54 protein-coding genes (2 of these 54 running past the window's edge) are annotated in these 55,943 nt (G+C 68.0%); 30 read left to right on the top strand and 24 right to left on the bottom strand.

Annotation, left to right across the window (positions count from 1 at the left end):
• A protein-coding gene (locus tag ACIA75_RS02200; protein ID WP_397098986.1) for a hypothetical protein crosses the window boundary here: on the bottom strand, positions 1 to 144 show its beginning. Its footprint begins 327 nt before the window's first position; 144 of the gene's 471 nt are visible here — the first part of the coding sequence; it begins with the start codon at positions 142 to 144; the stop codon falls past the left edge of the window.
• 230 nt (positions 145 to 374) lie between these two features.
• Between ACIA75_RS02200 and ACIA75_RS02195 the strand changes: the two genes are divergently transcribed.
• Positions 375 to 1,763 carry an FAD-dependent oxidoreductase gene (locus tag ACIA75_RS02195; RefSeq protein WP_397098984.1) on the top strand — a complete coding sequence of 463 codons (1,389 nt, stop codon included), beginning with the start codon at positions 375 to 377 and terminating at the stop codon, positions 1,761 to 1,763.
• Between the two features lie 73 nt (positions 1,764 to 1,836).
• A complete protein-coding gene (locus ACIA75_RS02190; protein WP_397098982.1) occupies positions 1,837 to 2,721 on the top strand; it encodes an amidohydrolase family protein in 885 nt (294 codons plus the stop codon).
• A gap of 99 nt (positions 2,722 to 2,820) precedes the next feature.
• On the opposite strand, the gene ACIA75_RS02185 is transcribed toward ACIA75_RS02190, so the two are convergent.
• Positions 2,821 to 3,303 carry a DUF456 domain-containing protein gene (locus ACIA75_RS02185; protein ID WP_397098980.1) on the bottom strand — a complete coding sequence of 161 codons (483 nt, stop codon included), beginning with the start codon at positions 3,301 to 3,303 and terminating at the stop codon, positions 2,821 to 2,823.
• Between the two features lie 168 nt (positions 3,304 to 3,471).
• Positions 3,472 to 4,371, bottom strand: a complete 900-nt coding sequence (locus ACIA75_RS02180) for a helix-turn-helix transcriptional regulator (RefSeq protein ID WP_397098978.1) — start codon at positions 4,369 to 4,371, stop codon at positions 3,472 to 3,474.
• 151 nt (positions 4,372 to 4,522) lie between these two features.
• On the opposite strand from ACIA75_RS02180, the gene ACIA75_RS02175 reads away from it, so the two are divergent.
• Entirely contained in the window at positions 4,523 to 5,194 is a 672-nt protein-coding gene (locus ACIA75_RS02175) for a short chain dehydrogenase (RefSeq protein WP_397098976.1), read from the top strand.
• 260 nt (positions 5,195 to 5,454) lie between these two features.
• Here the strand turns inward: ACIA75_RS02175 and ACIA75_RS02170 are convergent, their stop codons facing one another.
• The gene (locus ACIA75_RS02170) at positions 5,455 to 5,991 is read right to left on the bottom strand and encodes a TetR/AcrR family transcriptional regulator (RefSeq protein WP_397098974.1); all 537 of its coding nucleotides are present in this window, start codon (positions 5,989 to 5,991) and stop codon (positions 5,455 to 5,457) included.
• Positions 5,992 to 6,080: 89 nt separating this feature from the next.
• Between ACIA75_RS02170 and ACIA75_RS02165 the strand changes: the two genes are divergently transcribed.
• Positions 6,081 to 7,031, top strand: coding sequence for a zinc-binding alcohol dehydrogenase family protein (locus ACIA75_RS02165; protein WP_397098972.1), 951 nt, complete (start codon positions 6,081 to 6,083; stop codon positions 7,029 to 7,031).
• A gap of 33 nt (positions 7,032 to 7,064) precedes the next feature.
• Here the strand turns inward: ACIA75_RS02165 and ACIA75_RS02160 are convergent, their stop codons facing one another.
• The gene (locus ACIA75_RS02160; protein ID WP_397098970.1) at positions 7,065 to 7,331 is read right to left on the bottom strand and encodes a hypothetical protein; all 267 of its coding nucleotides are present in this window, start codon (positions 7,329 to 7,331) and stop codon (positions 7,065 to 7,067) included.
• Between the two features lie 18 nt (positions 7,332 to 7,349).
• A complete protein-coding gene (locus ACIA75_RS02155; protein ID WP_397098968.1) occupies positions 7,350 to 7,958 on the bottom strand; it encodes a TetR/AcrR family transcriptional regulator in 609 nt (202 codons plus the stop codon).
• Positions 7,959 to 8,053: 95 nt separating this feature from the next.
• On the opposite strand from ACIA75_RS02155, the gene ACIA75_RS02150 reads away from it, so the two are divergent.
• The 4 genes from ACIA75_RS02150 to ACIA75_RS02135 all read left to right on the top strand — a co-directional run bounded on the left by ACIA75_RS02150 (position 8,054) and on the right by ACIA75_RS02135 (position 11,060).
• Entirely contained in the window at positions 8,054 to 8,935 is an 882-nt protein-coding gene (locus ACIA75_RS02150) for an alpha/beta fold hydrolase (protein ID WP_397098966.1), read from the top strand.
• A 115-nt stretch (positions 8,936 to 9,050) separates the two neighbouring features.
• The gene (locus tag ACIA75_RS02145; protein ID WP_397098964.1) at positions 9,051 to 9,980 is read left to right on the top strand and encodes an ABC transporter ATP-binding protein; all 930 of its coding nucleotides are present in this window, start codon (positions 9,051 to 9,053) and stop codon (positions 9,978 to 9,980) included.
• Entirely contained in the window at positions 9,977 to 10,828 is an 852-nt protein-coding gene (locus tag ACIA75_RS02140; RefSeq protein WP_397098962.1) for an ABC transporter permease, read from the top strand. The genes ACIA75_RS02145 and ACIA75_RS02140 overlap by 4 nt, the downstream gene beginning before the upstream one ends.
• Complete coding sequence (locus tag ACIA75_RS02135; protein ID WP_397098960.1) at positions 10,818 to 11,060, top strand: helix-turn-helix transcriptional regulator; 243 nt, start codon at positions 10,818 to 10,820, stop codon at positions 11,058 to 11,060. The genes ACIA75_RS02140 and ACIA75_RS02135 overlap by 11 nt, the downstream gene beginning before the upstream one ends.
• A 63-nt stretch (positions 11,061 to 11,123) precedes the next feature.
• Here ACIA75_RS02135 and ACIA75_RS02130 read toward each other — a convergent pair whose 3' ends face one another.
• Positions 11,124 to 11,501 carry a MerR family transcriptional regulator gene (locus ACIA75_RS02130; RefSeq protein WP_397098958.1) on the bottom strand — a complete coding sequence of 126 codons (378 nt, stop codon included), beginning with the start codon at positions 11,499 to 11,501 and terminating at the stop codon, positions 11,124 to 11,126.
• 52 nt (positions 11,502 to 11,553) lie between these two features.
• Between ACIA75_RS02130 and ACIA75_RS02125 the strand changes: the two genes are divergently transcribed.
• A complete protein-coding gene (locus ACIA75_RS02125; protein ID WP_397098956.1) occupies positions 11,554 to 12,183 on the top strand; it encodes an NAD(P)H-dependent oxidoreductase in 630 nt (209 codons plus the stop codon).
• A gap of 20 nt (positions 12,184 to 12,203) precedes the next feature.
• On the opposite strand, the gene ACIA75_RS02120 is transcribed toward ACIA75_RS02125, so the two are convergent.
• Both ACIA75_RS02120 and ACIA75_RS02115 read right to left on the bottom strand, forming a co-directional pair.
• Positions 12,204 to 13,007: an alpha/beta fold hydrolase gene (locus ACIA75_RS02120; RefSeq protein ID WP_397098954.1), complete on the bottom strand. Its 804-nt coding sequence runs from the start codon at positions 13,005 to 13,007 to the stop codon at positions 12,204 to 12,206.
• 158 nt (positions 13,008 to 13,165) lie between these two features.
• Positions 13,166 to 13,720, bottom strand: coding sequence for a methylated-DNA--[protein]-cysteine S-methyltransferase (locus ACIA75_RS02115; protein ID WP_397098952.1), 555 nt, complete (start codon positions 13,718 to 13,720; stop codon positions 13,166 to 13,168).
• Between the two features lie 149 nt (positions 13,721 to 13,869).
• On the opposite strand from ACIA75_RS02115, the gene ACIA75_RS02110 reads away from it, so the two are divergent.
• Positions 13,870 to 14,967, top strand: coding sequence for a CaiB/BaiF CoA transferase family protein (locus ACIA75_RS02110; protein WP_397098950.1), 1,098 nt, complete (start codon positions 13,870 to 13,872; stop codon positions 14,965 to 14,967).
• Between the two features lie 308 nt (positions 14,968 to 15,275).
• Here the strand turns inward: ACIA75_RS02110 and ACIA75_RS02105 are convergent, their stop codons facing one another.
• Positions 15,276 to 15,869, bottom strand: a complete 594-nt coding sequence (locus tag ACIA75_RS02105) for an ABC transporter permease (RefSeq protein WP_397098948.1) — start codon at positions 15,867 to 15,869, stop codon at positions 15,276 to 15,278.
• An 86-nt stretch (positions 15,870 to 15,955) separates the two neighbouring features.
• On the bottom strand, positions 15,956 to 17,002 hold the full coding sequence (locus tag ACIA75_RS02100; RefSeq protein WP_397098946.1) for a medium chain dehydrogenase/reductase family protein: 1,047 nt from the start codon (positions 17,000 to 17,002) through the stop codon (positions 15,956 to 15,958).
• Positions 17,003 to 17,110: 108 nt separating this feature from the next.
• Here ACIA75_RS02100 and ACIA75_RS02095 point away from each other — a divergent pair, with 108 nt between their 5' ends.
• Positions 17,111 to 17,752 carry a TetR/AcrR family transcriptional regulator gene (locus ACIA75_RS02095; RefSeq protein ID WP_397098944.1) on the top strand — a complete coding sequence of 214 codons (642 nt, stop codon included), beginning with the start codon at positions 17,111 to 17,113 and terminating at the stop codon, positions 17,750 to 17,752.
• A gap of 6 nt (positions 17,753 to 17,758) precedes the next feature.
• On the opposite strand, the gene ACIA75_RS02090 is transcribed toward ACIA75_RS02095, so the two are convergent.
• Genes ACIA75_RS02090 through ACIA75_RS02080 form a run of 3 tightly spaced genes read right to left on the bottom strand, consistent with a single transcriptional unit; the run spans position 17,759 to position 22,607 of the window.
• Complete coding sequence (locus ACIA75_RS02090; RefSeq protein WP_397098942.1) at positions 17,759 to 20,194, bottom strand: tetratricopeptide repeat protein; 2,436 nt, start codon at positions 20,192 to 20,194, stop codon at positions 17,759 to 17,761.
• A 5-nt stretch (positions 20,195 to 20,199) separates the two neighbouring features.
• Entirely contained in the window at positions 20,200 to 21,252 is a 1,053-nt protein-coding gene (locus ACIA75_RS02085; protein WP_397098939.1) for a glutamate ABC transporter substrate-binding protein, read from the bottom strand.
• The gene (locus tag ACIA75_RS02080) at positions 21,249 to 22,607 is read right to left on the bottom strand and encodes a hypothetical protein (protein WP_397100845.1); all 1,359 of its coding nucleotides are present in this window, start codon (positions 22,605 to 22,607) and stop codon (positions 21,249 to 21,251) included. Before ACIA75_RS02080 ends, ACIA75_RS02085 begins: the two co-directional genes overlap by 4 nt.
• Positions 22,608 to 22,792: 185 nt before the next feature.
• Here ACIA75_RS02080 and ACIA75_RS02075 point away from each other — a divergent pair, with 185 nt between their 5' ends.
• Genes ACIA75_RS02075 through ACIA75_RS02065 form a run of 3 tightly spaced genes read left to right on the top strand, consistent with a single transcriptional unit; the run spans position 22,793 to position 24,698 of the window.
• Positions 22,793 to 23,557 (top strand): NUDIX hydrolase, encoded by a 765-nt coding sequence (locus ACIA75_RS02075; RefSeq protein WP_397098937.1) that lies wholly within the window; start codon positions 22,793 to 22,795, stop codon positions 23,555 to 23,557.
• Positions 23,557 to 24,243: a RibD family protein gene (locus ACIA75_RS02070; protein WP_397098935.1), complete on the top strand. Its 687-nt coding sequence runs from the start codon at positions 23,557 to 23,559 to the stop codon at positions 24,241 to 24,243. The genes ACIA75_RS02075 and ACIA75_RS02070 overlap by 1 nt, the downstream gene beginning before the upstream one ends.
• A complete protein-coding gene (locus ACIA75_RS02065) occupies positions 24,243 to 24,698 on the top strand; it encodes a deaminase (protein ID WP_397098933.1) in 456 nt (151 codons plus the stop codon). Before ACIA75_RS02070 ends, ACIA75_RS02065 begins: the two co-directional genes overlap by 1 nt.
• Positions 24,699 to 24,707: 9 nt before the next feature.
• Here ACIA75_RS02065 and dnaE read toward each other — a convergent pair whose 3' ends face one another.
• Entirely contained in the window at positions 24,708 to 28,247 is a 3,540-nt protein-coding gene (gene dnaE / locus ACIA75_RS02060; RefSeq protein ID WP_397098931.1) for a DNA polymerase III subunit alpha, read from the bottom strand.
• A gap of 159 nt (positions 28,248 to 28,406) precedes the next feature.
• On the opposite strand from dnaE, the gene ACIA75_RS02055 reads away from it, so the two are divergent.
• Positions 28,407 to 29,390 carry a LysR family transcriptional regulator gene (locus ACIA75_RS02055; protein WP_397098929.1) on the top strand — a complete coding sequence of 328 codons (984 nt, stop codon included), beginning with the start codon at positions 28,407 to 28,409 and terminating at the stop codon, positions 29,388 to 29,390.
• 201 nt (positions 29,391 to 29,591) lie between these two features.
• Positions 29,592 to 30,725, top strand: a complete 1,134-nt coding sequence (locus tag ACIA75_RS02050; protein WP_397098927.1) for a CHAP domain-containing protein — start codon at positions 29,592 to 29,594, stop codon at positions 30,723 to 30,725.
• 72 nt (positions 30,726 to 30,797) lie between these two features.
• On the opposite strand, the gene ACIA75_RS02045 is transcribed toward ACIA75_RS02050, so the two are convergent.
• From ACIA75_RS02045 to thiO, 6 genes are all read right to left on the bottom strand, one after another.
• Positions 30,798 to 31,562, bottom strand: coding sequence for an adenylate/guanylate cyclase domain-containing protein (locus ACIA75_RS02045; RefSeq protein WP_397100843.1), 765 nt, complete (start codon positions 31,560 to 31,562; stop codon positions 30,798 to 30,800).
• Between the two features lie 627 nt (positions 31,563 to 32,189).
• A complete protein-coding gene (locus ACIA75_RS02040; protein WP_397098925.1) occupies positions 32,190 to 32,957 on the bottom strand; it encodes an ABC transporter permease in 768 nt (255 codons plus the stop codon).
• The gene (locus ACIA75_RS02035) at positions 32,957 to 33,949 is read right to left on the bottom strand and encodes an ABC transporter ATP-binding protein (RefSeq protein WP_397098923.1); all 993 of its coding nucleotides are present in this window, start codon (positions 33,947 to 33,949) and stop codon (positions 32,957 to 32,959) included. The genes ACIA75_RS02040 and ACIA75_RS02035 overlap by 1 nt, the downstream gene beginning before the upstream one ends.
• 90 nt (positions 33,950 to 34,039) lie before the next feature.
• Positions 34,040 to 34,798 (bottom strand): thiazole synthase, encoded by a 759-nt coding sequence (locus ACIA75_RS02030; protein ID WP_397098921.1) that lies wholly within the window; start codon positions 34,796 to 34,798, stop codon positions 34,040 to 34,042.
• Entirely contained in the window at positions 34,791 to 35,006 is a 216-nt protein-coding gene (gene thiS / locus ACIA75_RS02025; RefSeq protein ID WP_397098918.1) for a sulfur carrier protein ThiS, read from the bottom strand. Before thiS ends, ACIA75_RS02030 begins: the two co-directional genes overlap by 8 nt.
• Before the next feature lie 131 nt (positions 35,007 to 35,137).
• Positions 35,138 to 36,241, bottom strand: coding sequence for a glycine oxidase ThiO (gene thiO, locus ACIA75_RS02020; RefSeq protein WP_397098916.1), 1,104 nt, complete (start codon positions 36,239 to 36,241; stop codon positions 35,138 to 35,140).
• A gap of 210 nt (positions 36,242 to 36,451) precedes the next feature.
• Between thiO and thiE the strand changes: the two genes are divergently transcribed.
• The 3 genes from thiE to ACIA75_RS02005 all read left to right on the top strand — a co-directional run bounded on the left by thiE (position 36,452) and on the right by ACIA75_RS02005 (position 39,378).
• The gene (gene thiE, locus ACIA75_RS02015; RefSeq protein ID WP_397100841.1) at positions 36,452 to 37,150 is read left to right on the top strand and encodes a thiamine phosphate synthase; all 699 of its coding nucleotides are present in this window, start codon (positions 36,452 to 36,454) and stop codon (positions 37,148 to 37,150) included.
• A gap of 401 nt (positions 37,151 to 37,551) precedes the next feature.
• Positions 37,552 to 38,718, top strand: coding sequence for a sensor histidine kinase (locus tag ACIA75_RS02010; protein WP_397098914.1), 1,167 nt, complete (start codon positions 37,552 to 37,554; stop codon positions 38,716 to 38,718).
• Positions 38,719 to 38,772: 54 nt separating this feature from the next.
• Positions 38,773 to 39,378, top strand: a complete 606-nt coding sequence (locus ACIA75_RS02005) for a response regulator (RefSeq protein WP_397098911.1) — start codon at positions 38,773 to 38,775, stop codon at positions 39,376 to 39,378.
• A gap of 124 nt (positions 39,379 to 39,502) precedes the next feature.
• Here the strand turns inward: ACIA75_RS02005 and ACIA75_RS02000 are convergent, their stop codons facing one another.
• A complete protein-coding gene (locus ACIA75_RS02000; protein WP_397098909.1) occupies positions 39,503 to 39,658 on the bottom strand; it encodes a hypothetical protein in 156 nt (51 codons plus the stop codon).
• Positions 39,659 to 39,980: 322 nt separating this feature from the next.
• Here ACIA75_RS02000 and ACIA75_RS01995 point away from each other — a divergent pair, with 322 nt between their 5' ends.
• The 9 genes from ACIA75_RS01995 to ACIA75_RS01955 all read left to right on the top strand — a co-directional run bounded on the left by ACIA75_RS01995 (position 39,981) and on the right by ACIA75_RS01955 (position 51,497).
• A complete protein-coding gene (locus ACIA75_RS01995) occupies positions 39,981 to 41,696 on the top strand; it encodes an acyclic terpene utilization AtuA family protein (RefSeq protein WP_397098907.1) in 1,716 nt (571 codons plus the stop codon).
• Positions 41,693 to 42,844 (top strand): acyl-CoA dehydrogenase family protein, encoded by a 1,152-nt coding sequence (locus ACIA75_RS01990; protein ID WP_397098905.1) that lies wholly within the window; start codon positions 41,693 to 41,695, stop codon positions 42,842 to 42,844. Before ACIA75_RS01995 ends, ACIA75_RS01990 begins: the two co-directional genes overlap by 4 nt.
• Positions 42,841 to 44,439, top strand: a complete 1,599-nt coding sequence (locus ACIA75_RS01985; RefSeq protein WP_397098902.1) for an acyl-CoA carboxylase subunit beta — start codon at positions 42,841 to 42,843, stop codon at positions 44,437 to 44,439. Before ACIA75_RS01990 ends, ACIA75_RS01985 begins: the two co-directional genes overlap by 4 nt.
• 8 nt (positions 44,440 to 44,447) lie before the next feature.
• Positions 44,448 to 46,631, top strand: a complete 2,184-nt coding sequence (locus ACIA75_RS01980; RefSeq protein WP_397098900.1) for an acetyl/propionyl/methylcrotonyl-CoA carboxylase subunit alpha — start codon at positions 44,448 to 44,450, stop codon at positions 46,629 to 46,631.
• 21 nt (positions 46,632 to 46,652) lie between these two features.
• Positions 46,653 to 47,813, top strand: a complete 1,161-nt coding sequence (locus ACIA75_RS01975; RefSeq protein WP_397098898.1) for an acyl-CoA dehydrogenase family protein — start codon at positions 46,653 to 46,655, stop codon at positions 47,811 to 47,813.
• A gap of 46 nt (positions 47,814 to 47,859) precedes the next feature.
• A complete protein-coding gene (locus ACIA75_RS01970) occupies positions 47,860 to 48,708 on the top strand; it encodes an enoyl-CoA hydratase family protein (protein ID WP_397098896.1) in 849 nt (282 codons plus the stop codon).
• Between the two features lie 6 nt (positions 48,709 to 48,714).
• Positions 48,715 to 49,326 carry a TetR/AcrR family transcriptional regulator gene (locus tag ACIA75_RS01965; protein WP_397098894.1) on the top strand — a complete coding sequence of 204 codons (612 nt, stop codon included), beginning with the start codon at positions 48,715 to 48,717 and terminating at the stop codon, positions 49,324 to 49,326.
• Between the two features lie 179 nt (positions 49,327 to 49,505).
• Positions 49,506 to 49,919: a hypothetical protein gene (locus ACIA75_RS01960; RefSeq protein ID WP_397098892.1), complete on the top strand. Its 414-nt coding sequence runs from the start codon at positions 49,506 to 49,508 to the stop codon at positions 49,917 to 49,919.
• Between the two features lie 6 nt (positions 49,920 to 49,925).
• A complete protein-coding gene (locus ACIA75_RS01955) occupies positions 49,926 to 51,497 on the top strand; it encodes a hypothetical protein (protein ID WP_397098890.1) in 1,572 nt (523 codons plus the stop codon).
• A gap of 13 nt (positions 51,498 to 51,510) precedes the next feature.
• On the opposite strand, the gene ACIA75_RS01950 is transcribed toward ACIA75_RS01955, so the two are convergent.
• On the bottom strand, positions 51,511 to 53,058 hold the full coding sequence (locus ACIA75_RS01950; protein WP_397098888.1) for a serine/threonine-protein kinase: 1,548 nt from the start codon (positions 53,056 to 53,058) through the stop codon (positions 51,511 to 51,513).
• Entirely contained in the window at positions 53,055 to 53,963 is a 909-nt protein-coding gene (locus tag ACIA75_RS01945) for an oxidoreductase (RefSeq protein WP_397098886.1), read from the bottom strand. Before ACIA75_RS01945 ends, ACIA75_RS01950 begins: the two co-directional genes overlap by 4 nt.
• A 158-nt stretch (positions 53,964 to 54,121) precedes the next feature.
• Here ACIA75_RS01945 and ACIA75_RS01940 point away from each other — a divergent pair, with 158 nt between their 5' ends.
• Together ACIA75_RS01940 and ACIA75_RS01935 are read left to right on the top strand one after the other, a co-directional pair.
• Positions 54,122 to 54,610, top strand: coding sequence for a cupin domain-containing protein (locus tag ACIA75_RS01940; protein WP_397098884.1), 489 nt, complete (start codon positions 54,122 to 54,124; stop codon positions 54,608 to 54,610).
• 92 nt (positions 54,611 to 54,702) lie between these two features.
• Positions 54,703 to 55,943, top strand: partial view of an MFS transporter gene (locus tag ACIA75_RS01935; protein WP_397098881.1) — the 5' portion only. 334 nt of this gene lie beyond the right edge of the window; 1,241 of the gene's 1,575 nt are visible here — the first part of the coding sequence; its start codon is at positions 54,703 to 54,705; its stop codon lies beyond the right edge, outside the window.

Here is a 55,943-nt window from a genome sequence, read left to right as displayed (position 1 = left end):
CGACAGTAGGCCCATCAGCAGGATGCCGCCCAGGATCAGGGCCGCGATCACCGCGGCCACGGCGAACGGCGTGATCGTGCGCCGTGCCGGGGTGGTATCCGGGTCGGCGTCCGACGGGTCGTCGGCGGGTCCGGCATCGCTCATACCGATGATCATCCCTGGTCCCGGGATCGATGGTGCGCCCACACCCCGATAGAATTGCGAGTGACCGCGGGTGGACGGCACAGCAGTCGCCGCGGAGACGTGGGAAGACGTGCAGCGAACCGGCTGCCCCGGGACGGCGCGAGAACGGCGCATACGGGCCACGCGTCAACTTAGCCTAAGCTAAGTACAACGCCAGTGATTCTTTCGACCGATAAGGGTGCGCGTAACAGATGACCGAGCAGAAGGAAGCGAATCGCCCGCTTCGGATCGCGATCGTGGGGGCTGGTCCGGCGGGGATCTATGCCGCTGACGCGTTGATGAAGTCGGATGCCGAGGTTTCGATCGACCTGTTCGAGCGGATGCCGGCGCCGTTCGGTCTGATCCGTTACGGTGTCGCGCCGGACCATCCGCGGATCAAGGGGATCGTGACCGCGCTGCACAAGGTCCTGGACAAGGAACAGGTGCGGCTGCTGGGCAATATCGATTACGGCACCGATATCACCCTGTCGGATCTGCGGCGTTTCTACGACGCGGTGATCTTCTCCACCGGCGCCAACGCCGACCGGGCGTTGCCTATCCCGGGTATCGACCTGGACGGTTCCTACGGTGCCGCCGATTTCGTGTCCTGGTACGACGGGCATCCGGATGTGCCGCGCACCTGGCCGCTGGACGCGGAGAAGGTGGCGGTGCTGGGGGTGGGCAATGTCGCGCTCGATGTGGCGCGGGTGCTCGCCAAGACCGGTGACGAACTGCTGCCGACCGAGATCCCGCCGAACGTCTACGAGGGCCTGAAGGGCAACAAGGCTGTCGAGGTGCACGTCTTCGGCCGCCGCGGGCCGGCGCAGGCCAAGTTCACCCCGCTCGAGCTGCGTGAACTCGACCATTCGCCCACGATCGAGGTGATCGTGGATCCCGAGGACATCGACTACGACGAGGGTTCCGAAGCCGCGCGCCGGCATTCCAAGCAGGTCGATATGGTCGCCAACACCCTCGAACAGTGGGCGATCCGGGATCAGGGCGACCGTCCACACAAGCTGTTCCTGCACTTCTTCGAATCACCCGCCGAGATCGTGGGCGAGGACGGCAAGGTCGTGGGCCTGCGTACCGAGCGCACCCAGCTCGACGGCACCGGCAACGTGAAGGGTACCGGGAATTTCCGGGACTGGGATGTGCAGGCCATCTACCGGGCCGTGGGCTACCTGTCGCAGAACATCTCCGAACTGCCGTTCGACGATCAGGCCGGCGTGATCCCGAACGAGGCCGGTCGCGTACTGGTCGACGAGAACGCCGACGGTGCCGCCCGCTTCATGCCCGGCACCTATGTGACCGGCTGGATCAAGCGTGGCCCGGTCGGCCTGATCGGCCACACCAAGGGCGATGCCAACGAGACGGTGGCCTGCCTGCTGGACGACAGCAAGAATTTCGCCCCGGCCGAGCATCCGGAACTGGACGCGGTGACCGAGTTCCTCGAGGGCCGCGGTATCCCGTTCACCACGTGGGCCGGCTGGTACCGCCTCGACGCACACGAGCGGTCGCTGGGTGAGCCGGAGGGCCGCGAGCGGGTCAAGGTCGTCGAGCGCGAGGACATGCTGCGGGCCAGCGAACCGCACAAGGTGTAGATCCGAGCCCGCTCCGACCACCCAGAGCTGGGAGGGGCGGGCATCACCACGACATATCAGGCATTCTGTATCCGTGTTCGATGCCCATGTACACATCATCGATCCGCGTTTTCCGCTGATCGAAAATGAGGGCTACCTACCGGAGCCTTATACGATCGCCGACTACCGCCGCCGGATGTCCCGGTTCCAGCCGTCCGGCGGCGCGGTGGTCAGTGCGTCCTTCCAGGGCAACGACCAGAGCTATCTGCGGGCCGCGCTGGCCGAACTCGGACCCGGCTGGGTCGGGGTGACCCGGCTCGATCTGGATGCCTCCGATTCCGAGATCCTCGATCTGCACGAGGCCGGGGTGCGGGCGGTGCGGTTCAACCTGAAACGTGCCGCCACCGATATCACGGGAATGACCCGGCAGGCGCTGCGCGCCCACGAGCTGGTGGGCTGGCATGTGGAGATCTACGTCGACGGCCAGATGCTGGCCTCGCTGCAGCCGGTGATCCTGAAACTGCCGAAGGTGTCCATCGACCATCTCGGCATGTCCGAGGTGGGCCTGTCCTACCTGCTGGACCTGGTCGACCGCGGGGCCCGGGTGAAGGCGACCGGTTTCGGCCGGGTCGATATGAATGTCGCGACCGCCCTGCGCCGGATCCACACGGTGAACCCCGAAGCGCTCATGTTCGGCAGCGACCTGCCCGGCACCCGCGCGGGCCGCCCGTTCCGGGAAGCCGATGTGGAGCTGATACGCGAGGTGGTCGGCACCGATATGAACGCGGTACTCGAGGACAACGCCCGCGCGTTCTACGGCCTGCCCCCCATCGACCGCGCCCCCGAGGACCCCACCCCGACGCTCCCCCTGTTCGCGCCGCCGCTGCGGGAGCTCGACCACCGCCCCGCCGGCGACGGCACCACCCGGCCCCTCCCGGTCTTGGGTCCCCGGCCCTGGCGCGCACCTCATCGAGAGTGACGGCCCGGAAGACGCGGAAACCGCGGTTCATATCCCGGCCGGGATGTGCACCGCCGGCGCCTGAGAAAGGGCGGTGTCCGGCAATCTGTACCCGAGTGATCAGGCGGCGATCGCCCCGACTACCCAGACCCCGCTCGCGAGCAGCGCGCCCAGCAGTTCCACCAGGATCGACAGACCCACGCCCTTGATCGCATGCTTGCTCGACACCCAGGCCTGCCGGTTGTCGGGCATCCGGGCCATCTCCGAGAGATACACGCCCACAACGAAACCCACGAACAGGCCGACCACCGGGATGACGAAGAACCCGACGATCCCCGCGAGCCCGCCCAGCAGCAAGGTCCGGTTGGGGATCCCCGCTTCCTTCAAATTCCGCCCGGGCCAGGTGTATTTCACGACGCCCGAGATCACCAGCAGCAGTGTGCTGATCCCCAGCACGACCCACGCCGTCACCCCGCCGGTGAGGAATGCCCACACCGCGACCGCCGCGAAGATCAGGATCACCCCCGGCAGAATCGGCACCACGATGCCGACCAGGCCGACCAGAATTACCAGGCCGACAATGATTTCGCCCCATACGCTCACCGAACCAACGTATCCCGGAACCACGGTGCGCGGGTATCCGGGAAACCCCTGAGCACGGTCTTCGCGAGCGGTTCACCCGCTGGTAGTCCGGCCGTCGGCGGACAGGCGGTATGCGCACCGCTTGGTTCGCAGACGCCGGGTGGTCGTTCGCCGGCACGGCGAATGCGGTCAGATACTCGGTGTGGACTGCGAGATCCTGGTCGACGGTGGAGCAGGAGTGGTGGTGGTCAGTTCGGCGAGCATGCGCAGGGCGGCTTCGGAGGGTGAGCCCGGCTCGGCATTGAACACCGCCACGCGTTGTCCCTCGTCGTTCGGCAGGGTCATGAACTCGGTCAGGAGCGCCATGGTGCCGACGAGGGGATGGCGGTAGGTCCGCTCGGCGCCACCGCAGTCGCCCACTGTGTGCGCGGCCCAGAGTTTCGCGAACTCCCGGCTGCCGAGAGTCAGTTCGCCGATCAGGTTGTTCAGCGTGGGGGCCTCGGGATGTTGCCCGGCGATCAATCGCAGGTCGGCGACGGTGGACCGGGCCTTGCGGGGCCAGTCGTCATAGAGGTCACGTGTATGGGGGTCGAGGAACACCATACGAGCGATGTTGGGCCGGTCGCCGGGGCGGTTCGGGGCGTCGAAGTCGAGATGCCCGGCCAGTAGTGCGTGGGCCATCGGATTCCACGCCAGGACGTCGGCGAAGCGCCCCATGACCAGGGCGGGCACGTCCCCGAACGACTCGATCATCAGTCGCACACCGGGCCGCACCTGCTCGGGTTCGCCGGTCCGGCGGCCATTGCGCGACGCCGGCCGGGCCAGCGAATACAGGTGCGCCCGCTCGGCCTCGTCCAAACGCAGGACGCGGGCTACGGCGTCGAGAACGGCGTCCGAGGCATTGGGGCTCTGTCCCTGTTCGAGACGGGTGTAGTAGCCGGCGCTGACTCCGGCGAGCTGAGCCAGCTCTTCTCGGCGCAGGCCGGGTACCCGGCGCCGGCCCCCGTACGCGGGAAGCCCGGCGTCGTCCGGCCGGAGCCGTGCCCGCCTCGATCGCAGGAACTCACCGAGCTCCGGACGTGTGCTCATGCGTACCAGTGTCGCGTATCCGTGGCCGCCGAGCCTGCACCTGCCGGATGTAGTCACCACAGGTGTACATCCGGCAGAGGGCTGGGCCCGGGACGGTCATCGTCGCAGGCTGGTTTCCGCAACGAGCTGGACCGGAAGAAAAGGACACGTGATGAAGATTCTGGTGATCGGCGCGACCGGGACCATCGGCAGTGCCGTCGCCGATGGGTTGGCGGCACGCCATGAGGTAGTGCGTGCCTCCCGCCGTGGACCGGTGCGGGTGGATATGGCTGACACAGCGACGATGGACGCCCTGTTCGCGGAGGTCGGAACCGTGGACGCGGTGGTGTGCTGTGCCGCGAGCGGCGGCCTGACACCACTGAATGCCTTGTCGGACAAAGAATTCTGGAGCGGTCTCGACGGAAAACTCGTCGGGCAGGTGAATCTGGTCCGGCACGCGCTCGTCCATGTCCGGGACGGTGGATCCGTCACGCTCACCAGCGGCCGGTTCGCCGAACCCGTCCCGGGGAGCTCCCTCGGCTACCTGGTCAACGCAGGTCTGGAGGCGTTCGTGCAGGCCGCGGCGACCGAGATGCCGCGCGGAATCCGCCTGAATACCGTCAGCCCCGGCTGGGTCCGCGAAACCCTCCTCGGCCTGGGCCTGGATCCAGCTGCCGGCACCCCGGTGGCCGATATCGCCCGCGTCTATACGGTCGCCGTGGAAGGCGCTCCCCACGGCCGCACTCTCACCGTCCCCGCAACCGAACCGCCGGATCACCAGCCGACCACCTCTGCCCACGCCAGTACCCGTCCGCCGAACCCGATACGGTCCACCGGACGTTGAACGTCTCGGCTTGCCACCGGTACGCGGGTGAATCAGCCGGTCCTCAGCGCCGGACGTGCCGCCACGCGCAGATACTGATCACGCTCATCGCCACGAAGCCGATCCAGAAGGGTAGCGAGTCCGGCGGCCGAGTTCACGCAGCGAGATACCGGACGATTGCCGCGCTGCCCGCAGGATTGCGCCTGTTCCTGGCTCCATCTCCCCTCCATGGCCGCAAACACCTGTCAACACCCACTGTCTGGCCAGGGTATGCCGCATCTCTATCCCGGCGGGTCGAGTCCGAGCACGCGTGCGGTGAGGTCCAGGACGCCGGCGCGGTGGCGCTGGGTACCGACGAAGTCCGTGAGGTCCGGGCGCATGCTCGAGAACAGGGCCAGGGTCAGGAATTCCGCGTCGGCATCGGGGTCGAGCTGGGCGATGAGTTCGGTGAGCTGATTACGCCAGGGCGCCCAGGTGTCGGAGTTGCACCCGTCGGGCATGGCGCGGGTGAGTGGTTGCAGTTCGACGGCGGTGAGGTCGAAAACCGCAGCTACGTAGGCCAGTATTCGTTCGCTCACCGGAACTGTCGTATCTGCCGCCTGGTCGCGCGCCACGGTCCACGCGCGCTGGGTCCGGTCGTCGAACAGCGCACGGATCAGGCCTTCGCGGTCGGTGAACCGACGGAACAGCGTGCCCTTGCCGACTCCGGCGGCCGCCGCGATCTCGTCCATGGAGACGTTGGCGAGTTTGTCGTCGCAGATCAGGCGCCCGGCCACGGCGAGGATCGCGGCGCGGTTGCGTTCGGCGTCGGCGCGCATCGGGAGCCTCCTGTTGACATAAGCGGACTGTTGGTCCGTATGATAGCGGGCGGTAAACGGACTGATAGTCCGGAACGAGAGGTGGAGTTATGCGTGCCGTTCGCTATCACGAGTACGGGCCCCCGGAAGTGCTGCGAATCGAAGAAGTCGACGATCCGGTACCGGGTGCCGGCGAACTGCTCGTCCGGACCGTGGCCACCGGCGTGAACTACTTCGAGGTCCAGGTGCGTGCCGGTGCCCTTCCGGACCCGCTCGGCCTACCGCTACCGCATACGCCGGGAATCGAGGTGGCCGGAACGGTGACCGCGGTCGGTGCCGGGGTCGAGACGAGCCGGATCGGTGAGCGCGTAGTCGCGACCGTGGGCTCCGGCAGCTACGCCGAACTCGTGGTCGTGCCTGCCGCGAATGCCCGGCCGCTCGATGAACGACTCGGGGAGCATCAGGCGCTGGCGCTGCTCGGCCAAGGTGCGACGGCCGTGGGTCTGGCCGAGGTGGCCGAACTCGGCCCGGCCGATACGGTGCTGGTCGAGGCCGCGGGCGGCGGTATCGGAACGCTGCTGGTGCAGCTGGCCAAACGGGCGGGAGCCCGGGTGGTCGCCGGGGCCAGCGGAGACGCCAAACGCGCGTTGGCCGCCGACCTGGGCGCCGACACAACTGTGGACTACACACGACCCGGCTGGACCGAAGAAGCCGGCCCGGTATCGGTCGTATTCGAAACCGTCGGCGGGCCGACCGCCCGCGAGGCCTACAGCCTGCTCACCGAACCCGGAGCGCGAATGGTGGTTTTCGGTACCGCGAGCGGAGCGCCGGTCGAAATCGGCTCGGATCTGCTGCTGCCGGTAGGGGCATCGCTGATCCCGTTCAGCCTGGGCTACCGCCCGGAGCGATGGGCCGAGTACATCGGGCGCGCCGAGGAATTGACGGTGCGTGGTGAGATCACGCCGGTGGTGGGAACGGTTCTCCCGCTGGCCGAAGCCCCCACCGCGCACCGTGCCTTCGAGGAGCGCACGGCGCTGGGGAAAACGATCCTCACCGTCTGACCCATCGACCGGCCGTGTGTCGCCCGGTTCCGCCTATGCGAGCGCTACCGTGAGGGTGTCGAACGCACGGACGAGCCGGGCGGGTTCGCGGCTATGTCGCGCCAGAAGTGCCTCCCGGACGGCGCCGGCCTGGGTCCAGCGGCGGGCACGTTCTCGGTCCAGTTCGGCTGCCTCGCAGTAGATATCGAGGTAACGATGCAGGGTGGGGCGTGGGTCGGCTGTTGTCAGCAGGGGCTCGAAGCGCGGACTACCCGGCAGATATGGCGGCAAGCCGAGAACGGTGTCCTCGACCCGGTCCATGGGACCGCGTGGCTCGGTTCAGGTGCGGGTATCGGGTCCGAGGACGCGGTCGAGGAGATGGTCGACGAGGGCGGTCGCGGACTTTGCGGTGTAGTGACCCTGGATCATGCCCTGGGTGATTCCGCCCGCCGCCACCAGGATGAGTTCGGCGTCGAGTTCGTGGTTTGTCCGGCTGGGGAGTGACGGCTCGGCTCGGGCGAGTTGATGAGCAACCAGGGTGACCAGGGCGCGTGGGGCCGCCAGTGTTTCTTCGGTGGTGATCCCCTGACCGGTGATCGCGGCCGCGGCGAAGGCGCCGAGGACGATGGCTTCCTCGCGGCGCTGGTCGTCCAGTGGGAGTAGTTCGGTCAGTACGGCTTTCACGGCCTCGCGGGGTTCGGCGTCCTCGCCCAGGTCGGACCAGCGCCGGGCGAAGCGGGCGCCGGCGTCCTCCATGACCGAGCGGTGGGTGGCGAGTAGGAATTCCTGTTTGGTTCCGAAGTAGTACTGCACCAGCCGCACCGAGAATCCGGCTTCGGCGGCCACCGTCTGGAAGGTCACGGCTTCGAGGCCGCTTGCCGTGATGACGCGGCGCGTCGCGCTGGTGATCTGCTTGCGCCGTACTTCGTGGTCGACCAATCGTGGCACGTGCCCGCCTCTCCTCTCGAACGTCCGAGATTTTGATGGTATAGGCATACCGCTTAGATGATATGCTCGTACCATCAAAACGGGAGAGGATCATCATGCCGAAGCTCGGGCGTTTCACCAGTGCGGAAGCGAAGACCGCCTATTTGCGTCACTACGACGCCGTGGCTGCGCAGTGGCCGGTTTCGTCGGTCGACTCGGATATCGAGACGTCATTCGGGGTCACTCGGGTGCGCAAGTCCGGGAGCGGGGGCGGGGCGCCGATCCTGCTGCTGCCCGGGCTCTCCGGGAACGGTCTGCTGTGGCGTCCGTTCGTTGCGGAGTTCGCGCGTGACCGCGCTGTCTACGCGCCCGATGTCATCGGCTGGCCGGGTCGCTCGGTGCAGACCGCGCCTGTCCGCGACGGTGCCGATATCGCGGAGTGGATGGTCGAGGTGTTCGATGGTCTCGGGCTGGATCGCGTGCACCTGGCCGGTGGATCGATGGGCTCCTGGCTGGCCTCGCAGGTCGGTGTTCATCACCCGGAGCGGCTGGCGAGCCTGACCATGTTCGAACCCAGTGCCGCGACATTCACCAAACCGCCGTTGCGAGTGCTGCTCAAGTTCTTCGGTATGGGTATGCGGCCGAGTCCTGAGGGGATGCGGAAGTTCAATCAGTGGCTGACTCCGGGGGTCGAGCACACTGGCGAAGAGTGGGAAATGATGGTGGCGGGCATGAAGTTCCGGTCCGCCATGCCCTGGGATCGCCCGCTCACCGATGAACAGCTCGCCGCGATCACCGCGCCGATGCTGGTGCTCTACGGCGCCGAGACCGTGATCAACGATCCCGAGGCCGGCGCGCGCCGGGTGCGTGACCATGTCGCCTCGGCCGAGGTAGAGATCTATCCCGGTGCCGGTCACGAACTCCTGTGGGGGATTCCGGATCGCGTCGTTCCCCGATTCCTGGAATTCGTGCGCAAACACGACTCGGTCTGCGCGTGAGCTGATTTCGCCGGGCTACGTCCTTAGCCGAACTCCCCTGGGCCATGGAGTATTGCCGCATCGATATGTAGTACGTATGCTACGAAATGTGGGAGTTAGACGATTGGGAGGTCTCATGGCTTCGGGTGACGGCGTAGTACTCGATGTCGCGGCGCTGCGAATGCGCTACGACACCATCGAGGTACTGCGGGATGTGGCCTTCCAGGCGCGGCGCGGGGAGGTCTTGGTGATGCTCGGGCCGAACGGGGCGGGTAAGACCACCACCATCGAGATTCTGGAGGGGTTCCGCACGCGCTCGGCGGGTGCGGTGAGCGTGCTGGGTGTCGACCCGGCACACGGCGACGAGGCCTGGCGGGCCCGGATCGGTGTGGTGCTGCAGTCCTGGCGTGACCACGCCAAATGGCGGGTGCGGGACCTGCTCGGCCATCTCGGCACCTTCTACCGTCCCTACTCCGACGAGCGGACCCGAAAGCCTTGGGACACCGGCGAACTCATCGAGCTGGTCGGGCTCACCGAGCAGGCGGGTGCCAAGATCTCCACACTGTCGGGTGGTCAGCGCCGGCGGCTCGATGTGGCGATCGGGATCGTCGGCCGGCCGGAGGTGCTGTTCATGGACGAACCCACCGCCGGTTTCGATCCCGCGGCCCGGCGCGATTTCCACGACCTCGTGCACCGCCTGGCCGACCTCGAGGACACCACGGTGCTGCTCACCACCCATGACCTGGACGAGGCGGAGAAGCTCGCCGACCGGATCCTGATCCTGGCCGGTGGGCGCATCATCGCCGACGGGTCGGCCGACGAACTGTCGCGCAGTATCGCCGGGGAAGCGGAGGTGCGCTGGACCGTCGAGGATCAGCGTTTCGTGCACACCACCACGGAGTCCACGAAATTCGTGCACGAACTGTTCAAACAGCACGGCGACCGGATCGGTGACCTCGAGGTCCGCCGGGCGTCGCTGGAAGACACCTATATGACTCTCGTCCGCCGCCACGAATCCGGGGAGCCCGGGGCAGCGGTGCACACTCTCGCGGAGGTCACCCGATGAATCCCACCGCCACCGCCGTGCGCGCCGGTTTCGCCCGCGCTTGGATCGAACTGCGGCAGATGTACGTCAGCGCCCCCGATATCATCGGCCAGTTCATGACGCCCGTACTGTCCCTCGTCGCGCTCTACCTGCTGCGCAACCGGGAGTACTCGGACAGCGGCCTGTCGATCGCCGAACTCGCACTGCCGGGACTGCTCGGCAGCGTCATCGCCTTCAACGGCCTGTTCGCGATCACCAATGTGCTGGTGCTCGACCGCGAGGACGGCACCCTGCTGCGCGCCAAGGCGATACCCAGCGGCATGACCGGCTATTTCGTCGGCAAGGTGACCACCGCGGCCGGATCGGTTCTCGTACAAGTACTCGTCGTGTTCGCGGCCGGCATGCTGATCATCGGAGGGTCCTCGCTGGACACCCCCGGCGACTGGCTGGCCTTCGGCTGGGTCATCCTGCTCGGTCTGCTTGCGACCCTGCCCGCCGGGGCGCTTCTGGGCGGAGTGCTCGAAGGTCCACGCGCGACCTTCCTGCTGACGATGCCGCTGATGGGACTCATCGCGATCTCCGGCATCTACTACCCGATCACGGCGCTGCCGGGCTGGTTGCAGGCCGTCGCCCAGGCGTTCCCGATGTACTGGGCGGGCCTGGGTATGCGCTCGGCACTGCTACCCGCCGAGACCGTGACCATCGAGATCGGCCAATCCTGGCGGCACCTCGAAACCGCCGCGGTACTGGGGGTATGGGCCGTCGCGGGCCTGCTGATCGCGCCGGTAGTGTTGCGACGCATGGCGCGTCACGAATCAGGGTCGAGTATGGCCGCCCGGCGGGAGAAGGCGATGCAGCGTGCCTTCTGAGGTCATCTACAACCGCATCGCGATGCTGCGCGCCGAGCGCGGTATCTCGCGGCGGCAGCTGGCCGAGGCGCTGGGCGTCCACTATCAGACGGTGGGTTACCTCGAACGCGGCGAATACAGCCCCAGCCTCCACCTGGCGTTGCGGATCGCCGCGTTCTTCGAGGTGGCGGTGGAGGTCGTGTTCTCCACGTCGCCCTTTCCCCGGCTCGGATCGGCTTCGGAGCCGGCCTGACGGCACGGCCGGTACTCGACCCAGCACAGCGGTCGGGGCCCGTCGATCGTGCCTGCTACCGCATCAATCCGAGGTGGGGCCGGCCGCCGCCTCGATGCTCGAGCGGAGGCCGAGAATATTGGCCTTCTCGGCCTGGAGCCGGGCAATTCCGGCGTCCAACCGGCTTGTCCGCTCGTCGAGCTGTGCCAGTGCGGCTTCCCGGTCGGCATCGGAGGCGCCGGCGGGATCGATACAGGCGACCTGCAGTATCTCGGAGGCTTCGGACAGTGACAGACCGGAGGCGAGCAAGCAGCGTATGTGGTCCACGATCAGGACATCCTCGGGTCGGTACTTCCGATACCCGTTGGCGTCGCGTTCGGGCGAGAGGATCCCGGCACCCTCGTAGTGCCGGAGCATGCGCGGGGTCGCCCCGGTCGCAAGGCTCAAATCGCGTATCAGCACCCGGCTGCTCTCCTTGACATTGACGTTAGTGTCATAGCTTAGTTTCGCCGGTATGACGAACGAGAAGAGTCGACCGAAGGTGATGCTGGTGGTCGCGCATCCAGACCACGACTCGGCTACCTGGGCGATCGCGCGCGCTCTCGAGCAGGGCATCCGGTCCGACGGAAGCACCGCCGCCACGACCCACGACCTGGTGTCGACCGGGTTCGATCCGGTCTACGGAAAGGCCGATCTGGCGCACCACCGAGGGCTTTCGGGACTGCCTGCCGATGTTCGGCGTGAACAGGAACTACTCGAATCGGCGGAGGTGACCGTCGTCCTCTTTCCCGTCTACTGGTGGTCCATGCCCGCACTCGCCAAAGGCTGGTTCGACCGGGTATTCGGGGCCTACGACGATGTTTCGCACGGTAGCCCGAGCGCGGTGCAGGAACTTCATCTCGTCGCACTGGCCGGTCTCGGTGCAGGTACGTTCGCCCGGCACGGATACAAGACGGCTTTGACGACCCAGACGATGCACGGTATCGCCGACTACTCACAGATCGGCAACTCCTCCATCGAATTCCTCTACGACACCGAATCCAAGGATCCGCACGTCCATGGGCAATTGATCGCCCGGGGGCACAAGATCGGCGCCGAGATGGCGCAGCGTGCGCACACGGCGTACGACCGGGTGGCGGTCTGAGCGGCGGCCGGGCAGGGGTGTCAGTAGAGGAAGTCCGCGAGGATACGGGCAACATCAGCAGGGGCGGTGGACGGTGCGAAATGCATCTGCCCCGGGAGCGTTTCGAGGTGGGCGTCGGGCATCACCGCCGCGAGTCGTTCGACGGTTTCCGGCATCGGTTGCCAGGTGTCCGAACCGTGCATGAGCAGCGTCGGCGTGGTCACCGACGACCAGCGGTCCAGGTAGCTGGTGTCACCGGCCATCGATTCCAGATCTCGGCTCCAGCCGTAGGAATCGTCCGGTGTGTCCGCGGCGGCGTCGATCGCGGCCGACTGTTCGAGCAACGCGGCGGGTACCCGGGCCACCTTCTCGGCCAGCAATCGCTGGGCTTCGTTGCGGTCCCCGTTCGCTGTGAGCTGCTCGAACCGTGCCAGTACCGGCGCGAGCTCGGTGCCGGCCGCGTACAGCGGGGGTTCCCACAGGGCCAGCGAGCGGACCGGCAGCCCGGATGCTGCCGCGTGCAGGGCTACCGTCGCGCCGTACGACATGCCCACCAGATGCGCCGGCCGGCCGATCATGTCGATGATCATCCCCAGATCGCGTACCTCGTCCGCGAAATGTTTCGGTGCGTGCCCCGGCCCACTCGGTGCGTAACCGCGCCGGGCCGGCAACCACAGATCGAAGCGGTCCGGCAGATGTTCGGCCACCGGTTGCCAGGAATGCAGCCCGCCGCCGGAACCGTGAATCATGATCACCGGCGATCCGTCACCGGCCCGGTAGTAGCAGATCATGGTTCCGTCGAACGACTCGAAGGTCGCGGGCGGCAGGTTCGTGAACGACGGCATGGGCCTACTCTCGCAAAGTCCGCCCTACCCCTCCAGCGCATTCTCGTCTCGATTCCCGGGGCGCGCGGACCAGCACTGATCGGGTCCGGAAAAAGATTTGTGGCTGATCGGGGCCGTCCCAGCAGCGGTCCGGCCGGTACAGACGGGATCGCTGTGGATCAGAAAAGGGTCGGTTCGCCGAAGCCCGCGGTGCGTTCGATGGCCAGGAGGCGCTGTTTGGTTTCGATACCGCCCGGTGCGGAGAAACCGTGCAGGGCGTGGTCGGCGGCCAGGACCCGGTGACACGGGATGATGAGCGGAATCGGGTTGCGGCCGAGGGCCTGGCCGACGGCTTGGGCAGCGCCGGGGGTGCCGGCGCGGTCGGCGACCTCGCCGTAGCTGAGGGTGCGACCCGGGTCGATGGCCCGGGTGACGGTATAGACGGCGCGGTGGAACTCCGGCAGTTCGGTGAGGTCGATCGGGATCCAGCGGAGGTCGTCGAGGTCGCCGTCGAGGTGGGCGCGGATCCGGGTGATCACCTCGCCGCGGGAGCCCGTGGTGGGAGTGGGGAGCCAGTGGGCGTCCTCGCCCATGCGTCCCACCGGGGTGGTCAGCGGGTCGTGGCCGGGGAGGTGGAAGCGGGCCACCGCGTCACCGCGCCACGCGACGGCGCAGCGGCCGATCGCGGTGTCGAAATCTGTCGCGTCGAGTGGGGCGAGGGTGGAGCCGGGCATATCGACAGTGTGCCCGCACCCACCGACAGCTGCGGAAACAGGATTGTCCGAACCGAGACCGTGACGTTGCGCCCCTGTTGTCATACTGTCAATATGTCCCGCGGGCGGCCGCGGGTGGACACTGGATCGACGACGAACCGAGGTAAGGCGTGAGTACACCATCCACCGCCAAGCAGGGCCCGCTCGCGGGCATTCGCGTGATCGAATTGGCCGGTATCGGCCCGGGGCCGCATGCCGCATTGCTGCTCGCCGATCTCGGCGCCGATGTGGTGCGGGTCCAGCGGGCCGGTTCGCTGCCGGGCGGGGTGGACCGGCCGCAGTTGCGCGGCCGCACCGTCGTCGAGGCCAACCTGAAAGATCCGGCCGATGTCGAGAAAGTGCTCGGTCTGGTGGAGAAGGCCGACGTCTTCATCGAAGGTTTCCGGCCCGGGGTCACCGAACGGATGGGGCTGGGACCGGATACCGCGCTGGAACGCAACCCGCGCCTGGTCTACGGGCGGATGACCGGCTGGGGTCAGCACGGGCCGATGTCCGACCGGGCCGGGCACGATATCAACTACATCAGCCTCACCGGTGTGCTGAACGCCATCGGTCGTAAGGGCGAGCGTCCGATACCCCCGCTGAACATGGTCGGCGATTTCGGCGGCGGGTCCATGTTCCTGGTCTTCGGCATCCTCGCCGCCCTGGTGGAACGGCAGAACTCGGGTAAGGGCCAGGTCATCGATGCCGCGATGGTCGACGGTGCGCTGGCGCTCTCCCATATGATCTGGGGCTTCCGCGGTATGGGCGCCTGGTCCTCGGAGCGGGGCACGAACCTGCTCGACACCGGTATGTCGTTCTACGACACCTACGAGACTTCCGACGGCAAGTACATGGCGGTCGGCGCGATCGAACCGCAGTTCTACGCGCAGCTGCTGGCCGGTCTGGAAATCGACCCCGACGGGCTCCCGTTCCAGCTCGACCCCGCCGGTCAGGACGAGCTGAAGAAACTCTTCACCGACAAGTTCCGCAGCAAGACCCGCGACGAATGGGCCGAGATCTTCGCCGGCACCGACGCCTGCGTCACCCCCGTCCTCACCTTCGAGGAAGCGAGCGAGAACGACCATATCGCCGCCCGCGGTTCGCTGATCGAACTGGAGAAGGTCACCCAGCACGCACCGGCCCCGCGCTTCTCCCGAACCCCCAGCGGCACCCCGACCCCACCCCCGACCGAGCCGACGTCGATCGAATCGGTCTGGTCGGACTGAATCCGAACGGTCGGCCGCGCCCGGGCTCGGCCGACCGTTTCCGCGCCGCAGCTGCGCGGCATCCGGTCGCCGTGACTGCGGCGCACTACGAGCCCAATCCCTCACTGGGCGCGACCTACCGCGGCCCGCGGACGGGACTGTCACGGCCTCGTCGGTCTCTCGCGTGACTGTCACCGTTCAGCCACGGATCTGGTCGTGCACGTCCCGAACGGCCGGCTTCCTGTGGGTGATGTCTTTCCTGAGTTTCATGCGGTTGCAGTGGTAGATCATCCGATTCTCCTGTTGTTTTCGTCTTCGGTTGTCGACGGTCAGCGGCGGGCGCGGCGGCGGAATTCGAGGACGGTGGCGATCGCGTAGCCACCGCCGCCGGCGACGGCGAGGACCCAGAAGAGACCCGGCGTGCTGAAGAAGAGTGCGACGGTGGACACCAGGGCGAGCCAGGCGCCGAAGCTGTAGTGCAGGACGTTGCGGCGGGCGGCGCCTTCGCTGAGGTACATCAGGCCGACGATCAGCCCGGATCCGGCGGGCCACAGTACAGCTTGTAGTTCGGGCACGGCCAGACTCGACGAGAGACCGGTGATCGCCAGGAACAAGGCGATGAAAGCCACTGCCCAGGAAGCGCCGAGGAGTTTTCCGCTGAGCACATCGGGTTCGCTCGCACCGCGCTGGGCGCGCAGCGCAGCGACGGTGGCACACACGGTGCCGATCGCGAGACCGATACCGAGCAGGGTCAGCGGCAACCATCCGGGCAGGCTGACCAGTGGGTTGTCGCCCTGGGAGATGGCGGCGGCGCCATGTCCGATGATGTAGGCGAGTCCGAAGCTGATGTAGGTGGCGCGGTTGTCGACGTCGCCTGCGCGGGCAATGGCGGTGGCCGGGGTGGCGAAAGTTGTGGTGGTCATGACTGTTCGTCTCCGAGTTCGAGGTGCGGATTCAGCGGACGTGGGTGCGGGGGAGGCGGTGGGGGAAAGAGATCCGGGGGTTGTATTCACGCGTCGGGCACGAGGACGACCTTCCCGGCGACCGTGCGTGATTCGGCCAGCGCCAGTGCCGAACCCGCCTCGGACAGCGGGAATTCCGCGGCGATCTGCGGGGTGATCACGTCGGCGGCCAGCAGTCGCAGGACCTGGGTGAGGTCCTCGCGCAGCCGGCTCCGGAAGGTGTCGAGACGACGTTTACCGGCCCAGAAGTTGTAGAAGTGTGCGCTCTTGCCGTTGGGCAGGTAGTTCCACATCGCCAGCTGACCGAACAGTTTCAGCACCGGCAGCCGGGAATTTCCGTCGGCGTCCTTGGTGGCCGCGGTGCCGTAGGACACCAGTGTTCCGCCGCGGCGCAGCAGCTTCCAGGAGTCCGTCAGCCCGGCCCCACCGACGTGGTCGAATACCGCGTCTACACCGTCCGGCGCGATGTCGGCGATCCGCTGGTACATCTGCGGGTCGCGGTAGTCGACCGGGATCGCGCCCAGGTTGCGTACGGTCGCGTGGTGGCGCGGGGAGGCGGTGCCGATCACCGTGATCCCGCTCTGGCGGGCCAGTTGCACGAGCGTGGACCCGACGCCGCCGTTGGCCCCCAGCACCACGATCGTCCCGCCGGCGCGCACCGCGGCGGTGCGGTGCAGCATCTGCCACGCGGTGACGCCGTTGACCACCACGGTTTCGGCGGCGGCCGCGGTGACGCCGTCCGGTACGGCCACCAGGTCGGCGGCGTCGAGCAGCAGTGAGCTGGCCCAGGCGCCGACTTTGGTGACCGCGGCGAATCGGCGGCCGATCAGGGCGGTATCCACCCCTGGGCCGGTGGCGGTGACAGTGCCGACCACGTCGTAGCCGGGCACGAAGGGGAACGGCGGCTGGTCGAAGTACTTGCCGCGGCGCATCTGCTGTTCGGCGAACGACACACCCGTCGCGTCGAGGCTCAGCACGACCTGTCCGGTGGCCGGCGCCGGCAGTTCGCGAGTGGTGACCCGGAGGCCGTCCGGTTCGACTTTCCCCGGCAGGACGATCTCGGTGACGCGGGTGGTGACGGTGTTGTTGCCCATGGTGGTGATCCGATCCGCTCAGTTGCGTTAACAATCGTAAGGTTACGCACGTTAGTTGAAATTGCGCAAGAGGTAACAGCTGTAAGTTTTGTTATGTAAGGTGACGGTATGGGCGAGGAAAAAACAGCAACAGCCACCCGTACTCGCAACCGTCGCGGGGAGGGGGCCCGGTTGCGCGACGAAATCGTGGTGGCGGCGGTCGAACTGCTCGACGAGACCGGCGAGGAAAGCGCCATCACCCTGCGCTCCGTCGCGCGCCGGGCCGGGATCGCCGCGCCCTCGATCTACCGCCACTTCCCCGACCAGCCCGCCATCATGCTCGCCGTCGTCCGCAATGCCTTCGACGAACTGGACGAGCAGTTGCGCGAAGCGCTGAACGCCGCCGCCGATTCACCCCGGGAGCGGCTGCGAGCCCTCTGTGATGCCTATCTGGAATTCGCCCGAACCCGGCCCGGTCGCTACCGGGCCATGTTCGGCGGGGTCTGGATACCTGATCTGAGCAAAGCGTCCGTGACCGAGAACGAGATGGCCACGCTGGGCGAGGAGACCCTGGTGCTGCTCATCGGGGCATTCGAGGAGTGTGTCGAGGCGGGCTGCGCGACCAGCACCGACGTGCCGGCCGACACCGTCGCGTTATGGCTCGGCCTACACGGACTCGCCCACCAGCGCATGGTCTCCCCGTCGTTCCCCTGGCCGCCGGATATCGCCGATCGCGTCATCACGACGCTCGCGCACCTCACCCCACGGTGAGGTCGTTCAGAACCAGGTGGTGGGGCGCATGTAGTTGGCCAGGTCCACGAGTGCGTAGCGGTGGCCGCGGCCGGGGGCCATCCGGGCCAGCGTGCGCAGATCCTTTTCCGTGCTGTCACGCAGCGCGTTCTCGGTGAACGCGACACCCATGAGCGGGGGGCGTGGCTGCTCCGGGGTGTTACCGGCTTGCAGCCAGGCCAGGGCGCTGCCGAGGACGATGACCCGTAATTGCACCGCCCGGCGTTCCTGCGGGGGGAGTGCCGCCACCCGGGCACCGGCCGTCCGCAGGATCTGTTCGGGCAGGTCCCCGACGGGCGCGCTGGTGAGCAGTAGCAGCACCGCGGTCATCCGCGCGGTGGTGAAATAGCGCGAGGAGGCGGGTACTTCGTCCAGCGCGGCGACCGCCTCCGCGTAACGACCGGTGGCCGATAGCAGCCGGGCCAGGCCGAACGCCGCGCTGACCAGGCCGTGATCGGTGCGCCAGGTGGTGGCGTAAAAGTTCTCGGCATACGCCCGCCATGCCTTGGTCTCGTCCGGATGCCAGTGCTGCAGAACGAGTTCGGCGGTGGCGGCGAGGGCCAGTTTGGGCGATAGCTCGCCCGGGAGTACACGCAGTACGGCGTCGAAGGCGGAGTAGGCCTTCTCGTAGTCGTTCTCGCGCAACCCGGCCAGTCCGGTGTACCAGTCGATCCGCCATTCGTGCCGGCCCGTCCGCGGGATGGCGTCGAGCAGTTCGGTGGCGTCGGCGACCCGGTCCAGGTCCAGCAGGATCCGCGCTTCGGCCAGCCGCAGCTCCAGTTCCAGATTCTCCGGTGCCGCCGCGGGATCGCGTGCCAGTTCCTCGCGTGCTTCGTGTAACGCGGCCAGGGCCTGATCCGGGTCTGCCTGCAGTGTGTCCGAGAGCCGGCGGGCGGCCGGGTCGGCCGGTGACGGCAGGGGAATCGGCAGTGCGGCGGCGATATCGGCGGCGGCCAGCGTGGTGTCGTGGTCGACTCCGTCGGCGTAGGCGTCGGTCCGGCCGATCAGTTGTTCGGTGCCGAACGCGGTGCGCTGTTTACCGAACACCACCGAACGGTGCGGATGTTCGGCTCCGGTATCGAGCGCGAGAATCTCCCGCAGGACTCCGGCCAGCTGGTCGGCCATCGCGCCGGCCGACAGGAATCGGCGCTCCGGTTCGGGGTCGGTGGCACACAGCAGCAGGCGGTGGAACGATTCGTACTGCGCCAGGACCGGTTCGTCCTCCGGCGTCGGCAGGCCGTCGCGGTAGGCGCCGTTCTCGGTCGGAATATTGAGGGTCAGCACAGCGAGTGTCCGGCCCACCGTGTAGATGTCGGAGGCGACGGTGGGGCCGGTGCGGGCTATCTCGGGAGCCTGGAAACCCTTGGTCCCGTACAGATTTCCATAGGCTTCGATCGGGGCCACCGCGCCGAGGTCGAGCAGTTTGACCTGGTCCTCGGTGATCATGATGTTGTCCGGTTTGAGGTCGTTGTAGGTGAGCTCGGTGGCGTGCAGATAGTCGAGGGCGGGCAGCACCTCGAGCACATAGGCGATCGCCTGCGCCACCGGAATCCGCTCGGGGCGGGGATGGTCGTCGAGCATACTGCGCAGCGAACGGCCGCCCACGTACTCCATGACGATGAACCCGATCGGCTCACGGCCGGGCACCCGATGCTCGACGAAATTGTGAATCTTGACGATACCCGGATGGGCGACCTCGGCGAGGAACTCGCGTTCGGCCACGGCCACGGCCTGGGCCTCGATATCCTCCGCGTGCAGCAGGCCCTTGAGCACCACCCAGCGGTCGCTGACATTACGGTCGATGGCCAGATAGATCCAGCCCAGGCCGCCGTGCGCGAGACAACCCTGGATTTCGTACTGGCCGGCAACCATATCGCCGGGGTCCAGGCTCGGCCGGAAGTCATAGGATGCCCCGCAATTCGCGCAGGTGCCACGGGTGGTCCCCGGCCCGCTCGGGCTTGTCCGACCGACGGGTTTCGTGCACCGCCAGCAGAACCGCCTGCCCTCTGCCACCACCGGATCGGACAGCACGGCCGCGGTCGGATCGGCGGGTTCGACGGGCGGGATCTCGACCAGACCGGCGACGAGGGTGCGCACGGACGGCCGGGAACGCATGGTCCGGGTGCTGCGTCCGGTCCGCAGCTGACTGCCGCTGACCCGGCCGGACGCCAGGCTGGTTCCGGCCCACGGTGCGGCAAAGTCGATGGCCGCGGTGCCGGGAACCGCCGCGGTATCGGGGACTGCTGTGGTGCCGAGTCCGGTACCGCCGGCGCGCTCGCTCGCCTCGAATCCTTCACTCGATCCCGGTTCGGCCGTGCGGGGATCGGACTCCTCGGGCGGCGGTGTGGTGCCGAGTGCTTGTGTTTCCGGCGGTTCCGGGCTCTCCGTGGACCCGGATCGATCGCCCGACTCGTCCGTTGCCACGTTGATCAGTCCCGATAGGCGGCCGGCGGCGGTGCGGGTGTCGGCCCCAGAGTACCGAGCCACTGGGTGTAGAGCCGGCTCCAGGTCCCGTCGGCACGGATCCGGTCGAGTGTGCCGTTGACGAACCGTACGAGATCCTGATCGTCCTTGGGGATGCCGATCCCGTAGGGCTCCTCGCTGATACTCGGACCGACCAGCTCGGTGTGCGGATCCTGCTCGGCGAGCCCGGCCAGGATCGCGTCGTCGGTGCTGACCGCGTCCACCTGGCGCTGTTGCAGCACCACCAGGCAGTCGGCCCAGGTGGGCACGGTGAGGATGGACGCGTCGGGCTGGATCCGGCTGATGTGTTCCAGCGAGGTGGTGCTGCGGATCGTGCACACTCGTTTGCCCGCGAGGTCTTTCAGGCTCTCGATTCCGGAGTCCTGGACGGCCAGCACCCGCTGGTGCGCCTGCAGGTACACCGTGGAGAACGCGACCCGCTGCAACCGGGCGCAGGTGATCGTCATCGTCTTGACGACCATATCGACCCGGCGATCGATCAGCGCCGCCTCCCGCTCTTCCGAACCGAGACTGCGGTATTCGATGCGGTCGGGATCGCCGAACAGGTCGCGAGCCACCTCACGGGCGATATCGGCGTCGAATCCGACGATGACACCGCTTTCGGGGTCGCGGAAGCTGAACAGGTTGCTGCCGGTGTCCAATCCGACGACCAGCCGGCCGCGGGCCCGGATGCGGTTCAGCGCGGGTCCGGTAGCTGCCGGTCCGGCGGGGCGCAGGCTCGCGGTGGGATCGCCGCAGTCCGGGTCGTCGGGCACCTGCACGGGACCGTCCGCGGCGATCACGGTCGCCTGCGCCGGCAGGGGTGGCTCGCGGTAGTCGCCGTGCGCTGTATCGCTGTGCGGGCCCGGTCCGGTGGCGCAGCCCGCAAGGAGCAGTGCGGTGCAGGCGATACCGGCGCGTAGCGGCCAGGAGCGGCCGGTCGGTCGCGGCGACCCGGTTCGTGTCGCGGCCGATCGGCGCCGGATCGCCGGTCGGCCGGGGTTGCGCGCAGGTTTCATCGATACTCCCGCAGTCTCGGCCAAATTCCGAAAGAGATATACGCCGCGGCCGCGATACCGAGGATCACTGCGCCGGGCGCCAGGTAGTCGAGTACCCGGGCGCTGTGGAAAATATTGCTGCGCAGAGTTTCCCGGGTGTCGGTGATTCCGGCGCCCAAGGCGTTGTCCAGCGCTTCGACGTGGACGGTGGCGTTCTCGGCGCCGGGCCCGGTGGCGATCGTAGCGGCCCGGGAGAACTCCCCGCGGTTCAGCGTGTCGTTCATTCGCTGATGCGCCGCCAGCCAGTGCAGTAGTGCGGCACGGGCGTCGGTGGTCGCGCGATCGTTGTGCCCGGCGAGTAGTTCGTTGAGCCGGGTGATGTTCGCGTCGAAGGCACGATCGTAATCACCGGTGGTATCGCGCCGCACCAGTTTCAGGGTTTCCGCGGACCGTGCCTGCTGCGCGAGGATCCGGCCCTCGGTGAGCCGGGCGGCCGGAACTGTGCCGTCGGAGCGGCCGCTGGACATCGACGCGGCCGAAACCGATCCGGCGATCACCGTCCACAGCAACAGGATCAGCACCGCGCCGGAGGCCAGGAGCAGACCCGGGTTGAACGTCCGATGCCAGACCCGGGCCAGCAGGCGCTGCGCCCAGACGAGCGCGCCCAGCGCCACCACCAGCGGCAGGATCGCGAGCCAGGGCGGCCGGACATGCCGGTCCTGAGCGCCGTCCACGGCGTCCGCGCGCCGGATATAGAGCTGTTCGGCCGTCGGCAGCAGTTCGTTCTGCATCTCGTGGGACGCCTCGCTGAGATACGCGGCGCCGATGGGATACCCCACCCGGTTGTTCGCCCGCGCGGTCTCCACCAGACCCGCATACACCGGCAGCCCGGAACCGATATCGATCCGCCGGCGGTCGTCCTCGGCGTCGTCGCCGGACAGTGTCACCAGTTCGGCGCCCGCTTCGCCGAGCGCCTGGCTGTAGCGGTCACGCACCTGCTCCGGTTCCAGGCCACCGGAGATGAAGGCCGTGGCCGCGGCGGCGTCGGCGACCGAGAGCGAGGTGTAGAGCCGGTGTGCGGCATGGGCGTCGGGTTCGGTGTCGGCCAGCAGGACGTCGAGGTCGCGCTGCCGGTCGTGCACGGTGGCTGCCGTGATCGCGCCGGATCCCAGGCACAGCACCACGAGTAGCAGCCCGATTCCTATCAGGCGGCCCGGTGAGGATTGCGCGAACAGGCGCAGCCGCGCAGGATCCAGCCACTTCCAGGCCAATTCGACCCGGGGCCGGGCAAGACCGGTCCGCGCGGGCGCGGGTGCCGGTTCCGGCTGGGCCGGTTCGGGTTCGGAGACCACCCGATCCACCGCCGACCGAGTCATGTCCACCCTCCAACTCTGGGCGCCGTGTGCGCTGTATCGCTGTGCGGTGTGTGGGCGATATCGCTCACACCGCTGTTATGAGCGTATTCGGTATTGTGCATGCTCGCGCTTCGACGGCCACACTGACCATCCTGGCAGCCGGGTACGGCAGGATGGAGTGGAACGGTCGACGAGGACGGTGCGAGATGCGCGGTGATGGAGACGGGTGGGCTTTCAGCCCTGGTGGGGTACGGCACTGGGGGAAATTCGGCGCGGCCGGGCTGCTGCTGCGGGCGCCGATCGGCACCGGCGGCGCGGCCGTATTGCTGCAGCACCGGGCGCTGTGGAGCCATCAGGGCGGAACGTGGGCATTGCCCGGCGGTGCCCGGGACAGCGACGAGACCGCCGTACACACCGCGGTGCGCGAGGCGGACGAGGAGGCCGGGATCAAGGCCGCCGATATCCAGGTGCGGGCCGAACGCGTGACATTCGTCGCGCCCAGCGGCTGGACCTACACCACCGTCATCGCCGATGCCGGCAAACGGCTGCCCGTCCGCCCCAACAAGGAGAGCGTCGAACTGGCCTGGGTCCCCGAGGACGAGGTGGCGGCGTTTCCGCTGCACGCCGGTTTCGCCGACGCCTGGCCCGGCCTGCGCGCGACGTTCGCCCGGATGGACACCAGTGAATGCGCACAGGTGGATATGGCGGAACTGGCGGTGACCCTGCCCCGCACGATCGATCTGGGCGCGGAATTCGTCTGGCTGCACGCCGACCCGGCGGGTCCGGGGGAGCGGGCGGTGCTGCTGGACCCGCCGTATCCGCCGGAGGAACCCGATGCCGGGGAGTCGGCGGAGGCGGCGGCAGCAGTGTCCGTGGCCGGTGATCCCGCCGCGGGCCCGGGCGCGGCCGCCGCCGCGGAAGCCCGGGTGCTGGGGATCCCGCGGGGCCGGGTACTGGGGCCGGGAGCCTGATGGCGGGCAGGCCTTTCGTCTTGCTGTCGGTCGCGGTGAGTGTCGACGGATATATCGACGACACGGCCGCCGAGCGCCTCCTGCTGTCGAACGAGGCCGATTTCGACCGGGTCGACGCACTGCGCGCCCGGTCGGACGCGATTCTGGTCGGCGCCGAGACCGTGCGGCGCGACAACCCGCGGTTGATCGTCAAGAGCGAGGACCGCCGCCGGAACCGGGTCGCCGCCGGGCAGCCCGAGTATCCGCGGAAGGTGACGGTGACCGCGGCCGGCGAGCTGGATCCGGACGCCCGTTTCTGGCAGCACGGCACCGAGGAACATCCGCCGCTCGTGTACACCACCGAAACCGGTGCCCGGCGGCTCGCCGACCGGCTGACAGCGCCCGCGGAGATCGTCGCACTGGGCACCGAGCTCGACTTCGGAGCGCTGCTCGACGACCTCGGCGCGCGCGGGATCGACCGGTTGATGGTCGAGGGCGGCGGCCGGATCCATACCGCGTTCCTGGCCGGGGGGCTGGCCGACGAACTCCACCTCGCGATCGGCCCCACTCTGGTGGGCGATCCGCACGCACCGCGTTTCCTGCACCCTGCCCGGTTCCCCGGCGGCTCCACCCACCGTATGGAACTACTCGAGGTCACCCAGCTCGGCGATGTGGCAGTGTTGCGTTATCGACCCCAGGAGTCCTGATGCCCGAACCCGACCACCACCAGTGGATGAACCGGGCGATCGAGCTGGCGCGGCGCAGCCCACCCGCTCCGGGCGCCTTCTCGGTGGGCGCGGTGATCGTCGCCGGCGGCACCGAGCTCGCCACCGGCTATTCCCGCGAGGCCGACCCCAAGAATCACGCCGAGGAAGCCGCCCTGGCCAAACTCGATCCGCAGGATCCCCGGCTGCGCCACGCCACGCTGTACAGCACCCTGGAACCGTGCTCGGAACGCGCAACCAAGAGCCGGCTGCCGTGCACGGATCGCGTGCTCGCCGCCGGCATCCCGACCGTGGTCATCGCCTGGCGCGAACCCGCCACCTTCGTCGTCAACTGTGTGGGTGTGGAGAAACTCGAGCAGCACGGGGTCCGGGTACTGGAACTGCCGGAACTCGCCGAGGCCGCGATGGCAATGAACCGGCATCTCGACCTGTCCTGAGCCGGGGACTCAGCGCAGGCAGGCCGGCCCGAACAGTGCTTTCAGCTCGCCCATCAGGGCCGGCGAGGTGGTGACCCGGAAACGTGGGTCCAGGGCGAGCAGCCGGGGTCCCCGGGCGCCTATCAAGTTGATCCGGACTTCGGTGGCTCCGGGATGACGCTGCAGGGTTTCCCGCAGCGCGCGCACCGAATGCGGTGTACAGGCGGTGGTGGCGAGGGTGAGAGCCAGCGGCCGGCCCGGCCCGGCAGCGGTCAGATCAGGGTCTCGCACCTGATCGCCGAGCAGAGACTGCCTGCCGTCACGGATACTGACCTGCGCGGTGACGACCACGACGGCGTCCTCGGCGAGGAGAGCGGCGGCGCCGGCGTAGGCGGCCGGAAAGAACAAGATCTCGACGCCGGCCTCCAGATCCTCGACACGTGCGATCGCCCAGGGCTCACCCTTCTTGGTGACGCGCCGGTCGACGGTGGCGATGATGCCTGCCACCGCGACCTTGCGGCCGTGCGGGACCAGACCGTCGCGCAGTGCGCTGATCGGCGTGTCACCGACCCTGCTCAGCGCGGTAGCGATCTCGTCCAGTGGATGGCCGGAAACATAGAGCCCGAGCATTTCTCGTTCGAAGCTCAACCGCTCCCGGGTCGCCCATTCCTGTTCGGGCACCGGAATATCGAAAACCGAGGCGCCGAGGTCCGGGTCCGCCCCGGCGTCGGCGAAAAGGTCGAATTGGCCGCGCGCGGCCGCCTTTTTGGTACTCATCACGGCATCGACCGCGTCGCTGTGGATCGTGTACAGGCCTTTCCGGGGATGCCCCAGCGAATCGAACGCCCCTGCTTTGACCAGTGATTCGACGACCTTCTTGGCGCAACCGGTGCTGTCGACCTTGGCCAGGTAGTCCGAGAAGCTGGTGAATTCCCCGGCTGCCGCGCGCGCCCGGGCCACGGCCTGCACCACCGGTTCACCGACATTGCGCACGGCGCCCAGACCGAACCGGATATCGGCGCCGACACTGGTGAATGTGGCGGCGGACTGGTTCACGTCCGGCGGGAGCACGCGGATACCGCGTTTGCGGCAGTCGGCGAGGTAGGTCGCGGATTTGTCCTTGTCGTCGCCGACCGAGGTGAGCAGCGCGGCCATGAATTCCGCGGGATGGTTCGCCTTCAGATAGGCGGTCCAGTACATCACCAGGCTGTAACCGGCGGCATGGGATTTGTTGTAGGCGTATCCCGCGAACGGGAGTACTGCCTCCCACAGTGCCGTCACCGCTTCGTCGCTGTAGCCGTTACCGCGCATCCCGTCGCGGAAGTTCTCGAATTCCTGGGCCAGCACTTCCGGTTTCTTCTTGCCCATGGCCCGGCGCAGCAGATCGGCCTGGCCCAGCGAGTAGCCGGCGACCTGCTGTGCGATCTGCATGATCTGTTCCTGATAGACGATCAGCGCGTACGTTTCGGCGAGGATTTCGCGCAGCGGTTCGTCGAGTTCGGGGTGGATCGGCGTCACCGCCTCCCGGCCGTTCTTGCGGTCGGCGTAGGCCCAGTGCGCGCCGACGCCCATCGGCCCGGGCCGGTACAGCGCGTTGGAGGCCACCAGATCGTTGAACTCGGTCGGTGCCATCCGCAGCAGCAGTTCGCGCATACCGGCCGAATCCATCTGGAAAACACCCAGGTTGTCGCCCCGGGCGAGCATGGCGTAGGTCGCCCGGTCGGCCAGGGCCAGGGTGTCGAGGTCGATATCGATTCCCCGGTTCGCGCGAATATTGTCGAGGCAGTCGCCGATCACGGTGAGGGTGCGCAGACCGAGGAAGTCCATTTTGAGCAGGCCGATGGCCTCGCACGACGGATAGTCCCACCCGGTGATGACGGCCCCGTCCTGCGGCCGTTTCCACAGCGGGACCACGTCGACCAGTGGTTCGCTGGACAGGATCACCGCGCAGGCGTGCACACCGGCACCGCGGACCATGCCCTCCAGGCCCACGGCGGTGTCGTAGATCCGGCGGACGTCCGGGTCGGCGTCGAGGAGCGCCCGCACTTCCGCGGCCTCGCTGTAGCGGTCGTGGCCGGGATCGGTGATGCCCGCGACGGAGATGTCCTTCGCGGCCACTGCGGGCGGCAGCGCCTTGGTGATCCGATCGGCAATCGCGAATCCGGGCTGGCCGAACTGCACCCGCGCGGCGTCCTTGATGGCGGCCTTGGTCTTGATGGTACCGAAGGTGATGACCTGGGCGACCTTGTCCGCGCCCCAGCGCTCGGTGGCGTAGCGGATCATCTCGCCACGGCGGCGATCGTCGAAATCGATATCGATATCCGGCGCCGACGGCCGTTCCGGGTTCAGGAAACGTTCGAACAGCAGCCCGTGCTCGATGGGGTCGATATTGGTGATGGCCAGCGCGTACGCCACCAGCGATCCGGCCGCCGAACCGCGGCCGGGCCCGACCCGGATCCCGACTCGCCGTGCATAGGCGATCAGGTCACCGACGACCAGGAAGTAGGCGGGAAAACCCTTGTCGCGGATGATGTCCAGCTCGAATTCGGCGCGGTCGCGGTAGTTGTCCGGCACCGCGTCCGGAAAACGCCAGCGCAGTCCGGCCGCGACCTCCTGGCGTAGCCAGCTGTCCTCGGAATGCCCTTCGGGCACCGGGAACACCGGCATCCGATCGCGGAATTCCCAGACGTCGTCGTACGGTTCGATCCGGTCGGCCACGGCGAGCGTGGCGTCGCAGGCGCCGGGAACCTCGCTGTCCCACAGCGCCCGCATCTCGGCCGGGGATTTCAGGTAGTAGCCGTCGCCGCCGAACCGGAACCGCGTGGGGTCCGACAACGTTTTGCCGGTCTGGACGCACAGCATGGCCTCGTGGGCCGCGGACTGCTGCCGCAGAACGTAGTGACAGTCGTTGGTGGCCAGCGGAGTCAGGCCGGTCTTCGCCCCGACCGCCAGCAGATCCTCGCGGACCCGCCGCTCGATCGTGAGCCCGTGGTCCATCACCTCGAGCAGGAAGTTCTCCGGGCCGAAGATATCGCGCCACCGCCCCGCCGCTTCGTAGGCCGCGTCGAATTGCCCCAGCCGCAAACGGGTCTGGACCTCACCCGACGGGCAGCCGGTGGTGGCGAGGAGGCCCTCGGCGTGTTCGGCGATCAGTTCCGCGTCCATCCGCGGCCACTTCCCCAGCTGACCCTCGAACGACGCCCGCGACGACAATCGGAACAGGTTGCGCAGCCCGGCGGCAGTGCGGGCGAAAATCGTCATGTGCAGGTAGGCGCCGGACCCGGAGACATCGTCGGACTTCTGCGACGGGTCACCCCACAACACGCGCTTACCGGAGAATCTCGACTCCGGCGCGACATACGCCTCGATACCGATAATCGGCTTGACCGGCGATTGCCGGGACCGCCGGAAGAACTCCGCCGCCCCGTACATATTGCCGTGGTCGGTCATCCCGACCGCGGGCATACCGAGCCGTTCGGCCTCGGCGAACAGCGGATCCACCTTCGCCATACCGTCGAGCATCGAGTACTCGGTGTGATTGTGCAGATGCACGAAAGACGCGTTCGTCATCGGTGAACCCCGTGCCGTCGAGCCACACCCGGGGCAGTCCGGTTGTCGTCCCGGGGCGGCTTATAAGGTCATTTCGGCTATATATGACCAGGTGAAGTGCGGTAGGTCGAACAATCGACACGAGGGTTTCGACAACCGATGGATGTATCAGGAGGCAGGGTGACCGATCTGGACCTCGCGACTGTGCGGGCTTTCGTCGCGGTCACCGACCACGGGCAATTCGGGTCCGCCGCCGACGTGCTCGGCATCAGCCAGCAGGCGGTGTCCAAGCGGATCGCACGGCTGGAGAGCCGGCTCGGGATCGCGCTGTTCGACCGCGTGCCCACCGGCGCGGTACCGACCGCTGCGGCCCGGCGGTTCATGGCGCACGCCCGGGCGCTGCTCGCCCTCGCCGACGAGGCGGTCGCCACCGCTACTGCCCGGCGAGGGCCATTGCGCGTGGCGATTCTGGGGGAACGGCTGGCGGAGATGCGGGCCATGCGGTTCTATCTGGCCCGCCACCCTGAGGCCGAAGTCGAGTTCGTGCAGTCCAACGCGTATGTCACCTCCCGCGACGCCTTGCTCGGCGGTCGCGCCGATGCCGCGTTCGCCCGGGCGCAGGGCGGTCTCCGGGCACTACCCGGCCATATCGCCGCGGTCCCGGCCTATCTCGACGCGCTACATCTGCTTGTCGGAAAGGACAACCCCTTGTCCGGCCGTAGTGCCGTGACCCTCGCCGAGCTGGCCGGTCATACCGTTTGGGTACCGGGCGCGGCCGTCCCGTCGGAGTGGTCCGATTATTACGACTGCCTCAGCCGGTTCAGCGGTATCACCGTAGACCGCACCCCGCGTTCGGAGCTCTTCCCCGACGCCGGCACCTCGCACGGTCCGGCACCGATCGAGGCGATGCTGGAACACATAGCCGCATCCGACTCCCTGTCGACCTTCAACGGTGAAGGCTTCGAACTACCCTGGCATCCCCATATCCGCCGGGTCCGGATCATCGACCCGACTCCGGCGTATCCCCATGCGCTGCTGTGGAACAGCATCGACCCGCATCCGGGACTGGCGGCCCTGATTGCCTACTTCCGGGACAGCTACAACTCCGACGCCGCCTCCGACTGCTGGATCCCCGGCCCCGACCGAGCCCTTTTCATGCCGTGACGCCCCGGTCCCAGCGACTTGTGGTGCAGCAACTTCTGTTTTGGAATATCGCCAATGCCGGGAATGTCCGATACTCGATGCATCTGTGAGGGTGACTGCCGGGTTGGCCGGCGGCCTGGATGAGTGCGCTCACGAGGTGCTGATGAGGTTCGAACGCACGCTGGTCATGGGGGTCGAGGCCGACCTGGTGTGGGTGGTCGGATGACGACCCGTGCAGATCTGGAAATCGATCTGGATCCGCCACCGGCGGCGCGGCCGGGGGCGGTCGCCGTCATCGAAGCCGTCGAAGAGTGCATCCAGGGGCAGGTCCTGTTGCTGGCGACCAACGACACGAGTTACGACCCGGATCTACTGGCCTGGTTGCGTACCCAGGGCCTGCTCAGCTCGGGCGGGCTCGACGCACCGGAGGGGGAGTCGGTCATGGCCGACCGGTACGGCGAACACCACGGCCGGATCGAGGACGAGACCGACGAGATGCGCCGCCGGAACGATTCGGTCAACAACTCCACTGTCAGCGCATTCGACACCACGAACCAGACCTTCCAGGACATCATGTCGAAGGTGGAGGCGCTGCAGGACGAGTTGGCGCAGGCGCCGGGCCCGGTAGAGGGCGAGCAGCACATGCCTATCGACGCGGAATATGCGCTGATCAGAAGTGCCCTGACCACCCTCGACGATGTCATCGGCTTGGTCGACGATGCGCAAACTGGTATGGAAACCCATGCGGAAGAGATCGATCGCTCCAACCCGTACACGGGTAATGGAGGCAATTCCGGAACCTCGGGCGGGTCTTCGCCGTCGAACTATCACTCGGTGACGGCGGCAAGTGATGCCAAAGTCCTTGCCGTCGGGGATGCCCCCAACGATATCGTCGCCTTCGCCCGGAAAGAACTCAACCGGGGTGTGGGCGAATTCGGTGAGGACAATCTCCGCTATCTCGATCGTCGAGGTGGTAAGCCGGATTACGACATCGGCGGTGCCTGGTGTTCCGCGTTCGCTACCGATATGTGGAAGCGGGCGGGCTACAACGTTGATTGGACGTACAAAGATCGTGTTCAGACGGTCTGGAACGATGCCAACGCCATGGGTTTGAACCGTCCTGAGGGTGAGGCCCCGCAACCGGGCGACCTGATCGTCTTCAAGTGGAGTGACGGCGGCGATCACATCGGGATCGTCGACCGTGTCGAGGGCAACACGGTCCACACGATCGAAGGAAACTCGAGCGACTCGTTGACGACGAGAAAGTACTCACTGAACGACCCGGAAGTGGTCGGATATGTGCGGCCACCCGCGGACGAACCGGCGCCGGAACCGTCTTCTACCGTCGCCGTTTGATTCGCGTACGGCCGGGGACCCGGAAACGGTTCCGACAGCTTGCCCGGCTGGAGTCCCGCTCCCGCGGTCCGGCTAGGCCGAGCTGACCCGGTAGATCCGCAGATCCTCCGGGACCCCGTTGAGCGGGGCGGCGAAGAAGCTGCGCCGGTAGGGGCGGGCGGTGTGCCCGAGTTCGGCGAGGGTTTCCGGTTCCAGGGCGGCGAGGGTGGATTCGGAGATCATCATCCGGCCGTTGCCCGCCGCTTCCATCACCCGGGCCGCGATGGTCACGTCGACGCCCAGCCAGTCGCCGCCGATTTCGCGTGGTGAGCCCGTGTGCAATCCGATACGCATCCGGGGCCGGTAACTGCCCACGGCGATGTCGGCGAGGTTGCGCCGCGCCGCGATCGCGGCTTCTACCGCGCGGTCGGCGGAGGGGAACACCGCCATCACCCCGTCGCCCATCCGTTTGACGACCTGCCCGCCGCGTTCGGCGATGGGCGGTTCGATCGCGCGGGCGACCTTGCGCAACAGGTCCAGGGTGGCTTCGTCGCCGGCGGTCAGCGACCAGGACGAGAACGAGACCAGGTCGGTGAACATCACGGTCATTTCTTCGGTGCCCTTGCCGCGGCCCAGGCGTTCGAGCATCGCCTGCCATACCTGCAGGGCGCCGAAGCCGATCTCGCGGGCGGCGCTGGGGCTGTCTCCGACGAGCCGGTCGGCGGCGCGGGCGACGGCGCGGGCGCCACCGGGGCCGGTGACCGAGAGCGGATCGCCGAAGGCCGGGTCACCGGGGAGTTGTTCGCGTGCTTTGCGCAGGACCTCGATAACGTCCGGACGCTGGTTCGCGCGGTTCATGAACGCGGAGAGCGGGCCGATCCGGGGCCGTTCGGTGGTGGCGGTCGCGGGGCCCTCGGCGGTAACGCGGCGCTGCCGCCCCCGGGTCTGCGGCGACCGCACGGTGGCCGGATCGCCGTTCTCCGGGACGGGGGTCAGCTCGATCGCCGGGCTCTCGCCGCCGGTCTCGGTGCTGCTGTCGACCTCCGGCTCCGGCGATGCGCTACCGGAGGGTTTCTCGTTCACGCCCCGAGGGTATCTCAGGGGGTCGGACGTGGGGGGAGTGCTGAGGATCGTCACCTGTCACCTCTCTATCGGAGGAGTGCGGCACGCCGTTGGGTCCGCCGATGGAAAACGTGTGGTGCCTTGCCCGATCTCGATGGTAGCGACGGCCGTGCGGCCGGAGGTGAACTCCCGGTTACTGATAATCGGCGTTCGTGGGCCGGGGTGCCGGTCGCGCATCGATGATCAGGACAAATGACCAGGATGTGATTACGGCCACCGGTCCGGCGCGCGGCGCGCCGGACCGGTGGTACGTGCACCCCGGCGACCGGGCAGTGGCCGCCGAGGGCGCGGGATGCGCGAATTCTCCCGACGAGGTCGCGCACCCTACCCGAGCGGCGAGGGAAGCGGCTCGGGCGGCTCGAGTCAGGCGTCGCGCCGATTGACCACCAGTAACGCGATGCCGGCGACGACTGCGACGAAGGCGGTGAAGTAGGCGAGGCTGCCCCACGCACCCCAGTGCCAGTTCGCCGAGGACAGCGACTCGTCCATCGTCGCGAAACGGCTCGCGTTCTGGAACGGCAAGAACGCGCTGATCTCACGTCCCACCTTACCCAGTGCTCCGACCAGGGGTTCGATGATCAATTGCCACAAAACGATCAAGGAAATCGCCGCGGCGGATTGCCGTACGAGCACGCCGACCGCGATCGCCAGCACCACATTGAGGAAAGCGAGGATCGGTACCGCGTACAACGCTCGCCAGTTGCCCTCGAGTATCAGCGTCGTGCCCGCGTCCCCCGCCACCGCCTTGGCGACGGCATAGGCGGCGAAGGCCAGGACCGTGGTCAGGACTGCCGCGTAGACGCCGACCAGCACCGCTTTCGCGCCGATGACCAGCGTCCGGTTCGGCACGGCCTGGAACGTCGTCCGGATGATGCCGAACCGGTATTCGCTGGTCACGGTCAGGGTGGCCATGATGGCCAAGACCATGACCCCGAACCCGGTGATACCGAGGAACGCGGTATCGACCGTGAGTGCGGGTGCGCCGGAGGCCTGGGGGTCGTCGGCGGCTATCCGCCCGATGAGACCGAACAGCGCGGCGAAACCGACGGCCAGCGCCACCACGATCACCGAGCACCACCACGGCGAGCGGGTGGAGGTGAGTTTGATCCGCTCCGCGGCCAGCACACCCATTACTTCGTACCTCCCGTGAACAGCGGCTCGGTCTCCGCCGGCTTGTCCACGACGACCGTGGCGTCCGCCGCGGACCCGATCTCGCCGTGGTACTGGACATCCCCGCCGGTCATCCGCATGAACGCCTCCTCCAGCGAGCCCCGCTGCGGGGCCAGCTCGTAGAGGGTGATGTGGTGCTCACCGGCCAGCGCGCCCACGGCATCGCTGGTCACGCCGTTCACGACCAGCGCCGCGCCGTCGGCGTTGCTGTCGTTCTGTTTGACCGTCATCCCCTGCGAGGTGAGCAGGCTGCGTAGTTCGTCGAGCTGCGGGCTGCGCACCCGCACCGAGGACTCCGACGCGCGTTCGATGAACGCCGAGGTGGTGGAATCGGAGATGAGCCGGCCCCGGCCGATCACCACCAGATGATCGGCGGTCTGCGCCATCTCCGAGAGCAGGTGGCTGGACACCAGGACGGTGCGGCCCTCGGCGGCCAGGCGCTGCATGAAGCGCCGGATCCACAGGATGCCCTCCGGGTCGAGGCCGTTGACCGGTTCGTCGAACAGCAGGACCTTCGGGTCACCCAGCAACGCTCCCGCCAGGCCCAGCCGCTGCGACATCCCGAGTGAGAACCCGCCCGCGGATTTCCCGGCGACCTCCGACAGGCCCACCAGCCGCAGCACCTCCTCGACCCGCGATTTCGGCAGATCGTTGGAGACGGCCATCCATTCCAGATGGGCGCGTGCGGAGCGGTTCGGATGGACCCATTTCGCATCGAGCAGGGCCCCCACCTCGCGCAGTGGGTGGCGTAACTCGGCGTAGGGTCTGCCGTCGATCAGCGCGGTACCCGACGTGGGCCGGTCCAGGCCCAGGATCATCCGCATAGTGGTGGATTTACCGGCGCCGTTCGGTCCGAGAAAGCCGGTGACCTGACCGGGTTGCACTGTGAAGGTCAGGTCCTGGACCGCGACGGTCTGCCCGTAATGCTTGGTCAAGCCCCGGACTTCGATCATGCCGACCAGCATGCCCTATTCCGGGGACCCTCGCGTCGCCCGATGGTCGCGACCCGCGGTCATCCTGGAGGATGAGACATCCCCCAGGTACTACAACTCAGGTGACGACGCCTGAGCCCAAAAACGCTTGGGTATCCGGCCCGCCTCGCGTGCGCGATGCCCGGCTCGCACCGCGTCGGCCATGGCAGCGGCCATCAGCGCCGGTTGCCGGGCACGGGTGACCGCGGTGGCGAGCAGGACCGCCGAGCAGCCGAGTTCCATGGCCAGCGCGGCATCGCTCGCGGTGCCGATACCGGCATCGAGGATGACCGGCACCCCGGCGCGGCTCACGATCATCTCGATATTGTGCGGATTGCCGATCCCGAGGCCGGTACCGATCGGGGCGCCGAGCGGCATCACCGCCGCGCAGCCCGCATCCTCCAACCGGCGCGCGAGGGCCGGATCGTCGTTGGTGTAGGGCAGCACCGTGAAACCGGCGTCGACCAGCTGTTCGGCCGCATCGAGAAGTTCGATGGGGTCCGGCAGCAGGGTGCGGTCGTCGGCGATCACCTCGAGTTTGACCCAGGTGGTGTCCAGCGCTTCGGCCGCCAGCCGGGCCGTGAGCACGGCTTCGGCGGCGGTCCGGCAGCCGGCGGTATTGGGCAGCGGTGCGATATCGAGCCGTTTCAGCAGATCGAGTACACCGGTGCCACCGGCCGAGTCGACCCGGCGCATGGCGACGGTGGTGAGCTCCGTACCGGAGGCGAGAAGCGCTTCCTCGAGGACGGTCAGGTTCTCCGCCCCGCCGGTGCCCATGATCAGCCGGGAGCCGAAGGTGCGGTCCGCGATCCGCAGCGGTTCGTCAGCCACCCTGGACCGCCGTCAGCACATCGATCTCCCAGCCGCGTCCGACGGGCTCGTCCCAGCGCGATTTGGGGAATACCGCGCCGTTGACCGCCAGCGCCACGCCCTGGCACGGCAGTTCCAGCCGTTCCAGCAGCTCACGGACGCTGAGCGGAGTGCCGAACTCGTGATCGGCGCCGTTCACCGTGACGCCTATCGGAGTCGCAGACATCATTGAGAATCCTCCTAGGGATCGGTGCATGTGGTCAGCGGAGGCCGGAGCGGAGGCGGAGGTAGCGCATCATTGAGAATCCTCCTCGGGATCGGTGTATGCAGTCGGCGTAGGCCGGAGCGGGAGGTATCGCATCATCGAATTCCTCCTGAGGGTGTGGACGCCGTGAACCGGCGCGGATCGGCCGCCGCGACCTCGGCCAGCGGCTGCCCGCCGAGTTCGGCGAGTACCGCGTCGGCGGTGAGCGCACTGGTCAGCATGCCATTGCGGCCGTGCCCGGTGGCAGCGATCACGCGGTCGGACAGCCGGCCGATCAATGGGAGATTATCCGGGGTGCCGGGTCGTGATCCGGCACTCGCCTCGGTCAGCTCGTATTCTCCGATCCCGGGCAGCACGGTTTCGGCGTCGGCGATCAGGTCGCGCACCCCGGCGACGGTGACGGCGGTATCGAAACCGGCCTCGTACTGGGTCGCGCCGATCACCACCCCGTCGTCGCGGGGCACGAAGTACACGGGCCGCCCGTGGACCCGGGCCCGCACCACGCGCGTGGGCGGTGGTTGGGTACCCGGACGCTGCCGCAGGCGCAGGATCTCGCCTTTCACCGGCCGGACGGGCAGACCCGGCCAGAGCGCGGCCGATGCGGCGCCCGCGGCGAGCACGATCCGGTCGTGGTCGAGTTCCGCAAGGTCGCGTACCTGGGTGGGGCGCACGGTGACCCCGGCTTCACCGGCGGCTTTGCGCAGCGCGGTGACCAACCGGCGGTTGTCGACGGCGGGTTCGGCGGTGGCGAGGAGCCCGGCTCGGACGGTACGGGCCAGCGCCGGTTCCAGCGCCCGTACTCCGGCGCGGTCCACCAGGCGCAGATCGTGTCCGTGCCCGTTCACCCAGTCGGCGATGGTGCGCAGGTCGGCGGCGTCCGCGCCGTCCTGGGCGATCGTCAGCGTCTCACCGGCCACGAAGACATCCACACCGGTGACGGCCGCGAGCCGGGCCGCGAATCCGGGCCAGGCGGCCAGCGCCGCCGCCCCGAAGGCGAGAACCTCGTCTTCGCCGGGCCAGCCCTCGGACAGTGGTGCGAGCATTCCGCCGGCCACCCAGGAGGCGCCACTGCCCACCGCCGGATCGAAGAGGGTGACCGACCGGCCCGCTTCCGCGGCCCGCCAGGCCACCGCCAGCCCGATCACACCGCCGCCGACCACGGCGACGGTCGAACCGGGGGCGATTTCCGGCGCGGTCATCCTGGCCACCTCCTCCGGGGCATTCGATCGGCGTATTCGGGATCGGTGGTGAGGCCGGCGGCGAGCGGCCGGGACCGGGATGACACCGTGTCCGGCGGGTACCGCAAGCGGCGGTTCCGCGCCGGCAGCGCCCGCGCCGAGCGCGCGGATGTTCGCACTACGTTCCACCTCCTGCAACATTTCCACGTTAGCGCGGTTACCGTGGCAGTTGTGCAACCGTCCTCCGCTCGCCGACAGCTTTCGCCGCGCGATCGTCTCGCGACCGCCCGGCTGTACCTGTGCACCGACGCCCGCCGCGACAAGGGCGATCTGGCCGCGTTCGCGGACGCGGCGCTGGCCGGTGGTGTCGATATCATCCAGCTCCGCGACAAGGGGTCGCCCGGGGAGCAGCGGTTCGGTCCGCTCGAGGTCAAGGGCGAACTTGCGGCGCTGGCCGAACTGAAGGCGGCAACCCGCCGGCACGGCGCGCTGCTGGCGGTGAACGATCGCGCCGATATCGCGCTGGCGGCCGCCGCCGATGTGCTGCACCTGGGCCAGCAGGATCTGCCGCCGTGGTACGCCCGGCGCATCCTCGGCCCGGAGGTGGTGATCGGCCGGTCCACCAACGACCGGGAGCAGGCCCGCTTGGCCGCCGCCGACGAGAACCTCGACTACTTCTGCACCGGGCCGGTCTGGGCGACCCCCACCAAACCTGGGCGGCAACCGGCGGGCCTGGAGTTGGTGCGGGCCACCGCCGAGGCCGCGCCGACCCGGCCCTGGTTCGCCATCGGCGGTATCGACGGCGCGACGCTGCCCGAGGTCATCGCGGCGGGCGCCGAGCGCGTGGTGGTGGTGCGCGCGATCACCGAAGCCGCGGACCCGGAATCCGCCGCCCGCGAGCTGAAAGCCGCACTGCTCGCTGCCGACTGATCCACGGCTCGCCGGCACCGCCGTGACCTGTGATCAGGCGTGACCGGTGGACGCCGGCCGACGCCGTTCCGCGACGGTGGCATGACAATCGTCATGACCGGTCGATGACAGTCGTGGGAGGTGCCGGCCGCGCGCACCGGCGACAGTGGATCCATGACAACCACAGCGACGCAACGGGTTGCGCGACCGGCGGCAGGTCATACCGGCGGGAGTGAACCGGCCGCGATCGAATTGCGTGATCTGCGCAAGAGTTTCCGGATCCCGGGTGGCGGTGCGGTGCCGTTGCCCGGGGCACCCGGGTCTTCGGTACGGTCGGTCCTCGTGATCGACCACCACGCGGGCCGTCGGCACTCCGGCAGAGCAGGTGTCCTTCAAGGTCTTCGAGATCTTCGAGGTCGAGCATGAGCTTCCGAACCGTATTGCCACCATCGGCCCGCGTGTCCGGTTTCCTGGATCGGCGGGCCCGCACGGATATCTTCGGGGCCGGCGGTCGCCGCGGCTGGTTCGGTGCGCTGCTGGCGGTGATCTGGCTCGCGTACCTTGCTACTCCGGTCCTGCAGCTCTGGCGGCAACACGACCAGCCGTCCGCGGTAGCCGCGACAGTGGCGCTGGCCGGGTACGGGGTACTGATCGTCGTGGCGTTGGCCGGACTGCGCGGCACCGACCCGCGTGACCCGGCGTCGCCGCCCGCGGCGGACCGCAGGGTGTGGCCGGTGCTCGCGGCCATGGTGCCCTGCGCCGCCGTGCTGGTGGTGGTCGTCGGCGCCGCCGCGGTGCCCGCCGTCCTCTACATCGCCATCGTCGCTGTCCTCCGTCTCCCCGCCCGTGCATCCGGCTGGGTCTGTATGGCGGTCGTACTCGCGATATTGCTTCCCGCACTGGCTGTTCCGCGGCTGGCCGGCGTGCCGGTGTACGTGGCATTCCTGCCCGTGTTCATCTGGGCGGTACGGCAGATCGGGCAGCGAGGCGCCCGGCTGACGCAGCTGGCCCGCCGCCAGCAGGCCGAACTGGCCGTCGCCGGGGAACGTAACCGGGTCGCCCGGGACGTGCACGACATACTGGGTCATTCGCTCACGGTCATCACCGTGAAAACAGAACTAGCGCAACGACTTATGGATCTGGATGCCGACCGCGCCAAGGCCGAACTGGCCGATGTCGAACGGCTCGCCAGGGAGGCGCTGACCGGGGTTCGCGATACCGTCGGCGGTCTCCGCGAGGTGACGTTGCGCGGGGAGCTCGCCAATGCGCGCAGCGCCCTGACGGCCGCCGATATCGCGGCCGACCTGCCAGACCCGGCCCGGCTGCCCGCCGGAAACCACGAACTGTTCGGCTGGGTACTGCGCGAGGCGGTCACGAATGTGGTGCGCCACAGCGCCGCCCGGCGGTGCGCGGTCACCGTGACGCCGACGAGGATCGAGGTGACCGACGACGGCCGCGGGCTCCGTGCCGCCGCGGCCGGCTCCGGGCTGGCCGGGCTGCGTGAGCGGACCAGGGCTGCCGGTGGCACGTTGACGCTGTCGGAACCGGCAGGAGGAGGAGTACGTGTTGCCGTCACCGTTCCCGGCTGAGCCGGGATGCACTGGGCGCCGGATCAGCGTGTTCGCGCCACGAAAGGGCCGGGCATGATCCGGCTGCTGCTCGCCGATGACCAGGCATTGGTCCGCGGTGCGCTCGCCGCCCTGCTCGGGTTGGAATCCGATCTCGAGGTCGTCGCCGAAGTGGGCCGGGGCGACGAGGTCCTGGACGCCGTCACCCGCACGAAACCCGATGTGGTGCTGCTCGATGTCGAAATGCCGGGGCTGGACGGTGTCGAGGTCGCCGGTGTACTGCGCGCGAGATACCCCGAGGTGCGAGTGCTCATCGTGACAACCTTCGGCCGGCCCGGCTATCTGCGCCGGGCGATCGACGCGGGCGCCGGTGGGTTCGTGGTCAAGGACACGCCCGCCCGTGAACTCGCGGATGCGGTGCGGCGCGTGCATATGGGTCTGCGGGTCGTGGATCCGGCCTTGGCCACCGAGACCCTGACTGCGGGTACGTCACCGCTGACCGTCCGGGAACGCGAAGTCCTCGTCGCGGCGGCGGATGGGGCGAAGGCCGCGGTGATCGCGCAGCGCCTGCACCTGTCCGAAGGCACGGTGCGCAACCATCTCTCCGCGGCGATCGGTAAGACGTCGACCGGAACCCGCGCGGAGGCGGTCCGCGCCGCGGAACGCCTGGGCTGGATCTAGGGAGCGCGCCGGCCCTGCCCGGCGCAGAGGGGTAGGGCCGGCGCGGTCTTCGATCCGGCGGCCGGCCCGTTCGCAGGTCCGCCGCTGGGGGATTGCCCAGCCGGGAGGCGCCGGAAACCACCGATCACAACAGCCAGAGCACCGCGCCCACCACCGCGAGCGCGGCGCAGACGCCCAGACTGATCGCCAGCGGGCGCGAGTTCTTCCAGGTCGTATAGGCGCCGCCGATCAGGAATCCGGCGAGGGTGAACATCAGGACAACTGCGACATCGGTGGACACGGCACCCCATTTTGCCTGGTCGCTTCGGGTACCGGCGGCGCCGGGTACGGCGGGGGTCGCGAACTCGGGTGATGGACCGAGCCCGTCCGCGGCGCCATCCGATGGCCGGCGACAGGAGCCCGCGTTCCATCGCGACCACGACGGCCTGTGCCGGTCGCCGATGTCGAGCTCGCGAACGACCGGAGCAGGTGGGATTCCACCATCCGAATTAACAAGCACGCGTGCTTGCTTTTTTCTGGCGGGGCTGTGATGCTGGACTCGTACGTGGACCGCGACGGGCGATCGTTCCTGCCCGGAGCCCCAGTAGGAGGCGTAATCGCTGATGAGTGCTCTGGCCGCCGATCCGGACGTGATCCGCATCGGCAACTGCTCCGGGTTCTACGGTGACCGGCTGAGTGCCATGCGCGAGATGCTCGACGACGGGCAGCTCGATGTGCTCACCGGCGACTATCTCGCCGAACTGACCATGCTGATCCTGGGCCGCGACCGGATGAAAGACCCCGGCCTCGGCTATGCGAAAACCTTCCTGCGGCAGCTCGAGGAATGTCTCGGTCTCGCGCTGGAACGCAAGGTCCAGATCGTGACCAACGCCGGTGGCCTGAATCCCGCCGCGCTCGCGGAGAAGGTGCGCGAACTGGCGACGCGGCTCGGTCTGGAGGCCCAGGTCGGATATGTGGAGGGCGACGATCTCCTGGACCGCGCCGCCGATCTCGGGCTGGGGTCCCCGCTGACTGCCAACGCCTATCTGGGAGCGTTCGGTATCGCCGACTGTCTGGCCGCCGGCGCGGACGTGGTGGTCACCGGCCGGGTCACCGACGCCTCGGTCGTGGTCGGTCCGGCGGTGGCGCATTTCGGCTGGCAGCGCGCCGATTACGATCGGCTCGCCGGAGCGGTGGCGGCCGGCCATGTGATCGAATGTGGCACCCAGGCCACCGGCGGAAATTTCGCCTTCTTCACCGAACTGCCCGATCTCGGCCGGCCCGGCTTCCCGATCGCCGAGATCCGGGCGGACGGCAGCAGTGTGATCACCAAACATCAGGGCACCGGTGGCGCGGTCACCGTCGATACGGTCGCGGCGCAGCTCATGTACGAAATCCAGGGCGCGCGCTACGCCGGGCCCGATGTCACCACCCGGCTCGACACCATCGCACTGACATCCGACGGCCCGGACCGGGTGCTGATCAGCGGTGTCCAGGGTGAGCCGCCACCGCCGCAGTTGAAGGTTTCGCTGAACACCCTAGGTGGTTTCCGCAACGAGATGGAGTTCATCCTCACCGGCCTCGATATCGAGGCGAAAGCCGCGCTGGCGCAGCGGCAGCTGGAAGCCTGGCTCCCCACGCGACCCGCCGAGCTCGACTGGACGCTGGCCCGCCTGGACCGGCCCGACGCCGATACCGAGGAGCAGGCGAGCGCTCTGCTGCGCTGTGTGGTCCGTGACCCCGACCCGAACACGGTGGGTCGCACGTTCTCCAGCGTCGCTGTCGAACTCGCGCTGGCCAGCTATCCAGGCTGCAGCTTCACCGCGCCCCCCGGCAACGGTTCCCCGTACGGCGTCTACCGGCCGGGTTTCGTCGATGCCGCCGAGGTTCCGCATACCGCGGTGCGCCCGAACGGCTACCGGGTGCTGGTGGGCGCGCCGTCGGAGACGCAGAAGCTGGCCGAGGTCTCCGAACCCGAACTCCCCGAACCACTTCCGGCTGCACCCACGACCCGTGTCCCGCTCGGCACGATCGCCCTGGCCCGTAGCGGTGACAAAGGTGGCGACGCCAATATCGGTGTGTGGGTCCGGACCGATACGCAGTGGCGCTGGCTGGTGCATACGCTCACCGTCGACCGGCTACGCGAACTGTTGCCGGAGACCGCGTCCCTGGAGATCGGCCGGCACGTGCTGCCGAACCTGCGGGCGCTCAATTTTCTGATCACCGGCCTGCTCGGCGAAGGCGTGGCCTATCAGGCCCGGTTCGACCCGCAGGCGAAGGGACTCGGCGAATGGCTGCGGTCCCGCCATCTCGACATACCGTTGGAGCTGTTGCCGTGAGCACTGTCTGGAACACCCCGGAGCGCCGCGAATTGCGCTCCACCGTCCGAGCTTTCGCCGAGCGTGAGATCCTGCCCCATCTCGACGAGTGGGAGCGCGACGGCGAGATCCCCCGGGAGCTGCACAAGAAGGCCGGCGAACTGGGGCTGCTGGGTATCCAGTTCCCGGAATCCGCGGGCGGCTCCGGCGGCGACGGTATCGACGGTGCCATCGTCTGCGAGGAACTGCACTACGCGGGTGTCTCGGGTGGGCTGTTCGCTTCCCTGTTCACCTGCGGTATCGCGGTGCCCCATATGATCGCCGCCGGTGACGCCGAGCAGATCGCGCGCTGGGCGATACCGACGCTGGCCGGCGAGAAGATCGGTTCGCTGGCCATCACCGAACCCGGCGGCGGCTCCGACGTCGGTCACCTGACCACCACCGCCCGCCGCGACGGCGACCACTACATCGTGAACGGCGCCAAGACCTACATCACTTCCGGTTGCCGGGCCGATTTCGTGGTCACCGCGGTCCGCACCGGTGGCCCCGGGTCCTCCGGTGTGTCGCTGCTGGTGGTCGAGAAGGACACCCCCGGGTTCACGGTCAGCCGGAAACTGGACAAGATGGGCTGGCGGGCCTCGGATACCGCGGAATTGTCCTATCAGGATGTGCGGGTACCGGTGACTGATCTGGTGGGCCCGGAGAACTCCGGTTTCCTGCAGATTGCCGCAGCTTTCGTCAGCGAGCGGGTGGGCCTGGCCGTGCAGGCGTATGCGAGTGCGCAGCGCTGCCTGGACCTGACCCTGGACTGGGTGCGCAACCGGGAGACCTTCGGCCGTCCGCTGATCAGCCGCCAGGCCGTCCAGAACACGGTCACCGAAATGGCCCGCCGCACCGACGTCGCCCGCGTCTACACCCGCGATGTGGCCGCCCGCGCCGCAGCCGGCGAAACCGATCTCATCGCCGAAGTCTGTTTCGCCAAGAACACCGCCGTCGAAGCGGGGGAATGGGTGGCGAATCAGGCCGTGCAATTGTTCGGCGGGCTGGGGTACATGCGGGAATCCGAGGTGGAGCGCCAGTACCGCGATATGCGGATCCTCGGTATCGGTGGCGGGACCACCGAAATCCTCACCGGACTGGCCGCGAAACGACTGGGGTACCAGGCATGACGACACTGCGCAGCACCCTCGACACCGGCACCGACGAATACGCCGCGGCCGCGGAGTCGATGACCGCCAAGCTGGCCGAAATCGATGCGGAATTCGCGAAGGTTATCGCCGGCGGCGGCCCGGATAAACTGGCCCGGCACCGCAAACGCGGCAAACTGACCGCCCGGGAACGGATCGAACTGCTCATCGACGAGGATTCGCCGTTCCTCGAGCTCTGCCCGCTCGCGGCCTGGGGGAGCGAATTCCCGGTGGGGGCGAGCACCGTCGCCGGTATCGGTGTGGTCGAGGGTGTGGAATGCATGATCGTCGCCCCCGATCCGACCGTGCGCGGCGGCACCTCCAATCCGTGGACGTTGCGGAAAACACTGCGGGTCAACGACATCATCCGGGAAAACCGGCTACCGGTGATCTCGTTGGTGGAATCGGGCGGCGCCGATCTGCCCACCCAGAAAGAGGTGTTCGTTCCCGGCGGCCGGATGTTCCGCGACCTCACCCAGGCCTCCGCGGCCGGTATCCCCACCATCGCCTTGGTTTTCGGCAACTCCACCGCCGGTGGTGCGTATATCCCCGGAATGTCCGACCACGTCGTGATGATCAAGGAACGCTCCAAGGTCTTCCTCGGCGGACCGCCGCTGGTGAAAATGGCCACCGGTGAGGAATCCGACGACGAATCCCTGGGCGGCGCGGATATGCACGCGCGCGTTTCCGGCCTGGCCGACTACTACGCGCTCGACGAACAGGACGCGATCCGGATCGGCCGCCGGATCGTCAAACGGCTCAACTGGAAGAAACAGGGCCCGGCACCGCGACCGGCGGTTCTCGAACCGCGCTACGACCCCGAGGAACTACTGGGTATCGTCCCCCCGGACCTCAAGATCCCGTTCGACCCGCGTGAGGTGATCGCCCGGATCGTCGACGGCTCCGATTTCGACGAATTCAAACCGCTCTACGGATCCAGCCTGGTCACCGGCTGGGCGGATCTGCACGGCTATCCGGTCGGGATCCTCGCCAATGCCCGTGGTGTGCTGTTCTCCGAGGAATCGCAGAAGGCTACCCAGTTCATCCAGCTGGCGAACAAGACGAATACGCCGCTGCTGTTCCTGCACAACACGACCGGTTACATGGTCGGCAAGGAATACGAACAGAAGGGCATCATCAAACACGGTGCCCAGATGATCAACGCGGTCTCGAATTCGAAGGTGCCGCATATCTCGGTGCTCATGGGCTCCTCCTACGGCGCCGGGCATTACGGGATGTGCGGCCGGGCCTACGACCCGCGATTCGTCTTCGCCTGGCCCAGTGCCAAATCCGCGGTGATGGGCGGGGCGCAATTGGCCGGAGTCGTCTCGATCGTGGGCCGCGCCGCCGCAGAAGCCCGCGGGCAGGCCTTCGACGAGGAAGCGGACGCCGGGATGCGGGCCGCGGTGGAAGCGCAGATCGAGGCCGAATCGCTGGCGATGTTCATGTCCGGGCGGCTCTACGACGACGGTGTGATCGATCCCCGCGACACCCGAACGGTGCTGGGTATGGCCCTGTCGGCCATCCACACCGCTCCTGTCCAGGGCGCCGAGGGCTTCGGCGTCTTCCGAATGTGAGGCCGGTCGTGTCAGATCCACAGTTCATCACCAGTGTTCTGGTGGCCAATCGCGGCGAGATCGCCCGCCGGGTCTTCGCGACCTGCCGCCGGATGGGTCTCGGCACCGTCGCCGTCTACTCCGACGCCGACGCCGATTCACCCCATGTCGCCGAGGCGGACGCGGCGGTCCGGCTGGCCGGTAACACCCCGGCCGAAACCTATCTCCGCGCCGACCTGATCATTGCCGCCGCGCAGGCCGCTGGTGCCGATGCGGTACATCCCGGCTACGGATTCCTCTCCGAAAACGCGGAATTCGCGCGTGCCGTCGAGGCGGCCGGGCTGGTCTGGATCGGGCCACCGGCCGCCGCGATCGAAGAGATGGGGTCCAAGGTCGCGGCCAAGAAGATGATGGACGCCGCCGGGGTGCCGGTGCTGGCCGAACTCGATCCGGACGAGGTCACCGCGGACCAGCTACCGGTCTTGATCAAAGCCTCGGCCGGTGGCGGCGGTCGCGGTATGCGCGTGGTGCGCACCCTGGCCGAACTCCCCGACCAGCTCGCCGGCGCCCGTCGGGAAGCCGAATCGGCGTTCGGTGATCCAACCGTATTCTGCGAGCGCTACCTGGAAACCGGCCGCCATATCGAAGTCCAGGTGATGGCCGATATCCACGGCACGATCTGGGCGGTCGGTGAACGGGAATGCTCGATCCAGCGCCGCCACCAGAAAGTCGTCGAGGAGGCACCCTCACCTCTCGTCGAGCGGATCGACTCCGCTCGCGGTCGAGCGCTGGAGGCGGTAGCGGAGCGTGACCACGGAAGCACTCCGCGGGCGGCTGATGACACTGCCGCTCGCGGTCAAGGGCTGGAGGCGGTCGCGGAGCATTCCCACGATGGCCCTGCCGCCGCCGCGACGCTCAGAGGTGGGATGCGGGAGCGGCTGTTCGCCGCAGCCCGGCAGGCGGCCGCCGCCATCGGTTACACCGGCGCCGGAACGGTCGAGTTCCTGGCCGACGAGACCGGCGAGTTCTACTTCCTGGAGATGAACACCCGGCTGCAGGTGGAACATCCGGTCACCGAATGCACCACCGGGCTGGATCTGGTCCGGCTCCAGCTGGAAATCGCCCAGGGTGACCGGCTCGCCCCGGAACCGCCGGCCACACGCGGCCATTCGATCGAGGTCCGGCTCTACGCCGAGGACCCCGCGCAGGATTGGCAGCCGCAGAGCGGAATGGTGCACTGTTTCGAGATTCCTTCGGTATCAGCAGAATTCGATCTGCTCGAGTATTCCGGTATCCGGCTCGACTCCGGTGTCGACGACGGTTCGGTGGTCGGTGTTCATTACGACCCCATGCTCGCGAAGGTCATCTCCTACGGCCGCACCCGCGAAGAAGCCGTCCGCCTGCTGGCCGGCGCCCTGCAGCGGGCCCGGATCCACGGCCTGGTCACCAACCGCGACCTGCTGGTCCGGGTGCTCCGCCACCCCGCGTTCCTGGCCGGCGATACCGATACCGCGTTCTTCGCCACCCACGGCCTGGATTCCCTGGCCGCACCCCTGGTGAGCCCGGACGACGAGAAACTGTCGATCGTCGCGGCCGCGCTCGCCGAGGCCGCCGCCAATCGCGCGCGGGCCACCGTGGTCGCCGGGACGCCGAGTGGCTGGCGCAATGTGCCCTCCCAGTCGCAGCGCAAGTCCTATGAGAGCCGGACCACCGGCATCCACGAGATCGACTACCGGTTCACCAGGTTCGGGGTGACGGTGGCCGGTTTCGACCACCTCGAATTGATCTCGGCCACACCGGATCAGGTGGTTCTCTCGGTTCCCGGCGCGCAGGGCCGGAGCCAAGGCGGTACGCAAGGTTCCGTCCGCCGCCGGTTCGCCGTCGCCCGCTATGACGACCTCGTCTGCGTGGATTCCGCGCTCGGCCCCGTAGCCGTACGGCGCCTGCCCCGTTTCACCGACCCTGCCGACCAGGTCGCCACCGGTTCGCTGCTGGCTCCCATGCCGGGCAGCGTGATCCGGCTGGGCGCCGAGGTCGGTAGTACCGTCACCGCCGGGCAGCCGATCCTGTGGCTGGAGGCCATGAAGATGGAGCACACCATCGCCGCTCCGGTGGACGGGGTGCTCACTGCCGTGAATGTCGAGGTCGGCCGGCAGGTCGAGGTCGGCACCGTTCTCGCCGTGGTGGATCCCGCCCCCGAAGGCCATGAGTAGCACCGGAAACCAGGAGTAGCAATGAGTTTCATCGAATCCGACGAACGCAAAGAACTGCGCGCCGCCGTCGCCGGGCTGGCCGCCAAGTACAGCTACCGCGACTACGTGCTGCCGAAGGCCCGGGCCGGACAGCCGCTGGACGAACTGTGGGACGAAGCGGGCGGGCTCGGCTTCCTCGGGGTGAACCTGCCCGAAGAATACGGTGGCGGCGGCGCCGGAATGTACGAGCTGGCGCTGGTCATGGAGGAACTGTCCGCCCAGGGTGCCGGGCTGCTGCTCATGGTGGTGTCCCCCGCGATCTGCGGGACCATCATCACCAAGTACGGCACCGACGCGCAGAAGTCCGAATGGCTGCCGAAGCTGGCCGACGGTTCGGCCAAAATGGTTTTCGGCATCACCGAACCCGACGCCGGGTCCAATTCGCACCAGATCACCACCACCGCCCGCCGCGACGGTGACGACTGGCTGCTCACCGGCCGCAAGATCTTCATCTCCGGGGTCGATCAGGCCGAGGCCGTGCTCATCGTGGCCCGCACCGAGGACCACAAAACCGGCAAGCTCAAGCCCGCCCTGTTCATCGTTCCCACCGACGCGCCCGGGTTCGAGAAAACCGCCCAGGAAATGGACATCATCGAACCGGACCACCAGTTCACGCTGTTCCTCGACGATGTCCGGCTCCCGTCCACCGCACTGGTCGGCAAGGAGGACGCCGCCCTCATGCAGCTGTTCGCGGGCCTGAACCCGGAACGGATCATGGGTGCCGCGATGGCCGTCGGGATCGGTCGCTATGCCCTCGACCGCGCTGTCGAATACGCCAAGGAGCGGACCGTCTGGAAGACACCGATCGGCGCGCACCAGGGTATTTCGCATCCCCTGGCACAGGTGAAGATCGAACTGGAGCTGGCCCGGCTGATGATGCTCAAGGCCGCCACGCTCTACGACGCCGGCGACGAGATGGGTGCGGCCGAGGCCGCGAATATGGCGAAATACGCGGCCGCCGAAGCCAGTATCAAAGCCCTCGACCAGGCCATCCAGACCCACGGCGGTTCGGGACTCACCGCGGAATACGGCCTGAGTGCCATGCTCGGCGCCGCCCGGATCGCGCGCGTGGCCCCGGTGAGCCGGGAAATGATCCTCAACTTCGTCGCCCAGCACTCGCTGGGGCTGCCGAAGTCCTACTGAGCATCGGGCCCACCGCCCGGCCGATCCAGGAGAAAGGCAGGCTGCCGTGACCGGAACCGATCCCGCCGACCGCGTGGTGAATTACGTGGTCGAGGACGGGTTCGCCACCCTCACCCTCGACTCGCCGTATAACCGCAACGCCATTTCCTCCCGGCTGGTGACCGAGCTGCTCGCCGGGCTGGACCGGGCCGCCGCCGATCCGGATGTGCGCGGGGTGGTACTGACCCATACGGGCAACACCTTCTGCGCGGGTGCCGACCTGAAGGAGGCGGTCGACGCCGACCCGGCCGCTGCCGCCGATATCCGCACCCAGTGGATGGTCCGGTTGCTGCGCACCATTCTCGAACTGCCGAAACCGGTGGTCGCGTGGGTCGACGGCAATGTCCGGGCCGGCGGTATGGGCCTGCTCGCGGCCTGCGATATCGCCGTCGCGGGCCGGGGCAGTAGTTTCGCGCTGACGGAGGCCCGGCTCGGCTTGGCGCCGTTCGTCATCTCGCTCACGCTGCTGCCCCGAATCAGCGCCCGCGATGCCGGCCGCTACTTCCTGACCGGCGAGAAGTTCGATGCGGGCACCGCCGAGCGCATCGGCCTGATAACCCTTGCCGCGGATGATCCGGCCGCGGCGGTGGCGGTCCTGCTGGCCGAACTCCGGCAGGGCTCACCTCAGGGGCTGGCCGAGAGCAAACGACTCACCACCGCCGCGATCCTCGCCGAATTCGACCGTAGCGCGGATGAATTGGCGCAACGTTCCGGTCGATTCTTCGGCACCCCCGAGGTGATCGAGGGGATGACCGCTTTCCTGCAACGCCGGCCGCCGCGGTGGGCCGCCGAGGCCGCCGACCCCGCGACATCGGTGTCCGCGGATCATAGTCCGGTGCCGCACTCGGCAGAATAGGCAGTTATGGCGACACCGCATGAACCCAAACAGGACCGCAGCCGGGCCACCCGGCAGCGGCTCCTGGAGGCGACCATCGACTGCCTGGCCGAAAAGGGCTGGGCAGCGGCAACCGTTTCGGTGGTCGCCGAACGGGCCGGGGTGTCGCGCGGTGCGGCCCAGCACCATTTCCCGACCCGGGAAGACCTGATCACCGCCGCGCTCACCTACATGTTCGACACCCGGACCGATCAGGCGATGACCGCGGCGGTCGCCGAATCCGGGCTCGCCCGGACGGAGGCGGTGGTCGCGGGCCTGGTCGAGTCCTACACCAGCCCTCTGTTCAAAGCGGCGCTCCAGGTCTGGACCCATGCCGCCGCCGACCCCGCCCTCCGCGAACGCATCGTCCCCCTGGAGGCGCGTTTCGGCCGCGGTGCCCACCGCCGCGCCGTCCGGGCCCTGGGTGTCGACGACTCCGACCCGGTAACCCACCACCTGGTCCAAGCAACCCTCGACCTGGCTCGCGGCCTGGGCTTGGCCGATGTCCTCACCGACGACTCCCTCCGTCGCAAGGAGATCGTCCACCAGTGGGCGGTCACCCTGCACGAGGCGCTGAAAGCCGAACGGCAATGTTCTTAGGCGTGGGAGTAGTTCGCTGAGGCAACGATCCTCGAATTTACTACAGTCGGGTCGGCAGCGATGAGACATTACACGCGCAACCGATAACCTACGGTTCCCCATTTCGGCTCGGCAGATCCCTAGGCGAACACACGATGAGCGGTGACAGCACAACGTCCGTCGATGGCGGAGTCCCTTGGTTGAAGCTGGGTCTGGGTGCCGCTGCGACGGTGGCGCCGGTAGTCGGTGGTGTGCTCGGGGGACCCGTCGGCGGCGCGATCGGCGGTTTTCTCGGGGGTGCGGTCCAGGGGTGGGCGCTCGAGGGAATCGACGATCTCGGAGCCGAAGGGATTCTCCTGCACGCAGCGGTGGGCGCTGTCGGAGGTGGAATCGGAGGGTGGTTCGGCCGTAACGAACTCCTGACGAAGAAGCTCTTCGCCGAATACTACGAGCTCCCCCTCAGCAAATTCGATGCTATGGCGATACCGGTGGTGAACACGGCCATCGGCTACACCCTTGCGGAAGGGGTGACCATGGTAGGTCGTCTACTTCTTTCAGCCGGCAGACCGGACGACGGTGCACTTCCGACAGTGAGCATCGGCCGAGGAGACTAGCTCTGTATGGCCGAGATGCCGGAGATAGTGATGCCGGATCAGCGTGCCCCCACCTACCCGGCCGAGTTCCGATTCTCTTCCGCCATCGAGCGCTACTACCTCGATCTCCCGAAGGCTGTTCGCCGGAATTGGGATCTCTTCGGCGGGGATAACGCGGCGGCGGTGCCGAAGCCACCGATGGTCCGTGAAGTCGAGGGCATCCCGCGCGCGAATATCAACAGCTATGAAGAACTTACTGCTCACCTCGGCCGCGCGTTCCGCGGTCTTCAGGAGCTGGATCGCCGGCTGGCGGATCAGGTTCGTGCGGCCGCGGCTGCCGTGAGCAAAGGCCGAACGGAACTCGAATCTGTTGTCCACCGGGTAAACGCCGCCGCCGGCACGGTGCCGGTCGGCACGAGTAAGGGAGAGCACATCCTCGCCTATCTCTCGTCGGGCCTCGATCGCGTGGACGGCATCGTGACGGACACGGCGAAATCCCTGGGTAACCCGGTGGTGGAGATCGGTGGTCTGATTCAGCACGTATCCGAAGCGGTGGAGCGGCCGGAACAGGTCGCGGTACCGGGCCGGCTGCCTCGGGCCGGATCCCGGCCCGAGGGGTTCCCGACCGCGCAACCGGCTACCGAATCGGGAATATCCACGCCCGGCAGAGCTTCTGAGGACGGCCGGAATGCGGCGGTAGCGGGCCCGCTGCCGGCACTACCCACGTCCGGTTCACCGGCAACGGCGATATCGGCACCGCTCGCGCCGGACGGGGCAGTGGATCCCGCGGCGCAGGACTCGCCATTACGGAACTCCGCGCTCACTGCAGATGCGCCGAGCCGGCCGGGCGGGAATCTCGCCGGGGTCAGCTCTCCTCCCGGCGCGGAAGGCGCACGTGATTCCGTTCATTCGCCGGGTACGGCAGATATGCCCCACGGCGCTGATCCATGGAGCCGGCGGAGCGACATCACGGAGCAGCACCGACAGGCTACGAACCGCGGAAAGGCGGATTCGCCCGGTGCGTCCCCCGGGCAGCCGAAGGACGGGTTCGTCACCTATGTCTTTCCGGACGGCCGGTCCCAGGAGGTCGCGCCGCGGGTCGCCCGGGTGCTGGACGCGGCCTTCGGCAACAAACTCGGAACAGATCTCAGGACGAGCATCGCAGAGCCGGAACCGGCGGGTTTACGGCGTGAACCGTACTCGGCCGTTACGGGTGATATCGCGGCGTGGTCGCGACGTACCGCGGTGCTGGTCGTCTTCGGTACCGGGGTCGATCGGACATACGAAGTGATAATCGCAGGGCGCCTGCGTCCCTTCTCCGTTCGGATGAAGGACGGGCAAGGCGAATTCGGCACTTTTGTCGAGATCCGCTGTCCACCGCCCGCCGGGCTCTTTTCCGGTGGCGGCGGTGAACTGGCGGCCACGACACCGCAACGCCGATCCGCAAGTGAGGCCGGCGGTGGGCGGGCTGCAGTGAATGCGGTGACGACCGGGCAGCGGTCCGGCGACCACGACCGCACCGGCGGTATTCCGGCGATCGACAAGGCGTTTGCATCGGAGGTCTCGACGGGCACGATTCATGGTGGGAGCCGACCGTGAAATATCCGAAGGCTCAGCCGCCGAGCGGAATCTTCTTCCACCAATCCTCGATGAGTTCGTTCACCGTGTGACCGGGCCAGCGGGCGACGATGAGGTACTGCGAACGGGGCTTGTCCGGGAAGAACGTCCACACGTAGATCCGGTGGTCGGAAGTATCGATCTCGCGGGAGTAATCAACCCCCTCACACCTGGCGACGGGGAGCGTCGATCCGGCGGGGTGCTGCACCCCCTGGACCTGGGGTTCGCAACCGTCGAACAGTTCGGTGATCAGTTCGTCGATCCCGAGTCCGGCGGTCGTGGTGCTGGTCCGGTCGTGGATATCGAAGGACAGCTTGTCGTCGTCGCCGTTCATCGGCACTGTGCAGGAGATACGGGCGCTGTTCCGGTAGGCGACGTTCTCCAACGTCCCGGGATCGTTTTCGGTGCAGGTCGCGCCGTTCCAGCCGTTGTTGGCATTTTTTTCGCCGACGAGTCCGGGAAATGCATGGGCTGCGGGGGAGTGGCGCGCGTCCCACCCGATCGCGTTGCCCGCGGCGGGCCGGGGTTCGGCCGCGTCCTCCGCGGCCGAGAACGGTTCGAGGGCCGTGATCCCCCAGGCGGCGAGGGCGACCACCGCGATCAGCGCCGCGGCGGCCGCCATCAGCGTGGGGGTCCGGCCCGCGAGGCGATGGACAGGCGGTGCGGGCCGGGCCGGGGTGGACGGTGCCGGCGTCGACGCCGTTCTGGTCGGCATCGACGTCGCCAGCGCGTCCTGGGCCGCGGCGGTGAATTCGGCGCAGGTACCGAAGCGGTCGTCGGGCTGTTTGGCCAGTGCCCTGCCGAATACCGCGTCGAGTGCCGCCAGATCCGGATCGACCTCGCCCGGCAGGACCGGCGGCGTGTACACATGGGCGTGCATGAGCGCCAGGGAGTCGGTGACCGGGAACGGCGGCCGGCCGGTCAGCAGGACGAACAGGCTGCAGGCCAGCGAATACTGGTCGGAACGGTGATCGACGGTGCCGCCGGAGATCTGTTCGGGCGATACGTAGGCCGCGGTCCCGGTGACCGACCCGGTTTCGGTCAGCCTGCTCGCCGAGTCGCGGAGCCGGGCGATCCCGAAATCGCTCAGCAGAATCTGCTCCGGCCGGCCCGGTTCGGCCTCGGCGATCAGGATATTGGACGGTTTCACGTCGCGGTGCAGCACACCCGCGGCGTGGGCGTAGTCGAGGGCGTCGGCGACCCGGCTGCCGATGCGCAGGGCATGCGCCGGTTCGATGTTCCGCAGCGTCGACGCATCGTTCCCGGGGACGTACTGCATGGCGATCCAGGGAGTTTCGCCTTCCACGCCGCGGTCGTAGATGGTGACGATATCGGGATGTTCGAGACCCGCCGTGAGATCGGCTTCCCGTTCGAACCGGCGGCGGGCCTCGTCGCTCGCGCGCGCCGGGTCGAGCAGTTTCAGGGCCACGGACCGCGGTAGCCGCGGGTCACGCGCCAGGTAGACGGTGCCCCAGCCGCCTGCGCCCAGTCGGCGTTCGATTGTGTATCCGGCGAATACTACGCCCGGCCCGAGTTCGATCATTGTCCCCTCAGCTGCGCACGAGGTGATGCGAAACGGACGCCGGTGAGCTCCTCGGAGACATCCCAGAGCCGCTCCGCCAGCCCCACATCACTGGCGCGGGCCGAGCGGCCGACCAGCGTGGGCGAGCCGTGTAGTTCCCCGCGCCCGTCCGGCCCCACGTAACTCGCGCCGGGCAGATCCTGGGTCGCGGCGAAGAGTGTGGTCAGGGCCGCCTGTTCCGGCGTCTGCGCCAGGAAACGACCCGCCAGATGCACCAGCGCGACCAAGTACTTGTTGCGGTCGCGGGTACCGAGCGCGGTGTGCGCGTAGCCGGGGTGCGCCGCCATCGAGCGAACGTCCGACCCGGCCCGCCGAAGCCGGCGTTCGAGTTCCAGCGTGAACAGCAGATTCGCGAGCTTGGCCCGGCCGTACGCCTTCACCGGGTTGTATCCGCTCTTGCCGAAGTCGAGGTCGTCGAAGTCGATGCTGCCCGTGCGGTGGATACCGGAGGACAGCGTCACCACCCGGTCGGTGATCCGCGGGAGCAGGAGGTTGGTGAGCGCGAAATGGCCGAGGTGGTTGGTGCCGAACTGCATTTCGAAACCGTCGGCCGTCCGGGATTCGGGGACCATGGCGACACCGGCGTTGTTCACCAGGATCGCGATATCGCCCTCCCAGGATTCGGCGAAACCCCGGATCGATGCCAGATCGGCGAGGTCGAGCAGGCGTACCTCGGTGCTGCCACCGATCCGCCGCGCCGCGTCGGCGCCACGGTCGCGGTCCCGCACCGCGAGCACGGTATGTGCCCCCGCGCGGGCGAACGCGGTGGCGGTGCCGAAACCCACGCCGCTGTTGGCGCCGGTGACGATCACGGTGCGGCCGTCGAGTGCGGGCAGGTCGGCCGCGGTCCAGTGCAGGGAACTCATGCCTCGACCGTAGTGGGACGTGGCCGTTTCGGGATTGTGAACCGCTCGTGCCGGTGCCGGGAAGTAATCGGCGTTCGCCTGACGGTGCGCGGATTGCCGGTCTACCTTGTATTGGCCAGGCGGAATCGCAAGTCTCGCAACATGAAAGAGGGCTGCTCATGAACGCGATCGGTCGTGGTGGCGTACGCAATCCGTGGACGCAGCCGACATACGGTTACTACAACAGTCGTTTCGAGCAGTCCCTCACCGAGCAAGACACCGCGGGGCAGCTGACCATGATGCGGATGACCCTGAACAAGGAATCCGCGCCGCCGCTGCATTTCCACACCCGCGAGGACGAGTTCTGGACGGTGGTGTCGGGGCGGGTGCGTTTCTGGCTGGGCGGCTCCACCCTGGAGAGCTGCGCGGTACAGGAAGCCGAACCCGGCGCCTTCGTCTTCGGTCCGCGCAATGTGCCGCATACCTTCCAGACGATCACCGCCACCGCGGAGGTCCTCATCGGGAATACGCCCGGTGCGCTGGAGGGATACTTCACCGGTGTCGGCGCCGCGGACGCCCGCCACGACGACGAGAACTCCGGCACCTTGGAAGATTACGGCGTGTTCTTCATCGGCCCGGCGCCCGTCTGGAGCGACTGGAACAGCTGACACCGGCAAGCCGGCACCGGACAGCCGGTCGCCGGGCCGGAGGCGCCGTTCATCGGGATGTGCCCGGTGCTCGCGGCGGGTAGCCTGTGCCGGTGGTTTCGAGCGAAAACGTGCCGGGCACGACGAAACGTCCGGGCGTGGCGCTGGCCGCGGTCACCGCCGTAGTGTTCGTCACCTTCCTGGACACCACGGTCGTCAGCGTTGCGCTCGGTGCTATCCGGAGCGATCTGAAAACCGATGTGACCTCCCTGCAGTGGGTTGTCAACGGCTACACCCTGGTTTTCGCATGTCTCATGCTGGCGGGCGGATCGCTCGGTGACCGCTGGGGCCGGAAGCGGGTCATGATCGCCGGACTGGTGATCTTCTGCGCCGGGTCGGTGGTGTCGGCGCTGGCGGCCAGCGTGCCGGCGCTCATCGCCGGGCGCATGATCATGGGCGTAGGTGCCGCCGCGTCGGAACCGGGGACGCTCTCGGTGCTGCGGCATATCTTCCCGGGGGAACAGGCGCGCGCGAAGGCGCTCGGGGTGTGGGCGGCGGCGTCCGGGCTGGCGTTGGCGGCCGGGCCGGTGCTGGGCGGTGTGCTGGTGCACTCGTACGGATGGCGGTCGATCTTCTGGTTCAACCTGGTGATCGGGGCGGTGGCGCTCGTCGCCGCGCTGTGGTCGGTTCCGGAGAGCGCGGACCCACGCCCCGAGCCGATCGACTGGGCCGGGGCCCTGCTCGGTGCCGGGTTCCTCGGCGCGGTGATCTATGCGGCGACCAGCGGTGAAGAAGTGGGTTACACCGCCCCGTCGGTGATCGTGCTGTTCGTGGTCGGGGCGATAGCGCTCATCGGCTTCGTCGTCGTCGAACAACGGGTACGCGCGCCGATCCTCGACTTCCGCTACCTGCGGCTGCCGACGGTGCGCAGTGCGCTGGTGGTGGCCTTTGCCGTCTACTTCGGTATTTTCTCGATCTTCTTCTTCACCGCCCTGTATCTGCAAGTGATGCAGTCGTATTCGGGCGCGCGGACGGCCGCGGTCTTCGCGCCGATGGCTGTCGCTATCACTATCGGCTCGCTGGTCGCGGGCTACTGGGTGGCGCGTCACGGTGCGCGGATGCCGATGATCATCGGCTGTGTGGTCGGTGCCGGCGGCATCCTGCTGACCCGCTTCTCCCTCGCCGAATCGGTGCAGGACGTCCCCCTGGCTTGTGCGATGGCGTTGGCGGGGGCAGGGTTCGGGATCGCGGTGGTGCCGTTGACCTCGGCTGTGATGTCCGGGGTGCCGCGCGAGCATTCGGGTATGGCCGGTGCGGTGACCAATACGATGCGCCAGGTCGGGGCGGCGTTCGG

This window comes from Nocardia sp. NPDC051750 (genome assembly GCF_044453135.1).
Classification (GTDB): Bacteria; Actinomycetota; Actinomycetes; order Mycobacteriales; family Mycobacteriaceae; genus Nocardia.
This window is presented reverse-complemented; position numbering and strand designations above follow the sequence as displayed.

What these genes read in the sequence shown, in the direction of transcription:
- ACIA75_RS02195 (WP_397098984.1), top strand. Translation starts at nt 375, where the DNA reads ATGACCGAGCAGAAGGAAGCGAATCGCCCGCTTCGGATCGCGATCGTG.
- ACIA75_RS02180 (WP_397098978.1), bottom strand. Translation starts at nt 4,371, where the DNA reads ATGAGCACACGTCCGGAGCTCGGTGAGTTCCTGCGATCGAGGCGGGCA.
- ACIA75_RS02175 (WP_397098976.1), top strand. Translation starts at nt 4,523, where the DNA reads ATGAAGATTCTGGTGATCGGCGCGACCGGGACCATCGGCAGTGCCGTC.
- ACIA75_RS02170 (WP_397098974.1), bottom strand. Translation starts at nt 5,991, where the DNA reads ATGCGCGCCGACGCCGAACGCAACCGCGCCGCGATCCTCGCCGTGGCC.
- ACIA75_RS02165 (WP_397098972.1), top strand. Translation starts at nt 6,081, where the DNA reads ATGCGTGCCGTTCGCTATCACGAGTACGGGCCCCCGGAAGTGCTGCGA.
- ACIA75_RS02160 (WP_397098970.1), bottom strand. Translation starts at nt 7,331, where the DNA reads ATGGACCGGGTCGAGGACACCGTTCTCGGCTTGCCGCCATATCTGCCG.
- ACIA75_RS02150 (WP_397098966.1), top strand. Translation starts at nt 8,054, where the DNA reads ATGCCGAAGCTCGGGCGTTTCACCAGTGCGGAAGCGAAGACCGCCTAT.
- ACIA75_RS02145 (WP_397098964.1), top strand. Translation starts at nt 9,051, where the DNA reads ATGGCTTCGGGTGACGGCGTAGTACTCGATGTCGCGGCGCTGCGAATG.
- ACIA75_RS02140 (WP_397098962.1), top strand. Translation starts at nt 9,977, where the DNA reads ATGAATCCCACCGCCACCGCCGTGCGCGCCGGTTTCGCCCGCGCTTGG.
- ACIA75_RS02125 (WP_397098956.1), top strand. Translation starts at nt 11,554, where the DNA reads ATGACGAACGAGAAGAGTCGACCGAAGGTGATGCTGGTGGTCGCGCAT.
- ACIA75_RS02120 (WP_397098954.1), bottom strand. Translation starts at nt 13,007, where the DNA reads ATGCCGTCGTTCACGAACCTGCCGCCCGCGACCTTCGAGTCGTTCGAC.
- ACIA75_RS02115 (WP_397098952.1), bottom strand. Translation starts at nt 13,720, where the DNA reads ATGCCCGGCTCCACCCTCGCCCCACTCGACGCGACAGATTTCGACACC.
- ACIA75_RS02105 (WP_397098948.1), bottom strand. Translation starts at nt 15,869, where the DNA reads ATGACCACCACAACTTTCGCCACCCCGGCCACCGCCATTGCCCGCGCA.
- ACIA75_RS02100 (WP_397098946.1), bottom strand. Translation starts at nt 17,002, where the DNA reads ATGGGCAACAACACCGTCACCACCCGCGTCACCGAGATCGTCCTGCCG.
- ACIA75_RS02095 (WP_397098944.1), top strand. Translation starts at nt 17,111, where the DNA reads ATGGGCGAGGAAAAAACAGCAACAGCCACCCGTACTCGCAACCGTCGC.
- ACIA75_RS02085 (WP_397098939.1), bottom strand. Translation starts at nt 21,252, where the DNA reads ATGAAACCTGCGCGCAACCCCGGCCGACCGGCGATCCGGCGCCGATCG.
- ACIA75_RS02080 (WP_397100845.1), bottom strand. Translation starts at nt 22,607, where the DNA reads ATGACTCGGTCGGCGGTGGATCGGGTGGTCTCCGAACCCGAACCGGCC.
- ACIA75_RS02075 (WP_397098937.1), top strand. Translation starts at nt 22,793, where the DNA reads ATGCGCGGTGATGGAGACGGGTGGGCTTTCAGCCCTGGTGGGGTACGG.
- ACIA75_RS02070 (WP_397098935.1), top strand. Translation starts at nt 23,557, where the DNA reads ATGGCGGGCAGGCCTTTCGTCTTGCTGTCGGTCGCGGTGAGTGTCGAC.
- ACIA75_RS02065 (WP_397098933.1), top strand. Translation starts at nt 24,243, where the DNA reads ATGCCCGAACCCGACCACCACCAGTGGATGAACCGGGCGATCGAGCTG.
- dnaE (WP_397098931.1), bottom strand. Translation starts at nt 28,247, where the DNA reads ATGACGAACGCGTCTTTCGTGCATCTGCACAATCACACCGAGTACTCG.
- ACIA75_RS02050 (WP_397098927.1), top strand. Translation starts at nt 29,592, where the DNA reads ATGACGACCCGTGCAGATCTGGAAATCGATCTGGATCCGCCACCGGCG.
- ACIA75_RS02045 (WP_397100843.1), bottom strand. Translation starts at nt 31,562, where the DNA reads ATGAACCGCGCGAACCAGCGTCCGGACGTTATCGAGGTCCTGCGCAAA.
- ACIA75_RS02040 (WP_397098925.1), bottom strand. Translation starts at nt 32,957, where the DNA reads ATGGGTGTGCTGGCCGCGGAGCGGATCAAACTCACCTCCACCCGCTCG.
- ACIA75_RS02035 (WP_397098923.1), bottom strand. Translation starts at nt 33,949, where the DNA reads ATGATCGAAGTCCGGGGCTTGACCAAGCATTACGGGCAGACCGTCGCG.
- thiS (WP_397098918.1), bottom strand. Translation starts at nt 35,006, where the DNA reads ATGATGTCTGCGACTCCGATAGGCGTCACGGTGAACGGCGCCGATCAC.
- thiO (WP_397098916.1), bottom strand. Translation starts at nt 36,241, where the DNA reads ATGACCGCGCCGGAAATCGCCCCCGGTTCGACCGTCGCCGTGGTCGGC.
- ACIA75_RS02010 (WP_397098914.1), top strand. Translation starts at nt 37,552, where the DNA reads ATGAGCTTCCGAACCGTATTGCCACCATCGGCCCGCGTGTCCGGTTTC.
- ACIA75_RS02005 (WP_397098911.1), top strand. Translation starts at nt 38,773, where the DNA reads ATGATCCGGCTGCTGCTCGCCGATGACCAGGCATTGGTCCGCGGTGCG.
- ACIA75_RS01995 (WP_397098907.1), top strand. Translation starts at nt 39,981, where the DNA reads ATGAGTGCTCTGGCCGCCGATCCGGACGTGATCCGCATCGGCAACTGC.
- ACIA75_RS01985 (WP_397098902.1), top strand. Translation starts at nt 42,841, where the DNA reads ATGACGACACTGCGCAGCACCCTCGACACCGGCACCGACGAATACGCC.
- ACIA75_RS01975 (WP_397098898.1), top strand. Translation starts at nt 46,653, where the DNA reads ATGAGTTTCATCGAATCCGACGAACGCAAAGAACTGCGCGCCGCCGTC.
- ACIA75_RS01965 (WP_397098894.1), top strand. Translation starts at nt 48,715, where the DNA reads ATGGCGACACCGCATGAACCCAAACAGGACCGCAGCCGGGCCACCCGG.
- ACIA75_RS01955 (WP_397098890.1), top strand. Translation starts at nt 49,926, where the DNA reads ATGGCCGAGATGCCGGAGATAGTGATGCCGGATCAGCGTGCCCCCACC.
- ACIA75_RS01950 (WP_397098888.1), bottom strand. Translation starts at nt 53,058, where the DNA reads ATGATCGAACTCGGGCCGGGCGTAGTATTCGCCGGATACACAATCGAA.
- ACIA75_RS01945 (WP_397098886.1), bottom strand. Translation starts at nt 53,963, where the DNA reads ATGAGTTCCCTGCACTGGACCGCGGCCGACCTGCCCGCACTCGACGGC.
- ACIA75_RS01940 (WP_397098884.1), top strand. Translation starts at nt 54,122, where the DNA reads ATGAACGCGATCGGTCGTGGTGGCGTACGCAATCCGTGGACGCAGCCG.